Annotated in this window: 55 protein-coding genes (2 of these 55 running past the window's edge); 32 read left to right on the forward strand and 23 right to left on the reverse strand. The window is 52.7% G+C overall.

Annotation, left to right across the window (positions count from 1 at the left end; translation table 11 throughout):
• The 4 genes in view from AAC599_RS15745 to AAC599_RS15760 are tightly spaced (at most 51 nt apart) and all read right to left on the reverse strand, a layout consistent with a single transcriptional unit that may run on beyond the window.
• On the reverse strand, window positions 1-690 hold the 5' portion of the coding sequence (locus tag AAC599_RS15745) for a thiolase domain-containing protein (RefSeq protein WP_340151361.1). Its footprint begins 483 nt before the window's first position; 690 of the gene's 1173 nt are visible here — the first part of the coding sequence; it begins with the start codon at window positions 688-690; the stop codon falls past the left edge of the window.
• Window positions 691-734: 44 nt separating this feature from the next.
• Window positions 735-1901: an acyl-CoA dehydrogenase family protein gene (locus AAC599_RS15750; protein WP_340151362.1), complete on the reverse strand. Its 1167-nt coding sequence runs from the start codon at window positions 1899-1901 to the stop codon at window positions 735-737.
• A gap of 51 nt (window positions 1902-1952) precedes the next feature.
• The gene (locus AAC599_RS15755) at window positions 1953-2798 is read right to left on the reverse strand and encodes an IclR family transcriptional regulator (RefSeq protein ID WP_340151363.1); all 846 of its coding nucleotides are present in this window, start codon (window positions 2796-2798) and stop codon (window positions 1953-1955) included.
• A 7-nt stretch (window positions 2799-2805) separates the two neighbouring features.
• A complete protein-coding gene (locus AAC599_RS15760) occupies window positions 2806-3579 on the reverse strand; it encodes an SDR family NAD(P)-dependent oxidoreductase (RefSeq protein ID WP_340151364.1) in 774 nt (257 codons plus the stop codon).
• A gap of 252 nt (window positions 3580-3831) precedes the next feature.
• On the opposite strand from AAC599_RS15760, the gene AAC599_RS15765 reads away from it, so the two are divergent.
• On the forward strand, window positions 3832-4695 hold the full coding sequence (locus AAC599_RS15765) for a MaoC/PaaZ C-terminal domain-containing protein (RefSeq protein WP_340151365.1): 864 nt from the start codon (window positions 3832-3834) through the stop codon (window positions 4693-4695).
• A gap of 85 nt (window positions 4696-4780) precedes the next feature.
• Window positions 4781-5863 (forward strand): C4-dicarboxylate TRAP transporter substrate-binding protein, encoded by a 1083-nt coding sequence (locus AAC599_RS15770; protein WP_340151366.1) that lies wholly within the window; start codon window positions 4781-4783, stop codon window positions 5861-5863.
• A gap of 35 nt (window positions 5864-5898) precedes the next feature.
• Here the strand turns inward: AAC599_RS15770 and AAC599_RS15775 are convergent, their stop codons facing one another.
• Window positions 5899-6738, reverse strand: coding sequence for an IclR family transcriptional regulator (locus AAC599_RS15775; RefSeq protein ID WP_340151367.1), 840 nt, complete (start codon window positions 6736-6738; stop codon window positions 5899-5901).
• Between the two features lie 544 nt (window positions 6739-7282).
• On the opposite strand from AAC599_RS15775, the gene AAC599_RS15780 reads away from it, so the two are divergent.
• The 4 genes from AAC599_RS15780 (at window position 7283) to AAC599_RS15795 (ending at window position 11226) form a co-directional block, all read left to right on the forward strand.
• Window positions 7283-8353, forward strand: coding sequence for a C4-dicarboxylate TRAP transporter substrate-binding protein (locus AAC599_RS15780; RefSeq protein ID WP_340151368.1), 1071 nt, complete (start codon window positions 7283-7285; stop codon window positions 8351-8353).
• Complete coding sequence (locus AAC599_RS15785; RefSeq protein WP_340151369.1) at window positions 8341-8895, forward strand: TRAP transporter small permease; 555 nt, start codon at window positions 8341-8343, stop codon at window positions 8893-8895. Before AAC599_RS15780 ends, AAC599_RS15785 begins: the two co-directional genes overlap by 13 nt.
• 6 nt (window positions 8896-8901) lie before the next feature.
• Window positions 8902-10242, forward strand: coding sequence for a TRAP transporter large permease (locus tag AAC599_RS15790; RefSeq protein ID WP_340151370.1), 1341 nt, complete (start codon window positions 8902-8904; stop codon window positions 10240-10242).
• 66 nt (window positions 10243-10308) lie between these two features.
• Window positions 10309-11226, forward strand: coding sequence for a crotonase/enoyl-CoA hydratase family protein (locus AAC599_RS15795; protein WP_340151371.1), 918 nt, complete (start codon window positions 10309-10311; stop codon window positions 11224-11226).
• 93 nt (window positions 11227-11319) lie between these two features.
• On the opposite strand, the gene AAC599_RS15800 is transcribed toward AAC599_RS15795, so the two are convergent.
• Both AAC599_RS15800 and dctP (AAC599_RS15805) read right to left on the reverse strand, forming a co-directional pair.
• Complete coding sequence (locus AAC599_RS15800; protein WP_340151372.1) at window positions 11320-12411, reverse strand: TauD/TfdA family dioxygenase; 1092 nt, start codon at window positions 12409-12411, stop codon at window positions 11320-11322.
• A 148-nt stretch (window positions 12412-12559) separates the two neighbouring features.
• Window positions 12560-13591, reverse strand: a complete 1032-nt coding sequence (dctP, locus tag AAC599_RS15805) for a TRAP transporter substrate-binding protein DctP (protein WP_340151373.1) — start codon at window positions 13589-13591, stop codon at window positions 12560-12562.
• Window positions 13592-13749: 158 nt separating this feature from the next.
• Here dctP (AAC599_RS15805) and AAC599_RS15810 point away from each other — a divergent pair, with 158 nt between their 5' ends.
• From AAC599_RS15810 to AAC599_RS15865, 12 genes are all read left to right on the forward strand, one after another.
• Entirely contained in the window at window positions 13750-14550 is an 801-nt protein-coding gene (locus AAC599_RS15810) for an IclR family transcriptional regulator (RefSeq protein WP_340151374.1), read from the forward strand.
• Between the two features lie 368 nt (window positions 14551-14918).
• The gene (locus AAC599_RS15815) at window positions 14919-15800 is read left to right on the forward strand and encodes a CoA ester lyase (RefSeq protein ID WP_340151375.1); all 882 of its coding nucleotides are present in this window, start codon (window positions 14919-14921) and stop codon (window positions 15798-15800) included.
• On the forward strand, window positions 15800-17071 hold the full coding sequence (locus AAC599_RS15820) for an acetyl-CoA hydrolase/transferase C-terminal domain-containing protein (RefSeq protein ID WP_340151376.1): 1272 nt from the start codon (window positions 15800-15802) through the stop codon (window positions 17069-17071). Before AAC599_RS15815 ends, AAC599_RS15820 begins: the two co-directional genes overlap by 1 nt.
• A 19-nt stretch (window positions 17072-17090) precedes the next feature.
• A complete protein-coding gene (locus AAC599_RS15825) occupies window positions 17091-17855 on the forward strand; it encodes an enoyl-CoA hydratase-related protein (protein ID WP_340151377.1) in 765 nt (254 codons plus the stop codon).
• A 28-nt stretch (window positions 17856-17883) separates the two neighbouring features.
• The gene (locus AAC599_RS15830; RefSeq protein WP_340151378.1) at window positions 17884-18414 is read left to right on the forward strand and encodes a TRAP transporter small permease; all 531 of its coding nucleotides are present in this window, start codon (window positions 17884-17886) and stop codon (window positions 18412-18414) included.
• A gap of 11 nt (window positions 18415-18425) precedes the next feature.
• Window positions 18426-19709 (forward strand): TRAP transporter large permease, encoded by a 1284-nt coding sequence (locus AAC599_RS15835; RefSeq protein ID WP_340151379.1) that lies wholly within the window; start codon window positions 18426-18428, stop codon window positions 19707-19709.
• A gap of 65 nt (window positions 19710-19774) precedes the next feature.
• Window positions 19775-20890: a nitronate monooxygenase gene (locus AAC599_RS15840; RefSeq protein WP_340151380.1), complete on the forward strand. Its 1116-nt coding sequence runs from the start codon at window positions 19775-19777 to the stop codon at window positions 20888-20890.
• Between the two features lie 469 nt (window positions 20891-21359).
• Window positions 21360-22457, forward strand: a complete 1098-nt coding sequence (gene dctP / locus AAC599_RS15845; protein ID WP_340151381.1) for a TRAP transporter substrate-binding protein DctP — start codon at window positions 21360-21362, stop codon at window positions 22455-22457.
• A 16-nt stretch (window positions 22458-22473) separates the two neighbouring features.
• On the forward strand, window positions 22474-22995 hold the full coding sequence (locus AAC599_RS15850) for a TRAP transporter small permease (protein ID WP_340151382.1): 522 nt from the start codon (window positions 22474-22476) through the stop codon (window positions 22993-22995).
• A gap of 31 nt (window positions 22996-23026) precedes the next feature.
• Window positions 23027-24322, forward strand: a complete 1296-nt coding sequence (locus tag AAC599_RS15855; RefSeq protein ID WP_340151383.1) for a TRAP transporter large permease — start codon at window positions 23027-23029, stop codon at window positions 24320-24322.
• Between the two features lie 147 nt (window positions 24323-24469).
• Window positions 24470-26071: an AMP-binding protein gene (locus AAC599_RS15860; RefSeq protein ID WP_340151384.1), complete on the forward strand. Its 1602-nt coding sequence runs from the start codon at window positions 24470-24472 to the stop codon at window positions 26069-26071.
• A 164-nt stretch (window positions 26072-26235) separates the two neighbouring features.
• Window positions 26236-26760 (forward strand): hypothetical protein, encoded by a 525-nt coding sequence (locus AAC599_RS15865; RefSeq protein WP_340151385.1) that lies wholly within the window; start codon window positions 26236-26238, stop codon window positions 26758-26760.
• 44 nt (window positions 26761-26804) lie between these two features.
• Here AAC599_RS15865 and AAC599_RS15870 read toward each other — a convergent pair whose 3' ends face one another.
• From AAC599_RS15870 to AAC599_RS15910, 9 genes are all read right to left on the reverse strand, one after another.
• Window positions 26805-27431, reverse strand: coding sequence for a hypothetical protein (locus AAC599_RS15870; protein ID WP_340151386.1), 627 nt, complete (start codon window positions 27429-27431; stop codon window positions 26805-26807).
• A gap of 186 nt (window positions 27432-27617) precedes the next feature.
• Window positions 27618-28409: a TIGR03084 family metal-binding protein gene (locus AAC599_RS15875; protein WP_340151387.1), complete on the reverse strand. Its 792-nt coding sequence runs from the start codon at window positions 28407-28409 to the stop codon at window positions 27618-27620.
• An 18-nt stretch (window positions 28410-28427) separates the two neighbouring features.
• Complete coding sequence (locus AAC599_RS15880) at window positions 28428-29585, reverse strand: acyl-CoA dehydrogenase family protein (RefSeq protein ID WP_340151388.1); 1158 nt, start codon at window positions 29583-29585, stop codon at window positions 28428-28430.
• Window positions 29586-29627: 42 nt separating this feature from the next.
• Window positions 29628-29990: a MaoC family dehydratase gene (locus AAC599_RS15885; RefSeq protein WP_340151389.1), complete on the reverse strand. Its 363-nt coding sequence runs from the start codon at window positions 29988-29990 to the stop codon at window positions 29628-29630.
• Window position 29991: 1 nt separating this feature from the next.
• The gene (locus AAC599_RS15890) at window positions 29992-30378 is read right to left on the reverse strand and encodes a hypothetical protein (RefSeq protein ID WP_340151390.1); all 387 of its coding nucleotides are present in this window, start codon (window positions 30376-30378) and stop codon (window positions 29992-29994) included.
• A 10-nt stretch (window positions 30379-30388) separates the two neighbouring features.
• Window positions 30389-30787, reverse strand: a complete 399-nt coding sequence (locus tag AAC599_RS15895; RefSeq protein ID WP_340151391.1) for a Zn-ribbon domain-containing OB-fold protein — start codon at window positions 30785-30787, stop codon at window positions 30389-30391.
• A 2-nt stretch (window positions 30788-30789) separates the two neighbouring features.
• Window positions 30790-31941, reverse strand: coding sequence for a thiolase family protein (locus AAC599_RS15900; protein WP_340151392.1), 1152 nt, complete (start codon window positions 31939-31941; stop codon window positions 30790-30792).
• Window positions 31942-31954: 13 nt separating this feature from the next.
• Window positions 31955-32770, reverse strand: a complete 816-nt coding sequence (locus AAC599_RS15905; RefSeq protein WP_340151393.1) for an enoyl-CoA hydratase/isomerase family protein — start codon at window positions 32768-32770, stop codon at window positions 31955-31957.
• A gap of 4 nt (window positions 32771-32774) precedes the next feature.
• Window positions 32775-33911 carry an acyl-CoA dehydrogenase family protein gene (locus tag AAC599_RS15910; RefSeq protein ID WP_340151394.1) on the reverse strand — a complete coding sequence of 379 codons (1137 nt, stop codon included), beginning with the start codon at window positions 33909-33911 and terminating at the stop codon, window positions 32775-32777.
• 187 nt (window positions 33912-34098) lie between these two features.
• On the opposite strand from AAC599_RS15910, the gene AAC599_RS15915 reads away from it, so the two are divergent.
• From AAC599_RS15915 to AAC599_RS15925, 3 genes are all read left to right on the forward strand, one after another.
• A complete protein-coding gene (locus AAC599_RS15915) occupies window positions 34099-34629 on the forward strand; it encodes a TRAP transporter small permease (protein WP_293963299.1) in 531 nt (176 codons plus the stop codon).
• A complete protein-coding gene (locus AAC599_RS15920) occupies window positions 34622-35929 on the forward strand; it encodes a TRAP transporter large permease (protein WP_340151395.1) in 1308 nt (435 codons plus the stop codon). The genes AAC599_RS15915 and AAC599_RS15920 overlap by 8 nt, the downstream gene beginning before the upstream one ends.
• A gap of 68 nt (window positions 35930-35997) precedes the next feature.
• The gene (locus AAC599_RS15925; RefSeq protein WP_340151396.1) at window positions 35998-37140 is read left to right on the forward strand and encodes a C4-dicarboxylate TRAP transporter substrate-binding protein; all 1143 of its coding nucleotides are present in this window, start codon (window positions 35998-36000) and stop codon (window positions 37138-37140) included.
• A 44-nt stretch (window positions 37141-37184) separates the two neighbouring features.
• Here the strand turns inward: AAC599_RS15925 and AAC599_RS15930 are convergent, their stop codons facing one another.
• Window positions 37185-37970 carry an IclR family transcriptional regulator gene (locus AAC599_RS15930; protein ID WP_340151397.1) on the reverse strand — a complete coding sequence of 262 codons (786 nt, stop codon included), beginning with the start codon at window positions 37968-37970 and terminating at the stop codon, window positions 37185-37187.
• 284 nt (window positions 37971-38254) lie between these two features.
• Between AAC599_RS15930 and AAC599_RS15935 the strand changes: the two genes are divergently transcribed.
• From AAC599_RS15935 to AAC599_RS15960, 6 genes are read left to right on the forward strand one after another with little or no spacing between them, the layout of a single operon-like run.
• Entirely contained in the window at window positions 38255-39244 is a 990-nt protein-coding gene (locus AAC599_RS15935) for a thiamine pyrophosphate-dependent dehydrogenase E1 component subunit alpha (RefSeq protein ID WP_340151398.1), read from the forward strand.
• A gap of 2 nt (window positions 39245-39246) precedes the next feature.
• Entirely contained in the window at window positions 39247-40221 is a 975-nt protein-coding gene (locus AAC599_RS15940) for an alpha-ketoacid dehydrogenase subunit beta (RefSeq protein WP_340151399.1), read from the forward strand.
• Between the two features lie 18 nt (window positions 40222-40239).
• The gene (locus AAC599_RS15945; RefSeq protein WP_340151400.1) at window positions 40240-41025 is read left to right on the forward strand and encodes an enoyl-CoA hydratase-related protein; all 786 of its coding nucleotides are present in this window, start codon (window positions 40240-40242) and stop codon (window positions 41023-41025) included.
• Window positions 41026-41027: 2 nt separating this feature from the next.
• Complete coding sequence (locus AAC599_RS15950; protein ID WP_340151401.1) at window positions 41028-42233, forward strand: dihydrolipoamide acetyltransferase family protein; 1206 nt, start codon at window positions 41028-41030, stop codon at window positions 42231-42233.
• Between the two features lie 14 nt (window positions 42234-42247).
• Window positions 42248-43420 carry an acyl-CoA dehydrogenase family protein gene (locus tag AAC599_RS15955; protein ID WP_340151402.1) on the forward strand — a complete coding sequence of 391 codons (1173 nt, stop codon included), beginning with the start codon at window positions 42248-42250 and terminating at the stop codon, window positions 43418-43420.
• Window positions 43421-43453: 33 nt separating this feature from the next.
• On the forward strand, window positions 43454-44974 hold the full coding sequence (locus AAC599_RS15960; protein WP_340151403.1) for an AMP-binding protein: 1521 nt from the start codon (window positions 43454-43456) through the stop codon (window positions 44972-44974).
• A gap of 1 nt (window position 44975) precedes the next feature.
• Here the strand turns inward: AAC599_RS15960 and AAC599_RS15965 are convergent, their stop codons facing one another.
• Complete coding sequence (locus AAC599_RS15965) at window positions 44976-45836, reverse strand: alpha/beta hydrolase (RefSeq protein WP_340151404.1); 861 nt, start codon at window positions 45834-45836, stop codon at window positions 44976-44978.
• A 104-nt stretch (window positions 45837-45940) separates the two neighbouring features.
• Between AAC599_RS15965 and AAC599_RS15970 the strand changes: the two genes are divergently transcribed.
• The 3 genes from AAC599_RS15970 to AAC599_RS15980 all read left to right on the forward strand — a co-directional run bounded on the left by AAC599_RS15970 (window position 45941) and on the right by AAC599_RS15980 (window position 50223).
• The gene (locus AAC599_RS15970; RefSeq protein WP_340151405.1) at window positions 45941-48391 is read left to right on the forward strand and encodes an FAD-dependent oxidoreductase; all 2451 of its coding nucleotides are present in this window, start codon (window positions 45941-45943) and stop codon (window positions 48389-48391) included.
• A 9-nt stretch (window positions 48392-48400) separates the two neighbouring features.
• Window positions 48401-49156, forward strand: a complete 756-nt coding sequence (locus tag AAC599_RS15975) for a phytanoyl-CoA dioxygenase family protein (protein ID WP_340151428.1) — start codon at window positions 48401-48403, stop codon at window positions 49154-49156.
• Window positions 49157-49311: 155 nt separating this feature from the next.
• Window positions 49312-50223 carry a DMT family transporter gene (locus tag AAC599_RS15980; RefSeq protein ID WP_340151406.1) on the forward strand — a complete coding sequence of 304 codons (912 nt, stop codon included), beginning with the start codon at window positions 49312-49314 and terminating at the stop codon, window positions 50221-50223.
• A 39-nt stretch (window positions 50224-50262) separates the two neighbouring features.
• Here the strand turns inward: AAC599_RS15980 and AAC599_RS15985 are convergent, their stop codons facing one another.
• From AAC599_RS15985 to AAC599_RS16005, 5 genes are all read right to left on the reverse strand, one after another.
• The gene (locus tag AAC599_RS15985) at window positions 50263-50751 is read right to left on the reverse strand and encodes a universal stress protein (protein ID WP_340151407.1); all 489 of its coding nucleotides are present in this window, start codon (window positions 50749-50751) and stop codon (window positions 50263-50265) included.
• A gap of 15 nt (window positions 50752-50766) precedes the next feature.
• A complete protein-coding gene (locus AAC599_RS15990) occupies window positions 50767-52050 on the reverse strand; it encodes a TRAP transporter large permease (RefSeq protein ID WP_340151408.1) in 1284 nt (427 codons plus the stop codon).
• 12 nt (window positions 52051-52062) lie between these two features.
• The gene (locus AAC599_RS15995) at window positions 52063-52647 is read right to left on the reverse strand and encodes a TRAP transporter small permease (RefSeq protein WP_340151409.1); all 585 of its coding nucleotides are present in this window, start codon (window positions 52645-52647) and stop codon (window positions 52063-52065) included.
• Between the two features lie 84 nt (window positions 52648-52731).
• On the reverse strand, window positions 52732-53751 hold the full coding sequence (dctP, locus tag AAC599_RS16000; RefSeq protein ID WP_340151410.1) for a TRAP transporter substrate-binding protein DctP: 1020 nt from the start codon (window positions 53749-53751) through the stop codon (window positions 52732-52734).
• Between the two features lie 201 nt (window positions 53752-53952).
• Entirely contained in the window at window positions 53953-55344 is a 1392-nt protein-coding gene (locus AAC599_RS16005; protein ID WP_340151411.1) for a PLP-dependent aminotransferase family protein, read from the reverse strand.
• A gap of 76 nt (window positions 55345-55420) precedes the next feature.
• Here AAC599_RS16005 and AAC599_RS16010 point away from each other — a divergent pair, with 76 nt between their 5' ends.
• Window positions 55421-55912, forward strand: coding sequence for an Lrp/AsnC family transcriptional regulator (locus AAC599_RS16010; RefSeq protein ID WP_340151412.1), 492 nt, complete (start codon window positions 55421-55423; stop codon window positions 55910-55912).
• A gap of 124 nt (window positions 55913-56036) precedes the next feature.
• A protein-coding gene (locus tag AAC599_RS16015) for an NAD-dependent succinate-semialdehyde dehydrogenase (RefSeq protein ID WP_340151413.1) crosses the window boundary here: on the forward strand, window positions 56037-56868 show its 5' portion. Its footprint extends 662 nt past the window's final position; 832 of the gene's 1494 nt are visible here — the first part of the coding sequence; it begins with the start codon at window positions 56037-56039; the stop codon falls past the right edge of the window.

Consider the following 56868-nt stretch of genomic DNA (forward strand, 5'->3'; position numbering starts at 1 on the left):
ATGGCCAAGGGATTTAGCTATTTCCGGGCTGACAACAATCAGGGCGCCGCCGCCGTCACTGATGACGCAGCAGTCAAGCCGATGAAGCGGATCGGAAATCATCGGCGAATTAACGACATCCTCCACCGTTACGACATCGCGGAGTACGGCATGTTCGTTATGCTGCGCATGATGCGAGGCGGCAACCTTGATCCAGGCAAGCTGCTCGCTGGTCGTGCCATATTCATACATGTGCCGCATTGCTGCCATGCCGTACATATTGGTAATCGCAGGTGCATAGGGAATCTCGAAGCCGCGTTCCGGTAATTCGCCGCCGCGATCCCGCGCGCCGAGAGAAGAAACCCCCTCCGCCCGGGGGCGTCCGGCAAGCGTAATCAGCGCGACATTGCATTTTCCGGCGGCAATTGCCTCGACGGCATGACCGACATGCACAACGTAGGAGGAGCCGCCGGTTTCCGTCGTGTCGGTATAGGTTATGTTAAGGCCCATATACTCGGCCATCGACATGCCGCCGAGGCCCGGCGCCTCCCCGTCACAGAAATACCCGTCGACATCATCTTTTGTCAGGCCGGCATCTTTTAGTGCACCGATTGCAACCTCTGCATGGAGTTGGGGTATTGTCTTATCTATGGCCTTGCGGGTGGGATGTTCATAGATACCCGCAATATAGGCCTTGCTCGTTCGGCTCATGTTCTAACCTCTATTATTGTTTTCTTGTGGGTCGCGCGATCATTTTAATATGATTTTGGAAGATCCAGAGCATTTTCTGCAAGATAACTAAGGATCAATTGCGGACTGATCGGGGCAAGCCGGTGAATCATGCATTCACGCATGTACCGTTCGACATGAAATTCCTTGGCATATCCCATCCCGCCATGGGTCATGACGGCATTTGTACAGGATTTGAAGGCAGCTTCCGCAGCGAGGTATTTTGCTGCATTGGCCTGCAGGCCGCAGTCTTCACCCGCATCATACATATTGGCAGCCTGGAAGGCCATAAGATTTGCCGCTTCCAGTTCTGCCCAGGATTCCGCCAGCGGATGCTGAATTGACTGGTTCATTCCAATGGGGCGTCCAAATACTACGCGATCGCGGGCATATTGGCTTGCTTTCTTCAGTGCCGCTCGCCCGAGGCCAACCATGGAGGCGGCAATCAGGATTCTTTCCGCATTCAATCCATGCAGAAGATAGCGAAATCCCTTGCCTTCCTCGCCGACCAGATGTTCCTTCGGGATACGCAGTCCATCGATGAAGAGTTGATTGGAATCGACGCATTTCCTTCCCATCTTGTCGATGGGACGAATTTCGACATAATCGCGGTCAAGATCGGTATAGAACAGAGAAAGCCCATCGATGGGACGTTTTGTCTCTTCTTCCCTTTTTGTTCGGGCAATGAGCAGCATCTTGTTCGCGCGAAGAGCCGTTGACGTCCAGATTTTCTCGCCCTTGACGACATAATCCTTCCCATCCCATACAGCGCGGGTTTTCAGTCTTGTCGTATCAAGGCCGGTGTTCGGTTCGGTGACGGCAAAGCAGGCAACATCCTCGCGTTTGATGATCGGGGGGAGCCATTTCTGTTTCTGTTCCTCCGTGCCGAATACTACAACGGGATTGAGGCCAAAGATGCCAATTATCAGGGCAGCAAAACCGGCATTGGCGGCGCCTGATTCCGTGATCGCCTGAGCCATGACCGCGGCATCGGCGATCCCAAGACCGCTGCCCCCGTATTTTTCCGGCATGGCAATTCCCATAAACCCCTCATCGACGATTGCCTGACAGAACTCCTCGGGAAATTTTCCGTCCGTATCCCGTTGAAGCCAGTAGTCATCTCCAAACGGCTTGCATATCCGTGAAATGCTGTCCCTGATTTGTTGCTGTTCGGCGGTAAGTGCGAAGCTCATTTTCTGTCCTTACTATTTGTTTTTCTTAGTTGTTCTGGTGCGAGAGGATTATCACTTTCTAAGCGATTCCCCTTGCGTCTTTAAAGATGAATCAAGTGCAATGCCGCCAGTTGCTTTCGTGCATTCTTTCGCAGCCTCTATGACAAGCTGTTCATTCCGGGCGGCATTGGCGCGCATGCGTTCCGATGGCCCTGCGATCAGAAGCGCCGCGATGATTTCTCCTGTATTTGAGTAGATTGGTCCGGCCAGCCCGCTTGATCCCTGAACTTGCTCATCCGACGTTCTGGCAATGCCTTCCTGACGGATTTTTTCAAGCTCTGCCATGATCTCGGCCTTGCCGGTAAGAGTGGTGTCCGTATACCGTTTGCGACGATGGGAGCGCAGATAAGTCTCCAGCCGCTCGGGCTCAAAGAAGGCAAGGAGAAGCTTGCCGCCAACGGTGCAATATAATTCGCGAACTTCCCCGACGGTGACGGAATAGCGTATAGAATTAGCACTTTCCACCTTATCAAGATACGTCACCATATTATCTTCGTGGCTCAGCGCGGCGATCACTGCCGTTTCGCCAGTCTTTCGCGACAGGTCTGTAAGGGCGGGGCGTGCCAGTTTCAGAAAATCCCGTCCTGATACAGCTCGCATCGCAAGCGTCATAAAACGTGGGCCGAGATAATACCGGCCGCTTTCATCTCGTCTCAGACATTCTTCTTCAATCAAACCGGCCAGCAATCCGACGAGGCTTGTTTTTGGCGCAGATGCCGAAATGGCAAGTTGCGACAAAGTGGCACCGGCGTCTGTCGACGCAAGAAATTCCAGAATGGAAAAGATGCGTCCGACCGACTGCGGGCCGCTGCGCGATGCTGCCGTCGCAAACTTTTTATTTCGGTTTTCCTGTGTCATTTCCGGTCTAAACACCAATCGTATAGCCGCCGTTCACGGATAAATGCTGCCCGGTAATGTAGCTGGCGGCAGGCGAGAGGAGGAAGCAAACAGGTTGAGACACTTCATCCGGCGTGGAAAAGCGTTTCATCGGGACCTGGGCCATTACGCCATCGCGGAACTTGTCTGAGCGGATTGTCTCGGTCATTTCGGTCTCGACGACACCGAAGCAAATCGTATTGACCCGAATTTGCTTTGCCGACCATTCACGCGCGGCACTCATGGTCAGGCCCATAACCCCTGATTTAGCCGCACCGTAATTAATCTGTCCGATTGTGCCGCGGCGACCGGCATCGGATGAAATATTGACGATTGACGCCGGGCTTGTGTCGCCATCCTCGGCGCGTTGATACATATGACGGCCCACGGCCTGCAGACAATAGAATACCCCCGACAGATTGACATCGATCACCTGCTGCCAAGTCTCAATCGGCATCTTTATCGCCATGGCAGCCCGGACGATACCGGCATTGTTGACCAACCCATGAATGGCCCCGTTTCGTGCGACGGCTTTGTCCACCATATCCTGTACGAAGCCCGGCTCTGCGACCGAGCCGATATAAACTTCCGCATTCTCGGACCCCAGATCGTCGGCAACAGCATTTACCTTATCTTCCTGGAGGTCGACCAGAATAGCCTTGCCGCCAAGATCAACGACAAGCCTTGCGACTGCCTCCCCAATTCCCTGTCCTGCACCGGTTATGATTATGTTCTGATTTTCAAGTGACATTGGGTTTTTCATTGTAGTTTTTCTCCCGCTTTTAAAATCCCTGCCGGATTGCCTGTGCTTAAGGTCATAGTCTAATGTATCAATATTCGTACATGATACGCATATTGATACTTTCTGCTTTTTTCGTTGTCAATACATCTCTATCAAAAAATGTGGATTGACAGTTTAGAATTAGCGAATATGATGTTCGTATAAATGTATATATATACGTATATACGAACATTAAGGTATCTTTAAATGCGTTTACATAAATGGTGAATTAAGATGATTCCGGAAAAAGTGATCAGGTACAGCTTTCCAGATACCGAGGTCAGCTATCAGGAGCGAGAGGTTATTCTGTATGCTCTTGGCGTGAATGTCGGATTGGATCCGATGAACGAACGGGAGCTGAAATACCTGTATGAAGAGGGGTTGCAAGCCCTGCCTTCTTATTCAATGGTTTTGGGGCATCCGGGGTTCTGGCTTCGTGATCCTGCGTTGGAAGTTGATTGGGTCAAACTTTTGCATGCGGAGCAATTTCTCAGTATTTCCCGTCCCTTGTCCGCAAATGGAACTGTACTGGTCAGCCACAACGTATTGGGGATTAAGGACAAAGGCGAAGGACGGGGTGCCATTGTTTATTATGAAAAGCTGTTGCGGGATGCGGAAACCAAAGAGGAGTTATGCCGCGTTACAACGGGGGTGTTCTGTCGCGGAGATGGAGGGTGTGGGGATTATGGTGAAGCTCCTGTTCCGTTGGCGGCAATGCCTGAGCAAACACCCGATATGTCCATTAGTAAGAAGACCGATCCGCGGTCAGCAATGATTTACCGCCTCAGCGGTGACTATAACCCGTTACATATTATGCCCGATATCGCGAGGCAGGCGGGATACGAGCGTCCTATCCTGCATGGGCTCTGCAGTATGGGTGTTGTCGGCCTTATTCTGCAGGAAACTATTGGCAAATCCAGTCCCGAGCTTTTTGGCGGGTATGCCTGCAGGTTTAGTAAGCCTGTTTTTCCTGGCGATACGTTGCGGGTTGATATTTGGGTTGACGATATGGAGGGCCGTTTTCGCGTTGTCGCTGAAGATCGGAACGAAGTGGTTCTTGATCGCGGTCATTTTAGCCTTATCGCTCAAGAGGGTTAGGCCGTCTAGCAGACGGGTATGCGTAGTTACAGATCAAAAAACACCAATAACACCAACTTGGATGCTTGCAAAAAAGGGGAGAGAAATGAGGTATATCAATAATATAAAAACAGTTGTTTGTGCGGGGTTGCTGGCGATTGCGATCGTGTTGCCGGCAAATGCCACCAGGGTTCTGACATGGACTGACGGGAGCCCAAATCGTGGTACCCGTGCAGAGGCGGCGCAATGGTTTGCGGATGAGCTCGAAAAACGAACCAATGGCGAGTTGAAAATTGAATTTCATTGGGGCGGTGCCCTTTTGAAACCCAAGGCGGCGGTAAAGGGAATTGGCGCTGGTGCTGCAGATATGGGATTGGTACTGGGTGTGTATAATCCCAAACTGCATCAGGCCTATATTCTGGGAGATATGCCGACCCCATATTCGGATCCGTGGGTCAGCACCCGCGCAATCTATGATCTGGTCCGTCAGAACGAGGATTTGCAGGCGGAGTTTGCGAATTTGAACCTGCAATACATCACAAATGTTACATCAACTGAAATTCAGCTGATATGCAAGGACACACCAGTTAAAACATTGGATGATGTTCATGGGTTGAAAGTCCGGGGCATTGGCGTTTACGGGAAGATTTTTAGTGATCTTGGTGCCGCCAATGTTGCGATGCCTGTTTATGAGGCGTATCAGGCGATTGATACCGGGCTTGTGAATTGTACCCAGATATATGGCTATGCCATTCCGGCGTTCAAACTTCAGGAAATTGCGCAGGAAATCACCAAGCTTGACTGGGGCGCGTTGCTTGGGCTCGCCTATGTGATGAATAAGGATACCTATGATAGCCTGACACCTGAACAACAGCAGATAATTGACGATCTTGGCGTTGAATCCATTGATTATTATGTGAAAAAAATGCTGCTGGATAATGATATCCTGATAAATAATCCAACGTCTGAAATAGACGGAACCAAAGTTAATATTTACGAATTATCGGATGCCGACAAAGCGCGCCTTCTTGACGCAACCCGCAAGTATCATGAGGAATGGCGGAAGGCTACGAATGAAGCGGGCGTTGACGCGGCGGCCCTGCAGGCGCAGTTCCTCGACCTTCTTAAAAAGTATGAGGAGGAGCGGAAGGCGAAGGGCTACCCATGGAACCGGGGATCCGGAAAATAACGGCGTTGATTTGCTCTTTGGGAGTCGGTGCTGCTCTATCCCGCGGCTTTTCCGGGGATGCTTCCACCCAGGAGCCGGCTTGCCTCCTCGGCTGTTTGTAGAACAAGACGCTCATTGAGTTTATTGTTGTTTCTCATTCGCTCAGTCGGTCCTGCCAGCATGATAGCTGCCAGGACCTGACCGTTGCCGGAATATATCGGGGCGGCGAGGGCGCTGGCCCCGACAACTCTTTCATCAAAGGTTCTGGCGAAGCCGTCCTTCTTGATTTCTTCGATCGCTGCGCGAAGCTCGGATTTTCCTGTCAGGGTTTTGTCTGTAAATTTCTTCCGGCGGCAGGTCGATAAATAGGTTTCAAGCCGATCTTCAGGAAGATAGGAGAGAAACAGTTTGCCGGCGACAGTGCAATGAAGCTCCCGGCGCTCTCCTATTGTCACTGTGTATCTTATTGAGCTTGGGCTTTCGACTTTGTCCAGGAAGGTGATAAAATACTCATCTAGCACCAGGCTTGCGATGATTGCTGTTTCGCCGGTTTTGTTGACAAGTTCCAGCAGGCTGGGATGAAGTAATGAAACAAACTCCTGGTTCGTTGCTGTGCTCATCGCTAGGGCGATAAAGCGTGGTCCCAGAAAATATCTTCCGCTGCTGTCCCGCTTCAGGCAGTTTCCTTCCGTCAATCCGGTGAGCAGGCCAACGATGCTTGATTTCGGGATGCCGGCCGTTTTCGCAAGTTCCGATAGTGTTGCGCCGGTCCTGTTGCTGGCCAAGGTCTCCAGTATGGTCAGAATACGTTCGACGGACCGCGGGCCTTTATCCGATGTGGACTGCTTGACTGTCTTGCTTTGCGGGTTTTTATCCATCTGCTGATACTTGCTCACTGAATTGCCGGAATAATTCCATCTACTACCTTATAAACGCTCCAGCGTCAGAACAGTAGAGTTTGTTTTGTCCGACGCAATTCACATGACCGGATTCCCGCCGCGGTTCCGGATAACTAGGCACCGCATCGAATAATGGGTTTGCAGTTCAACTTCAGATTCAAAAGGGTGCCTTAAAGTCTCAAGAACTCAAATAAAAGAATTACTGTCCGAATATATGAAATTATTCCTGAGCGCGATGTACTAATAGCTTCGAATGTAAAATATTGTCAAGCCAGCTTCTACGGGGAAATACACTCTTGGATAAATGGATTGACAGAAGATCATCTTTTGTAATATCGTTCGAAAAATTGGTTTTAAGTTCGAATATACGAATAAAATGTTTGCCTAATTAGGTATCTTTCAAAATTTGAAAGCAGGGCAATGCAGACGGGAAAACGTAATTAGAAGAATTTTGGAAATCAGATGCGACAATTTTGGTTGCGATAAATCTGGAATGCAAACGTATGGATTTTGCAGTTCTGCATCTTTTATGGAGGGAAGAATGAAGAAAATGAACATGGGAAAATTTCTTGTTGTGACGGGGCTGGCGATATCCATGCTTGCCGGGCTGGCTCAGGCGGAAACTGTTCTTACCTGGACGGATGGTGCGCCGAACCGGGGGACACGCGTGGAAGCGACGATCTGGATGGGAGACGAGCTGGAAAAGCGAACGAATGGCGAGTTGAAACTGGAATATCACTGGGCTGGTGCGCTGATGAAATTCAAGGCGGCAACCAAGGGCATTGGGGCAGGAGCTGCAGACATGGGGCTTATTGTGGCCGCATATAATCCAAAACTTCATGCGGCCTATTCAATTGCGGACCTGCCAATGCAATATTCCGATCCTTGGGTGGGCGCGCGGTCCATTTATGAGCTTGTAAAAAACAATGCTGACATTCAGGAGGAGTTTCACAATCTCAACCTTCAATATATTACAAACATTACGACAACCCAGATTGAACTTATCTGTAAAGATAAATCCTTGAAGAGCGTCGAGGACATTGATGGGCTGAAAGTCCGGGGGATAAGTGTTTATGGCAAAGTATTTAGTGACCTCGGCGCAACACCGGTGAGTATGAGTTCTGCCGATGCCTATCAGGGTCTTTCAACAGGACTGATTGATTGTACGCAAATGTATGGCTACGCCATTCCCGCCTTTAAATTGCAGGAAGTCGCGAACGAGGTGACCAAGCTCGACTGGGGCGCCTTAATGGGCATGGCATATGTCATGAACAAGGATGTTTATGACAATCTGCCCGATGACCAGAAGGCAATCCTGGATCAGCTCGGATCTGATTTTATTGATCACTACGCCGGAAAAATTATTGCGGGAAACAAACAGGCATACGAAGACCTGGCAGCCGGGATAGACGGAAATAATGTCAACATAGTCGACTTCCCTGAAGCCGAGAAAGTCAAGTTACAGGAAGCTTCCGCACCCTATATTGAAGAGTGGCGGAAGGAAGCCGAGCAAGCAGGATTTGATGCCGGGAAAATGTATGATCAATATCAGGATTATCTTCGGAAGTACAACGACGAGCGGTTGGATAAAGGCTACCCATGGAACCGCTGACCGGGACCTCTCCCGAGAATAGGGGACCTTGGATTTTACGGAAACTGGAAGGGGCGCTTGTTACCCTTTCCATCTGTTGTATTCTCGGTATCTGCGTCATTATTAATGTAACGATTTTCGGGCGGTTACTGTTTGGCATATCAGTTCCGGATGACGTGGTCATGGTGCGGGAATTGATGATCGGTGCCGTTGTCCTGCCACTTGCTTATGTGGCCGCAGGACGGGCACATATCGCGGTTGAGGTTTTCACCAGCTACATGCCTGAGAGCTGGCAACCGGCCCTGAACCTCCTTGGCTCCTTGACCGGCAGCTTGATGCTGCTTCCCGTTCTTTATGGAGGATATCTCGACTTTGAAAGTGTTGCTTCTGACGGTGCGTATTTTTTCGGGGAGCTGAATTTGCCCGAATGGCCTGGGCGGCTGATCTTCCTAGTTGGATATATCGCGTTTGTGCTGCGGCTTTTTGTATTAACGGGTGAAGACGCTCGGGCAGTTTTCAGTGTCCTCACGGGCCGTTCTGCTCCGCCTGCTGAAGAGGGCTAATTTTCCATGGATCCGACGACCATCAGCCTGTTTGGCTTTATCATTACCCTTGTGCTTATTTGCCTGCGAGTACCAATTGGTTTCGCACTGGCAGGTCTGGCGATCATATGTACATACCTATTTTTCGGATATAAATCCGGAGATGAATTTCAGGCGGCAAAAGCCCTTTATCCGACATTGGCACTCATCTCCTCGAATGTATTCGAATTCCTGCATTCCTATCCGTTAAGTATGGTCCCGTTGTTTATTGCACTTGGCCACATCGCATATCATGCCAAGATCACGACGGATATCTATTTTGCAGTGCGGGTCTGGCTGGCACGGGTGCCGGGCGGGCTTGCCATGGCGTCTGCGATCGGATGTACGGGATTCTCGGCCATTACAGGCTCCAGTCTGGCCTGTGCTTCGGCCATGGGGCGGATCTGCATTCCGGAAATGATGCGTTTTAACTATAGCCCGCAGCTCGCGACATCGACGGTGGCGATCGGTGGCACGCTCGGGGCGTTGATACCGCCAAGTATCCTGTTTATCATGTATGGCCTGTTTACGGAGCAATCGATCAACAAGCTGTTTTTGGCCGGTGTGATCCCGGGACTTTTATCACTTATGGGTATCCTGACGGTTGTTTTTGTCTGGTCCAAGCTGAAGCCGACAGATGCGCCAATTGCCGATGAGACATATAGCGCGCGGGAGCGCTGGCGGGCAACCATTCGGGCGTGGCCGGCTTTCTCGCTCTTCCTGATTATTATCGGTGGCATCTATGGCGGAATATTTACGGCGACGGAGGCTGCGGCCGTTTCGATGCTGATTGCCCTTGCTTATGGCGTGCTGGCGAAGAGATTGTCCTGGGAAAATTTCATTCAGGCGATGAAAGACACAGCGCTGCAAAGCGCAACAATCTTCTTTATCGCCGTTTGTGCCAAGATGTTTGTGGCCTTCGTCTCCTTGACGGGCCTCACCCATGATCTCATCGGCCTCATTGAACATTATCAGATGCCTGACTGGGCCATTCTGGTGATGATTGCCTTGATCTATCTGGTCATGGGAATGTTTCTGGATCCGCTGGGCATCATGTTGCTCACCCTGCCTTTCGTCATTCCGCTGGTAGAAGGGATGGGGTACGATCTGATATGGTTTGGGGTCGTGGTCGTCAAGCTGCTGGAGATTGGCTTGATTACACCGCCTGTTGGCCTCAATGTTTTTATCATCAACAGTGTCGTAAACAATACCATACCGGTACACACGATATTCCGAGGGGTTATCAATTTCCTTGCCATGGATATTGTCGTCTTCGCGCTGATCATGATTTTTCCAGTTCTTTCACTTTTGCTGCCGAACTCGCTGTAGCAGCCTGAACAGGAACCCACGACTTTTACCGTGATCCATTCACTAAAACCAAGGAGTAGGATAACAATGAAGGAATTTGAGCATATTATTTATGAGCCCGTGGATGGACGCGCCAGAATTACACTTAACCGTCCGGAGAAACGCAACGCTCTTTCCGTCAGTTTGCTGCAGGAACTGAGTGACGCCCTGTGGGAAGCTGACAATGATACAGAAGTACATTGTGTCATTTTGCGAGGAGCAGGCCCTTCTTTTTCAGCCGGCTATGATTTGACGCCGAACCTGAATAATCCAGCAAGCAGTACGATTGGTGGCAGGAAATATCGCGATGGCGGGATATATGCGGATCCGACCATTGATGACGATATATGGCGTCTGGAGTATAGCCAGCGGCTGCGAATGGTTCTGTTCGATATGCACAAACCGTCTATCGCCCAGATTCATGGCCATTGCCTGGCGGGAGGAGCTGATATTGCACTTCTCTGTGATATGATAATTGCGGCTGACGACGCGACAATCGGATTTCCGCCCGCTCGGGACCTCGGGTCTTTACCTAATCAAATGTGGGTTTATCATTGTGGGCCACAATGGGCGAAACGGCTTGTCCTGACGGGGGATACGATAACGGGGAAAGAGGCGGCGCATATCGGTTTGGTGATGAAATCTGTGCCGAGTGAGCTTCTGGAGGCGGAGGTCGAGGGGTTGGCTGATCGATTGGCAAAAATCGATGCTGATTTGCTCTCGTCCAATAAGAGAATAGTCAATCTTGGACTGGAGCTCATGGGGGCCCGCACTCTTCAACGCCTTGCCGCAGAAAATGACGGCCGGGCACATCTGGCACCGGGAACCCGTTATTTCCGAAAGACGGCAAAAGAAAAAGGATTGAAAGCGGCTTTGTCAGAGCGTGATAATGGATTTGGGGACGGGCGGGCCCGTGTGATTGGGCCCGAACTGCGTGATGAAAAGGGAAATTTGATCGATCCGTGAGGGCAGATTTATATGCTGGGCGTCATCTCTCTTTATTCATAGGTGAATGCTCTATCGATCGTCATCAATCACGGGCGAGGTTAAGATTGGCCGTCAATTTTTCGCGTCAAGGGGAACATTCAGCTTCGTGCCTTCAACGATGATGCCACCCCGATTGCCGATATCGATAGAACCATAACGTTGCCGGAAACACTCCGGCAGCGGGCGATCATCCGGTAGTGATAGCCACAACCTCAGCAAATGACGTTTTTTGTCTGGCTCCGGCCAGTCGATAAAGGCGGTCCGGTCATGTAGCAGCGCATGATTATAGACAAACTGCATATCCCCCGGCTGTAACTCCATAGAGAGATGCAGCTGAGGGTCATTTGCGAGGGAATCAAAGAAATCAAGCGCCTCTACCTGTGCCCCGCTGAGCCGTGGTGCGTCAGGAAACCGTTGGGCACTGTTGACATATTGCCGCTGGTAAATCCCGGTCAAGAGGCCGCGGTGCCAGTTCAGCACCGGTATCTCGAAATAAGCTTTTTGTCCCGGTGGTACTTCGCCCCGGCGGTCCGTCGCCACGGGTTTGAACATTTCCGGTACCAGATCCGGCCGTCGTCGCTGCATCTCGTTATAAATGGTTGCGGTGCTGGCTAACAGGGATTGGCCGCCTTCTTTCGCCGGGCGGAGGCACATCAGGCCGACGACATCGGTGGAATCCGTATGAAAAGTCTGTCGTTCTGATGTCTGATAGATTCGCGTTCCCGCGTCATTCGCGTTCAGGCCCAGATCCCGCACATGTCCGAGAATATGGCCCGCGGCATTCTGCGAGCGGGGACGCCCAAGATGGGCGCCGATGCCACAGAATATCGTGGCGGCTATTTTCTGGCTATAAGCTGTTACGGGCAGGCCCCTTATCAGTTCAAAGCCGATGCCATGCATCAATTTTTCCCGAAGGTCTCGTAGTCTCGGCTCCAGCAGCGGGAGAGAAAAATTTTCCTTTGATATCAGCCCAAGATCGAGATTATCGGATTGAAAGTGTTCGGCCGCATTTTCAAGTTCGGACACTTCCGCTGCTGACAGATATGTCAGCCATATATCCGTATTCTTCGCCATTTCATGGCCGTACCATGCGCTTGGCGTATCGATCGTCGACGGAGGAAGTGTGTATGTATTGTCCATTGTCAGACCCTTTTTACGGATCATTTTATCGTTTCCCGGATGTCAAGTACAGGAGGATTGCATGCCTCCTGTTTCCCTTCGGGAATTTCACATGTACGCATATTTGTGCATAAAAATACCGCTGGCGCTTGAAGCGCCAGCGGTTAGTTTTCCAGAATAGTATTTTGTTATTCTATTTAGATAGAGCACTCTGGAATTGCGTTAAAACCTCGTTGCCGGGCTTGCCGCGATCATCAAGATCCTTGGCCCATTCTTCTGCAACTTCATCGGAATATTTCGTGAAAGTTTTAAGATCGGAGGCGCTGAGTTCATGATACTCAATCCCTGCCTTCTGCATTTCCGCGATGGCGTTTTCCACCCCTTCATCGACGTTCTTGCACATCTCCGTGACCATGTCTTCACTGGCCGTAGTGAGGGCATTTTGTGCATCTTCCGGAAGCTTGCCCCAGGCTTCTTCATTCATGACAAAGGTCACGACGAAGCTTCCAAAGTTGCCGCCCCGTGTGCCGTATTTTACCAACGGCACCAAGTCATAGGAGATCACGCTCTGGTTCGGGAAGATAATGCCGTCCAGGGTTCCGCGTGAGAGGGATTCCCGCGTTTCCGTTGCCGTCATGCGGACAGGAATTGCCCCGATCTTGCGGGTGAAAATGTCCATGGCCCCGCCCGTACTGCGGAGTTTAAGACCTTCTGCATCCGCAGCCGTCATGACTTTCTTGTTGGCGGTATAAATCTGATAGGGCTCCAACACGAAGGAGAAGAGGAGGCGTACTTTATTATCCGCAAAATCCTGCTTGGCAATCGGATCCTTATTGGCGATCTCCCAGTAGGCATTTGTCCCCTGGCAGGATGTGGCGAAACTGCCCGGTAGCTGTGCTACACCTGAAAGTGGCATTTTGTCTGATACATAGGAGACGCCGACATAACCGATATCCGTCACGCCATTCTGGGTGAGCGCCAGCATATCTTTGGACTTGCCAAGCTGCTGGGCCGGAAAATGATCGAATGTCACCTGTCCGTCTGTCAGTTTTGTCACATTTTCCATCCAGGGCTCAATAGCCTGCTTCTGGATAAAATGTGACGTCGGGAAGGAATGAGCAAACCGGAGTTTGATTTCATCCGCTGCTGCCGTCGAGGTTGCCGAGAGCCCCGCGGCGAAGACGGCCGCGACTGTAAATGCCAATTGTGGAATGATTTTTTTCATTTCTCTCCCTTTCTGAGGCGCCCTATTTTTTATTGGATGTGTCAAATTACTGACACCGCTGTATAGTGGCGCATATTTTAGTCGGTTACGGATTTTGATTGTTCCGTTATTGGTATAATATGCCATATTAGGAACAAATCAAGATAAAGGGGAAGATCTTGAGCAAAAATATCGTGAAGGGGCCGCGCTCACCCGCGCGTGTCATGCAACTCTTGGAAGAACTCGCGAGTGACACCGAGGATTTGACTTTGGCCAAGTTGAGCGCGCGCCTCGACACACCTAAAACTAGCTTGTTAAGTCTGCTGCGGTCGCTTGAGGCAGAAAACTATATTGAAGTGCATAACAAGGCCTATCGTCTGGGCGCGAAATCAATCCGCCTCGGGAACCTGATCAGTGCCAAGATGAAAGCCTGGTCGTCTTTTCCGGCTGCGGTGCGTCCGTTTCTGTTGGCACTGTCACGGGAGAGTGGTGAGACGGCACTATCCGGTGTTATGGGAGAAGAAAAGGACCATGGTGTCTTCATCGATATGATCGAAGGCAACGGCACTATTTATCTCGCCTCGGTTATTGGCGCGCGGCGCCCTTTATACTGTACGTCCTTTGGAAAGGCTCTGCTTGCATTCCAGAGCATCAATTTCATTCACAGCTATATGGCGGATGTTGATCCTGTGTCTCCTCTTACAGGGGAGAGATATTCAAAGGATGAGATACTTGAGGACCTTAGTACAATCCGCAGAACCGGAATCAGTGTCACTATGGGTGATTCGGTGGAAGGCGCGGGCGGCGTTGCGGCACCGGTCTTTGGATCGGACGGCGAGATTGTGGGATGTATTACTCTGGCGGCACCAATCGATCGTCTGAAAGAAAATTTGAAGAAATATAGTGAGTTGGCCCATTCCGCAGGGGAACGTGCCTCGCAGTTTATGGGATCATCCATGCCGTATCCCGGCTCAAAGTAGGCCCCCGCTACTTCATATTTCTTAATCTCGACACCGAACTGTTTTCTTTCTGAAGTTATTTAAGCTTTTTCTCTCTGCATACTTATGCTCGCCCCTGTTGACGCTGGGGAGAAGGCTTCTGATCGTCGCCACCGTATGGCTTCAGATTAAGACGTTGTGAGAAATGGTTGAATGCGAAAATGCGGCTTGACAGACAGGCACTCGCCCGATATTTTTGGTCTTAAATAAGAACAAAATTCTGTTATCAGAACAAAATGACGATTTTACTGTATATGTAACGTTCTCTCGCGAGACATTTCCCAAGCTTGGGCTTATTGCAGTAGAGGATCGATTTTTCTGGGCGGAAGAAAAAATCGGGAGGTCCGTGTATGTTGTTTCGCAGTTTATTCTTCGCTCCGGCTAACAGGTCGGACCTGCTGACCAAGTTTCCGCGGTTTTCGGCGGATTGTTATGTCGTTGATCTGGAAGATGGCACGCCGCCCGATGACAAGATAAAAGCGCGCGAGGCTCTCGCGGACAATATCGGAATGCTGCGAAAAGCCGAAGTGAAGGGGCTCGTGTATGTTCGGGTGAATGAGCCGGGATCGTCATTTTACCTCGAGGATATTGCCGCTGCGGTTAAATGCGATATCGACGGGATTGTTATCCCGAAGCTGGAAACCCCGGATCAATGTGAGCCCATCATTTCTGCAATCAGGAAAGCTGGTAAAACCGAGACGTCTGATCGCCCGATCAAGATCATGGGCGGTATTGAATCAATGCTCGGCGTGCTGAATGTAAATGAACTATGCGGCTCGAATGACATGATGAGTTCGGTTTTCTTCGGCGCGGAGGATCTCGCTGCTGATATGGGCGCACGCCGCACGGAAGATGGAGATGAGGTTCTCTATGCCCGTTCCCGCGTCGTACTGGCCGCAAAGATTGCGGGAATTGTGGCGATTGATCAGGCGGTGATCGATGTCCGGAATGACGAGCTATGCCGCCGCGATGCCAGCAAGGGGAGGGATCTCGGATATGAAGGCAAAATCTGCGTTATTCCCCGTCAGATTGACATATGCAATGCTGTCTATGCACCGACGGAAGAGGAGGTCGCGGAGGCAAGTGAAGTTGTCACCGTATACCGCGATGCAATGTCCAGGGGGATCGGAACCATTGATTTCAAGGGCAAGATGATTGATGGCCCGCTTCTCAAACGCGCGGAAGCAACGCTGGCCATTTCGAAAATCATCAAAAATCGGGAGAATGCCTGATGCGTGAGCTAAAAATTGAAGAGCTGGATTTATCCAGCCTTATCCGAAAGTCGGAAACGGTTATGTGGGGGGGCGCCTGTGCGGAGCCGCTCACTTTGACGGAGGCGCTGGTTAGTCAGCGAAAGTCGCTCAATAATGTGAATGTCTTTCTGGCGTCTGCATTCTCCAATACGTTATCACCGGAACATGCCGAAGATCTGACGTTTATCTCGACGGGAGGTGTCGGCACGACCGGGGTGCTCACAAAAATAGGGGCCTGTGATGTCATCCCCTGTCATGTGTCTCAGGTCGCCAGCTATATCGAGATGGGGAAAATTCCCTGTGACGTGGTTTTCATTCAACTCAGCCCGCCCAACGACCGCGGTGAATACAGCCTCGGTGCTACAAGCGATGTTTTAACGACGGCCATCAAGAAGGCCCGCCTTGTCATTGCCGAAATCAACAGCCAAACACCCAGAACGGTTTGCGTCGAGCCTGTGACAGCGGCGGATATAGATTATTGCATCTATTCCGACCGCCCGATGGTTCAACTGCAGTCTGCCCCGGTGACGGACATCGATCGAAAAATCTCTGGCTTCTGCCAGGACTTTATCCCGGAAAGGGCCACGCTTCAGGTTGGAATTGGTGGCGTGCCGGAAGCCATCATGGCCGATCTCAGTTCCCGGCGGGGCTTGGGGATTCATTCCGGCATGATCGGCGACAGCGTCGTCGATCTTGTAAATTGCGGTGCCGTAACCAATGAGCATAAGGAAGTTGACGTCGGTATCACGGTGACCGGCGCCCTGATCGGCACCAAGAAACTGTTTGATTTCGCGGATAACAACCCGAACCTCAGAATGGAGCCAGCGTCTGTCACCCACGACATCCGGGCCCTTTCGCGATTTTCAAACTTTGTCTCCATGAATTCCGCGCTGGAGGTCGATATCACCGGTCAGGTAAATGCGGAAGGTATCGGTGCAAAATATTTCGGTGGTGTTGGTGGGCAAGTCGACTATGTCCGGGCCGCAGGTCTGTCGCCTGGCGGCTGCTCACTGATTGCCCTTCAGAGCTCCACAAAGGATGGCGCCGTCAGCAAGATCGTGTCCCAGCTTTCAGGGCCAGTCACAACGCCACGAAGCGATGTGGGCGTCATCGTTACTGAATTTGGTGCCGCCGATTTGCGCGGATTGCCATTGTCGCGCCGGGTGAAGGCCATGATCTCCATTGCGCCGCCGGATCATCGGGAGCGGCTGGAACGTGAAGCCTATGATCTGCTGAAAATCAGAGCTTGATAGAAGGAGGAGCTCCGCCATGACGGATACCATATTGTTCGATGTTCAGGATGATATCGTCATCATCACAATCAATCGGCCGAAGCAGCTCAATTCTATAAACGGCGCTGTTCGCAGCGGATTGCTGGAGGCATGGGAACGCTTTGAACAAACGCCCGAGTTGAAGGTTGCCATTCTGACGGGGGCGGGTGAGAAGGCATTCTGCGCCGGTATGGACCTGAAAGAGGCGGCAGACACGATGCTGGGCGTTCCACCCCGCGATTTCATCCCCATTGTCGGGGACAGCGTGACAGTGACAAAGCCGATTATCGCGGCAGTCAATGGCTATGCCTATGCGGGCGGATGGCTGTTTGCCCAGATGTGCGATCTTTGCATCGCCTCGGAAAATGCGGTGTTTGGGATTACAGAGGCGAAAGTCGGGCGCGGAATGCCCTGGGCGGCGCCGCTAGGCAATATAATCCCGCCCCGGATTATGATGGAATTACTGCTGACAGGAGATTCCCTTCCGGCACGACGCGCCCTGGAAATCGGGTTCGTCAACAAGGTGGTACCGAGCGACGAATTGATGCCGGAAGCCATTACAATGGCAAAGAAAATAGCGGCAAATGCTCCCCTTACGGTCAAGGCGGCCAAGGAGCTGGTTTACATGTCATCAGAAATGGGGAGATCGGCGGCGTTGCGCGCGGCCTATCATCTGTTTGAGCCGGTATATCGAAGCGAGGATGCGCTGGAAGGGCCACGTGCGTTTGGCGAGAAACGCGCGCCGAAGTGGCAAGGTAAATAATGTTTGTCCGCATGGGAGGGGATAGAACATGATGGAGAAAATTGATCGCTTGATCACATTTGTCGAACGGGCGGTACTAACGCTGTCGTGCGTTTGTCTGTTCGGGATTATGATCATTGTGACAGTTGATGTCATGATGAGATATCTGTTTGCCTCGCCCCTTAGCTGGTCCTACGATCTGATCTCTCTGTATCTTGCCACCCTTCTGTTTTTTGCCGCTGTCTCCGATACCTTCCGCCGCGGCAGTCATGTGAAAATCGAACTGTTCGACAAGCTTGGCTCTACGCGGATGCGGGCTACATTTGAGGCCATCGGCTACAGTTCAGCATTGATTATGTTCTGCATTATGTTCGAGGTGAGCCTGGACGACGCCGTGAAGAGCCTGCTCGGCGGCGATGTCATAAGCGGCGCGATCGCCTGGCCAACCTGGATTCCCTATATGATCGCATCCGTTGGCTTCGGCCTGCTCGCCATCCGCATCCTCTTCACCATAGCGGAGCGCATACAGACTATCGTGACGGGCCAGGCCAGCCCCCGCACAGTTGAAAATCTGGAATAGGGGACAACGCCATGATGTTTTTTGGAACCCTTATCCTGTTGATCATGCTTGTATTCGGAATGCCGGTTGCGTTCGCGCTCGGTATTGCCGGAATGGTCGGTCTTTTCACGATAGGCGGCTTGTCCATGGCGGAAGGGGTCTTGCGAACCGTCTCTCTATCGACCACCTCGTCCTATGAACTACTGACTATTCCGATGTTCATCCTGATGGCGGAGTTCATCATTGTTAGCCGTATCGCCGATGAATTGTTTGACTGCGCAAAAACATGGATAGGACGGACGCCGGCGGGCCTTGCCATTTCAACGGCGTTGGCAGGGGCCGGCTTCGGGGCGATTTCCGGATCGAGTACAGCATCGGCCGCGACCTTGTCGGCGACAACAATCCCGGCCATGCTGCGCAACGATTATAACCCCCGTTTTGCCTCCGGTGTTGTCGCGATATCCGGTCCGTTGGCAATGCTTATTCCCCCAAGTATCGCACTGATCCTTTATGGTCTGATTGCGGATATCAGTATCGGCAAGTTACTGATCGCCGGGATTATCCCTGGTTTGCTGGTGACCTGCGTCATCATACTGACGTCACTGTTACTGGTGATGATTTTCCCGCATTTTGCACCGGCAGGCCGCGCTTACAGTATGGCGGAGAAGTTCCGCTCCCTGACGGTTATCGGTCCCATGGTTATCCTGATCACGCTGGTGACGGGCTGCATTTATCTTGGGATTGCAACACCGACGGAGTCAGCCAGCCTTGGTGCCTTTGGGGCCATGTGTATTGCGCTGGCCCGCAAGCGCCTTTCGTTCCGGAGTTTTTACACGGCCTTGCGTAAGGCGGCAGCGACGAGTTGCATGATCGTCATGATTATTATCTGCGCCCATATCTTCAGCTACTATTTTACCCTGACGGGCGTAACGCAGGAATTGGTCGGGATTGTTGCTGCCCTTGATGTGGAGACATGGGTGATACTACTGCTGATCATCCTGCTCTATCTGGTGCTTGGCTGCTTTATGGACCAGATTGCAATCCTGTTTCTGACGGTTCCCATTACATTGCCGATCATTCTGGCGCTTGGGTATGATCCGTTCTGGTTCGGGGTTGTGGTTATCATCACCGCCGAGATCGGGCTGGTAACGCCGCCCATCGGATTAAACGTCTTCGTTGTCTCTGCTTATTCCAATGTAAAGGTGAAAGACATCTTTATTGGAGTCTCACCACATGTTGCCGCTCATTTACTGGTTATCGCGCTGTTGGCGGCTTTCCCGGCAATTGTGACTTGGCTTCCTGAAACGGTCCGCTAAGAGGCCGGATGCGGAATGGGCTGGCATAAACCAAAAATTTCTGAAAGCAAGAAGGAAAATTCACAATGAAAAACAAACTCTGCGAAATGTTCGGTATTGATGTGCCAATCTTTGCATTTTCGCATTGCCGGGACGTGGTCGTCGAAGTCTCCAAGGCCGGAGGCATGGGTGTTCTCGGCATGGCGAGAATGGATCCGGATCGGGTGGAAGAAGAGCTCAACTGGATTGATGATCATATTGACGGCAAACCGTATGGCATAGACGTTCTGATGTCCGGCAATGTAGAGGATTCCGGAAACCTGAAATATGAGCCGGAAAAACTGCTGCCGAAGGAGCATGTCGATTTCGTACGCAAGATGCTCGACGACGCGGGGGTTCCGCCTCTGCCTGAAGGGGAGGAGGAAGCGATCCGCCGCGATATCGTCAAGGGTATGAACTTTACGCCCCGCGAGAGTCTTGAAATGATTGAAAAGGCCATGAGCCATCCGATCAAGCTCATCGTCAACGCGTTGGGAACGCCGCCGGCTGATCTTATCGAAACGGCGCATAGTAAGGGAATCAAGATTGCGGCCCTGGCTGGTAAACCGCGACATGCCATCAAGCATAAGGAGGCCGGCTGTGACTTCGTGATTGCGGTCGGTACGGAAGCTGGCGGGCATACCGGTGACGTATCGTCCCTGGTTCTCTGGCCGAGCATTGTTGATGCGGTTGATCCGATGCCAGTTCTCGGCGGGGGCGGTGTTGGCCGGGGTCGGCAGCTTGCTGCGGCGCTCTCCCTCGGCTGTGAAGGCGTATGGTGCGGCTCTATCTGGCTGAAAACTGTCCAGAGCGAAGTGCCCCCGGAAATCAAGGCAAAGATGTTCGAAGCGGAGGCCAATGACGCCATTCTCACGCGCAGTGTGACCGGCAAGCCCTGCCGGACATTGAATAACAAGTTCTCCCAGGCCTGGAATGTTACGGGCGCCCCGGAATGCCTGCCAGCCCCTCTACAGAATTATCTCTGGTGGCAGGAAGGCCGGTCACGGGTGGAGCGGGTCCGCGCCAAGGATTTCCTGACCTATCCCGTTGGCCAGATTGTCGGAGAGATGAAAGAGGAAACCAGCGTGAAGGAAGTCGTCTATGACTTCATCAACGAGCTGCTGGAATCAAAAGAACGGATGGACCGGATGCTGGGCGAGTAGGGCCCGCTCAGATCTTCCAAGCGACGAATTGTTCCTGGTTTTTCGAAATCCTCCCAGATCGAAATTCTCTGGACAATTACGTGAAAGCCAGGCCGGGCCTCCCGGTCTGGCTTAACCTTTTTATAGCGGCCACCGGTGCGCTTGACATCCTCCTGACCGGATAGCGAGAACTTCGCTTTTGTGATTTTCTTGGCACTAAAATGTTATATGAAAATCCTCTTGACAAAAGCAACTGGCTAATGAATGAATAGTCAGTCATAAAAAGTAAAAATGAAGTGGGATGCCTTTGATTGTGGGAGTTCGATATTCTTAAAGGCTTATAGATTTTAAATAACTTCTTACATATGCTTCGAGGTTATAGAAATGAATTATTGATCAGAAATCCATAAGCAAATGTTGAATTTCCTGAAATAAGTATTCTCTGTGGAATAGAAAACGAGAAATAGAAAAGAATAGGAGTGAGGTAGAAATGTTAAAAAATTTTTCCAAAGCTTTGACAGTGTCGTTGCTGGGCCTGAGCCTGGGAGCGGGGATTGTCAGCTCGGCCGCAGCGGAGGACCCTGTCTCTCTTCGTTTGTCGATGCATCAGGCATCGAACTCGCCGGAAAAAAAGCGGATTATTGATCCTCTGGTCGAATTTATTGAATCCAAGAGCGACGGCAAAATCAAGGTTGACGTTTATGCGAACGGCACTCTGCATGGCGCCGCGGAAGGGTTCAAAGCGCTTGCTACTGATATTACGGATATTGCACCAACCTATCCGATCTATCAGTCACGGAGTTTTAACCTGAACCATGTCACCAACCTGCCGTTGGCTTTCCAGAATGCTTACGTTGGTGTGCGTGTCACGGAAGAGCTGTATCCTGAATTTTTAGCGTCCGAATGGGAAAGACTGGGGGTCTACCCCTTGTTCTACCCAGTTACGGCGACTTATGATCTGATTACGACAAAACCCGTTTCTTCCATCGAAGATATCAAAGGAATGAAGATCCGTGGTGGTGGCGCAGCCCTCAATGAAATCATTGAACGTATGGGGGGAACACCAGTAACCATCAAGAGCCCGGAAGTCTACGCGGCTTTCCAGCAGGGTGTTGTCGACGGATTGCTGTTTAACACTGCGAGCATCCTGTCCTTCAGGCTGGATGAAATCGGTAAATATTACATCCCGCTTGGTATCACGCGGGTTGGTATTGCCTGGGGTTACAGCCCGAAAACCTTCGAAAATCTCTCACCTGAGCTCAAGCAGATTATGTTTGAAGCGGGGCGCGAAGCTTCCATTCTGTATGCGGATTACGTGACGGAAGATACGAACGCCGCAATCGAGGCAATGAAGGAAAAGAATATCACTTTCGTCGAATTGCCTGAAGAAGAGCTGCAGATGGTGAGGGACGCGATTGCACCCATGTGGGACAAGTTTGTTGAAGAAAATGAGGCAGAAGGCCGTCCGGCACAGGCGTTGGTTGATGCATTGCGTGAGAAAACAGAGGAATATGGCGCAATGACCCGTGAGGAGTTCGTTGAGCTTCAGCGGACGCAACCTGTAGAAGGCTTGTTTCCTGGCAAGTAACTAAAGGAAGAGCAGTATGTCGACCATGGCAGGCATCAACATTGTGGAACGTGGCCTTGTTCGGCTTGCTGTTCTTTGTCATCTGCTGGCAGCACTCATCGTGCTGCCGGCAATCGTCGCATTGATCGGGATCGATGTGACATTGCGGTATGCTTTTTCCGCTCCTCTATTTTGGGCGCAGGAGGTTTGCGGATTGCTTCTTTTCGTCTCCATCGTTCTCGGTCTCAGCTATGCCTGGATCCAGAAAGTCCATGTCCGCATGGAAATGCTCTATGAGATGGCGACGCCGAGGTTCAAGAGTATCGGGGATATTCTGACAATATCCTGCGGGCTCCTGACTTTTGCCATGCTGGGCTGGCAGTCCTGGAACGATATTCCCTACATGCTGACCATTGGTGAGAGCAGTGAAGAGCTTGGTGTTCTGCTCTGGCCGTTCCGTTTTCTGCTGGGAGCGATTTCCACGCTCTTGTGCATGCAACTCATTCTCTATTTTTTTGCTGCGGTCCAGAGCCTGATCACCGGCCGACACAGTGAATAACGTTCTGATTGACTTATAAAGTAGAAACATCATGGAACTTACCGAAATTGGTTTAATCGGGACGGCGGCGCTCTTTTTCCTGATTGCAACGGGTGTGCCGATTGCCTTCGCCCTTATGGCGGTAGGGTTGGTAGGTCTGTGGTCGATTGCGGGTCTGACACCTGCCTTGTCCCAGGCGACTCTGACCTTCTGGCATCAGGGGACAAATTTCATTCTTTTGGCCATTCCGATGTTTGTTTTGATGGGCAACATCGTTCGACATACTGGTATTGCATCTGAATTGTTTACCTGCACGGCGAACTGGCTTGGCAGGCTTCCCGGTGGTCTGGCAATCGCGTCGGTATTTGGTTGCGCCGGCTTCGGTGCGGTCACCGGGTCAAGCACGGCGACCGTTTTGACGATGGGCCGGATTATCGTTCCTGAAATGCGTCGATACAAATTTGATATGGAACTCGGGGCGGGTGCTCTGGCGGCATCGGGAACTTTGGGCATCCTTATCCCGCCCAGCATTGTCTTCATTTTTTATGGGTTCATGACCGAGAATTCGATCGGGCAGCTTTTCATTGCCGGAATTGTGCCGGGTATCCTGACGGCGCTGGTTTTCGCCGGTGTTCTCTTCGTGCGCTGTCTGATTAATCCGAAGCTCGGACCACCAATCCCGAGCCCGGGTTGGGGTGTTCGGTTTCGTTCGCTCGCCTCCGTCGGTCCGATCGCAGGTCTTTTTGTCCTGATCATCGGGGGGTTGTATCTTGGTATCTTCACGCCTACAGAAGGATCCGGGATCGGCGTCATTGGGGTACTTCTTTATGGATGGCTTACCAAGCGCATCAGCTGGGCAGCCTTGCGGGATGCACTGGAAGATACGATCCTGACAACCGTCATGATTTTCGCCATCGTCATCGGCGGACATCTGATTGCCCGGTTTTTTGCCCTGACTGGTATTACGGAGATGACGATCGATCTCGTCGCTGCAATGGATCTCAGCCCCTACGTTTTCATCCTTGTCCTGTCTTTGATCTATATCCTGCTTGGCTGTGTGCTGGATGTTTTCGGGATGATGCTTCTGACAATTCCCTTTGTGTACCCGGTTGTCCTTAGCCTGGGTTTTGATCCGATTTGGTTCGGGGTTTATGTCGTCGTTATGGCGGAGCTCGCGTTGATTACACCGCCCATCGGTGTGAACGTCTTTATCATGAACTCGATTACGCCGGATACGTCTTCGGGACGTATTTTCAGGGGCGTGCTGCCGTTCTTCTGTGCGGAGCTGGTGATCATTGCCTTGCTGGTCGCCTTCCCGTCGATTGCACTCTATCTGACAGGCCGTTAGCCCGCAAAGCCCGCTCTTCTTCATTCTCCAAGTTGACATACCAGGGGAAAGAACTCATTCTTCTAGCAATTAAGAATGAACAATAAGTGGGGGCTTCCGGCGCGCTGATACCCATTGAAAGCGGGGGTCAGTTAGTGGGGCATACTGATGGCTTTTACCGATCTTACTTTTGACAGTGCTCTGGCCGACCGGATTGCCGGGGAGAGGGCCGGGGACCCACGGCCTGCTTTCGTCACCGAAGACGGCGGCGCCATAATGCCATCGGAGTTTGAAAAGATGGTATCGGCCAGTGCCGCCTGGCTTGCCTCCCGCGGGATTGTACAGGGCGACAGGGTGGCCATCTGGCTTTCAAACAGGATTGAATGGATGGCCTTGCTGTTTGCCTGCGCACGTATCGGGGCGATCGTTGGTGCCGTGAATACCCGCTATCGCGCGGCGGAGCTGCAGCATATCCTCAAATCCAGCGGTTCGAAACTGCTGATATTCGAAGGTAAAAACAGCTATACGGATTTTCATTCGGTAATTGCAGAGCTGGATTTTTCTGTCCTGCCGGAGCTGGAAATGCTTGCTTGCATCGATCAGGGCGACGTTCCGCTTTCGCCCCTCAATAACATCGATATTGATATCTTTTCGATGAACGATTCATTACCTGTGGCGTCTTCGCGCGGAACGGCGGATAGCCCGATTTTGATGTTCACGACGTCCGGCACGACGAATGCCCCGAAACTTGTTGTCCATATCCAGCGCGCCGTCGGACTGCATGCCAATAATTGCGCGGCGGCGCTCGGGTTCGATAAAGAGGGGGCAAGGTTGCTCGCTGTCACGCCTTTTTGCGGAGTGTTTGGTTTAAGTCCCACGCTTGCCGCCATCGCAAGCGGGGCGCCGGTTTATCTGAATACCCGTTTCGATCTGAATTTGTTAATCCGGACAGTAAAGGCGAATAGGATTACGCATCTGTTCGGCAGTGACGAGATGTATCGGCAGATCTGGCAAAAGGATAAGGGCACCTTCGCTCACGCCCGCATTTGCGGCTTCGCGTCTTTCACCCCGGGAATGGAGGAAAAGCTGCGGGAAATGGCCGCGGCCGGTGTGCCGCTGACCGGGCTGTATGGCGCGAGCGAGCTTCATGCCATTTTATCGACCCAGCCTCTGTCATTGCCGGTCGAACAGCGTTTGCAGGGGGGCGGAAAGTTCACCGGAGAGGCAACGGAGCTCAGGGTGCGGAACACGGAAACAGGCGAGCTCTGCAAGCCTGAAGAAATCGGTGTTCTGGAGTTTCGCTCTCCGACAAACTTTATCGGATATTATCGCAACGAAGAGGCAACCGCCAAAGCCATTGATCCGGAAGGATTTTTTCACAGCAATGACGTTGGCTTTCTCCGCAAGGATGGCACATTTGTCTATATTGCGCGGAACGGTGATTTTTTACGCCTCTCTGGCTTCCTGACGGATCCAAAGGAAATTGAGGAAGTCGTTGAGCAAAATGACTCTGTCGGGAAATGTCAGGTGGTTGGCATAGAGGTAGACGGCAAGACCCGGCCTGTTGCGTTTGTCATCGCGTCGGATGCCCAGACTCTGCCGGACGAGGAAGAGATTATTCATAACGCAAAGTCTTTGCTGGCGCATTACAAGGTGCCGCTCAAGGTGTTTGTGCTGGATGCCTTTCCGACAACGGAAAGTGCAAATGGCGTAAAAATCCAGAAAACGAAACTGCGCGATATGGCGATTGGCCGGTATCAAGGCAATTAGCCCGGCGCCACCGGTTGTGGATCGCTCTTGCAGTTAATCGGCGGCGTCCTGCTTGCCGACAACCCTCATCAAAGGAAGATAGCCAGAAATTCCAAAAAAAGGGGTTGTTTATGCGAATGATTATCATTACTAATAAGAAGCTATTTTAATATCGAGCATAGGAAATGACCTCCCCAAATTTAAAACCAAACAATCTGACAGATCTATATTTTCCGGAACAGCTGACGCTCTGGGGCATGAGGTTCTGGGCCGATGGGCTGCAACAGAATTACTCTCCCTACGAAACGCTCAGGGAGGCATATTCGCGCGCGAAATGTCCCGAGGGCTTGATGTCACTGGATAATTTCTTGTCGCTGGTCGTCGCTGGTCACAGCCGCACCGTTGATATCCGCTGCCCGTGTTGTGACGGCATTTCCCTGGATGAATGGCGGCTATTGCAGTCACTGGCGCTGGCGCAATCCGGTAGCGAGTCATATATCTCGGACCTTATTTCTGATTTTCTTCAGCCGGCGACCACCCGTATTGCCCATACCGTGATTTCAGGCTGGGCCAATGAACTCAAGAAAACGGGTCTTGTCGTGCCGATAAGGACAGCCGTTTTACAGACAATCCCACTCACGCGCACCGTCACCAAGAGTGGCGTTAATCTGAAAGTCTATACGAATCATCAAAGCACAACGATGCATTGACCTGGCAGGGTAGGGAGTGTTCTCGCCGCAAATTGATGTGAGAGTTAACGCAGCAAGGGGTCGGGGTTGAAGTCATGCAACGGGATGTCGTCAGTCCCCCAGCTCCGGGTGATTGAAAGGGCCTGGACGTCCTGACCACCCGCTTTTTCAAGAATTGAAATGACTTCCTTCTCGTGCTCTTCATCCCGGACTTCCACCCATAAGAGCAGGCCGCCACTCGACAGATGGTCTGAGAGGTTGTCCGCCTGTTGTTTTGAGATGGCGAGCGCCGCGAGGGACCCTATGCCGGCGCCCGCTGCTGCACCCGCGGCCGCGATAAGAGCGGCAAAGGCGAGCGTCCCACCGGAAGCAACCACGGCCATGCCAGCGCCTGCGCCGCCAATATACATGGGTATGCCCATGACGGCTGCTCTGCCTTCCGCCCTCTCGTGTCTGTCAGCGAAGAGCTGCCGGGGAATATTCTGGGTATCCTTGAATTCCGCAATCGATTCGTATCTATGGCCGAGTTTGGCCTTTACCGCATCATGACTGGCCATCAGGTTGATCGCGGCGCGATCCGTCCCTGATTTTTCTACACTTTCAATGGCATCTTCGAACTGGGTCGTGTCGTCAAATCGACCGACGACTTCGCGAACCTTGTATGTTTCATTGTCCTTGTCAGGTGTAGACATAAAACCTCCTAGATTTTTGCTTGCCGGGCAACACGCGCCGACAGTTCACATACCTTCTATATATGACCTATGCTCATTTTTTCGTTTATCAACAATAGGTTCATCCTAAGGAATGGGCTTGCGGCTGAGAGGAGGGTCTAGGTAGGGGGTTTTATTTGCGACAAGAGCCTTAAAAAATAGCCGCTTCTATCCGGCGTAATTTTGCAGCCGAACCCCTTGTTCGGGACCGGTTAGGGGAGGACCGGCAAAACACTGGCAATTCTCCATCCAGAGCATGGCGTCCGCACCCGTTATCTCCAGGTCCGTGTCCCGAATATTCCGCCGCTGTGTTGCCACAAGGCAGAATTCCTCGGCCCGTCCGACAATGCTCGGAAGGTCCGGGTGGTCGTTCCATAGCCAGTTGGCACCCGATGGAGAAACAAGCTCGACGCGCACTTTTGTCTCCGGCGGTGTCATGTTCCGGTTGGTGAAGGACCAGTCAAAAGTGATAACGCCAAGATGCGCGATATTCTTTATGCGGTCAGTGTGATCGCGCTGATGACCGAGGGCATCATAAATGTCCTGTCCATGTGCCCAGGTTTGCGCTAAGCGCGCGGTCGCGAATGATTTCACGCTCATATCCGGGCCAAACCAGGGTAGCCGGCCTTTGTCCGGTAGATCATCAAGATGCGCCGAAAGCCGCTCGTACCAGCCGCGCCAAACATCGATCAGTTCTTCGGGATCGTGAATGGCAAGATATTCACGGACAGTCTCGGCAAGAGGCTTTTCGGTAAATTTTGGTGCAAACTCCTCGGCAAGGTCGGCGAAAGCCGCAGGATTTTCGATGGCAAGAAGCGATACCTTGTCAAAATAGGCGATATGGCTGAGCTGATCATAGACGCTTCGGGTCGTTCCGGGCGTCAGCTTATTGAAGCCATCCGGGCCGAGTTTACTTACAAACCGGTCAAGAGCGCGATATTCCTGGAGCAATTCAGACATCAAAGAACCCGTGAAATATTACTTCTGCGAGGGCATGATGCCCAGTTCCTTGCAGATGACCTGAAGCATCACTTCATTCGCACCCCCGCCGACAGCTGTTTGCCGGGCTTCCCGATATACGCGGGAAATGAAGGTTTCATTCATGAAGCCCTGACCACCCCAGAACTGAGTCAGTTCCACCGGAATTTCCATAGAAAGCCGGCCAATGAGGAATTTCGCCATGCTTGCAAGTTTGGTGACATTCTCGCCTGCTACATATTTCTCGGTGGCCTGATATAGGAGCGCGCGCACGGACTCGATTTTCGACTGGAACTCCGCAATCTTGAAATGGATGATCTGGTTGTCCAGCAATGGTTTGCCGAAAGCGACGCGCTGGGAGAGATATTCGACGGTCTCCTCAATCGCAATTTCCAGAAAGCGGATGGAACGGGCAACGACGAACAGACGTTCCTCCTGGAACTGTTGCATCTGGTATATGAAGCCCTTGCCTTCCTCTCCGATCAGGTTCCGCTGTGGGACGCGAACGTCATCGAAGAAGAGAAGGGCGGTATCTGAGGATTTATAGCCGACTTTATCAAGCTTCTTGCCGACGGAGACGCCTTTCGATTTCAGCGGGACGACGATCAGCGATTTGTTGCGGTGCGGTCCGTTTTCGCCTGAAGTGTTAACCAGAAGACAAATCCAGTCGCCCTGAACACCATTGGTGATCCACATTTTGCTGCCGTTGATGATGTAGTCGTCTCCGTCCTTCACGGCGGTGGTTTTGATGTTGGCAACATCCGACCCTGCGCCGGCTTCACTAACGCCGATACAGCCGACGAGATCTCCGGCGATCGTCGGCGCGAGATACTCGGCTTTCAGTTCTTCAGAGCCATAGTTTGTAAGAGCCGGTGTGCACATGTTGGTCTGAACGCCAATAGCGGAGCAAATTCCCATGGTCCTGAGATTGCCAAGTTCCTCGGCAAAGGCGACCTCGAATGAAAAATCGAGAGCGGAGCCACCATATTCGGTCGGCTTTCCAATCCCAAGCAGGCCTGCCTCGCCAAGCTTTTTCATAACCTGATGGGCCGGAAAAATTCCTTCTTCCTCCCATTGATCAACATAGGGGTTGATATGTTGGTCGATGATCTTGCGTGTAACGCTTCTCAGCTCATCATGTTCATGCGTCCAGATCATTTCTCGGTGCCTTTATTCGTTATGTGAGAAACCAGGGGCCGATTAAAGCTCAAGCCAGCCCTTTATCACGACATCATCATTCTGTGTCTTTACGAAAACCTCATACCGGTTCGGATGATCGGCTGACTGGTGACCGCCGGCCGTGACCGTATCGCCGTTCCGCACGGGCTTTGAGAAGCGAATGTTCAGTTTCGCCGCGGCGACGGCATCCTTGCCGAAGCTGCGGGCGGCGGATTGCCAGATGAGGGAGAGTGACATCGTTCCATGGGCGATCACATCGCCAAACGGCGTATTCTTGGCAAATTCCGGATCAACATGAATGGGGTTATAGTCATTCGTGATCTTCGCATATTTCTGAATTGTCGAATGATCGACCGTGAGGCTGCTTTCAATAAGGTTCTGCATCTCACCCTCCCCAGATGATGCCCATGGAACCGGTGAACAACAGTTCGCCGTTCTGGTCATGGGATTGTGTTTCGAAATAGACCCAGTTGTTATTCTTCCGGGTTTCTTTTTTCTTACAGAGGGTTGTGGTGATAATTTTATCTCCGAGTTTAGGAAATTTATGCACCGTGAATTCCTGTGTACCATGAATATTGCCTTTCGGGCGCGGCTGCGCCGTCGCGAGAAAGGCGCGCATGGTGATTGCGGAAATCATGCCTGGCGGTAGCTCCGGCAGATCCTTTTTATCTTCCGGAAACAGTTCGAGCCAATCCGCAGCGACGTCATCATCGAAATACTGGGTATTGGTCCCGAGATTGTCTCCCGGTGTTAATTTTTCAAATGTCAGCATTGGTCTCATTTCAAATTGCTTTTGCCTGGGGGATTTTCTGATCGCCGCGTGCCTCGAACGTTAGCTCGATAGCCATGCCGATATAAACATCCGCGACATCACACCCGATAACATTCATCATCGCACGGACGCCTTCCTCCAGATCGATCAATGCCAGCACATAGGGCAGGTCTTCCTTGAAAGCCGGGCTTGGCGCATGGTTTACGATGGTAAAGGTCTTGACCTTTCCCCGGCCACTGACCGGTTGCCAATCTAGGTCACTGCCATGGCAATGTTTGCAGATCGCGCGCGGATAGAACTGGTTCTTTCCGCAGGAGTTACAGGTCTGGATAAGGAATTTTTCCTCATTGCAGGCCTTCCAGAATTCAATGGAATCGGGATTGGGGACTGGAATTGGCTTTTCGGTCATTTTCATGTCCTCCCGAAAACGAGTGAGCAATGGGCGGATAGAATGCCGCCGTCCCCATGGACAAAGGCGATTTCGCTGTCCTTGACCTGCCGTCCCTCCGCCTCATGGCGCAATTGACGGACGGCCTCCACAACATGGAACATGCCGCCTGCTGCCCCGGAATGGCCATAGCTCATCAGGCCGCCATGCGTGTTGCAGGGAAGTTGGCCGTCCAGTTTTAGCGCGCCGGAAAGACAGGCAGGACCCGCTTCGCCGCGCTCAAAAAAGCCGATGGATTCCAGCTCTACCAGAAGGGTGATGGTGAAGGAGTCATATATTTCGGCGACATCCACGTCTTTCGCCGTAATGCCGGCGCGCCCAAATGCCGTATGCGCCGCATGTTTGCAGCCAAAATCACTGAGGGAAGGGGCAGCCATGATATGTTCATGCGTATGTCCTTGGCCCGTTCCCAGAATCTCGATCGGCCTTTTCGCTGCGTCGGCTCCGGTCTCCGCCGCGCTGACAATGATCGCCGCGCCGCCGTCTGAAATGAGGCAGCAGTCCAGAACGTGAAGCGGGCTGGCAATCATGCGGCTCTTCAACACATCCTCAATGGTGATGGGTGTTCTTCTATGTGCCTTCGTATTGCGTATGGCATGTTCGCGGGCGGAGACGGATATTGAGGCCAACTGCTCAGACGTGGTGCCATATTCATTCATGTAATGATTGGCGACGAGGGCGTAGGCGGCGGGAACGGACATACCGTAGGGGTGCTCATACTGGGCGTGACCGACCTTTGCGAGAGTGGCGACCGCGCCGCCCTTCGGCATGCCGGTCAATCGGTTATCACCAGTGACAACCAGAACGTTGCGACACATCCCGCTTTCCACAAGGGCCGCGGCCTGCATCACCATGACGCAGGCGGTCGCGCCACCAACTTCAATGGCGGCGTTAAATTTCGGCTGGATATTCATATATTCGCAGAAAACCGAGCTTAGCATGAGATGTGGTTCGGTAAAGGAATAGGCGCAGAGCACACCGTCGATATCCGCCTTATTCAGTCCCGCATCGGCGATCGCCCCGAGGGCGGCTTCCGCATGTAATCCCATGCTGCTGCTGCCATGGAGCTCCCCGACATCGGTGTCATAGGCGCCCGTGATAATTGCTTTTTTCATTTAAAGGGCCTCGTTATTTTATTTTTTCAGTGTCCCAGTTAAATTTCAGGGGTTCTTTTTTGAGGAACCGGGAAACGGCATCATGGTGATATTCCGTATCCAGGCATATCGCTTGGGCATAGCTCTCCATTTCGGAAAGCGCGCGTTGATCCAGCTCCGATGATTTGTTGAGGATTGTCTTTGCCATTCCGATGGCATCCCGGGACGCGCTCTTGAACTGGCCAGCAAACGCCATGGCATGCGCAAGAAGATCATCTTCCGGTACAATCTCGCGAACGATCCCAAGTGATTTCGCCTCCTCCGGCTTCAACGTTCGGGCGGTGAAAACGATATCCTTCGCTGCCTGCAGTCCGACAATTCGCGGAAGCAGGAAAAAGCCGCCGAGATCGGGCACAAGGCCGATCCGGCCAAAGACAGCGCAGAAACGGGCGCGCGGTGAGGCGAATACGAAATCCGCGGCAAGGGCGAGGTTAAATCCGGCGCCAAATGCCGGGCCGTCAACCGCCGAGATGACGGGGAGCTCAAGGTCGACGAGTTCCCGGAACCAAAGATGCAAATCTTGGATTCGGGTGCGGTTGGTCGTGGTCGGTCGCCGCGCTTCGCTTAAGGATTTAAGGTCGCCCCCTGCGCAAAAAGCACCGCCTGACCCCGTAATGACAAGGGCGGCAATGTCCTTGTTATGGCGAATGTCGAGGATCACCTTGGTCAGGTCCGCACGCATTGGCAGATCCAGCGCGTTCTTGCTTTCCGGGCGATTGAGCGTCACAAGGCCGATATTGTCCTTGATCTCAAATGTCAGGGTTTGGAATTCGGTTGCATTGTTGTTCATTATTTTAAAGCTCCAAACTGCGGGCAATTATGTTGCGCTGAATTTCGCTTGTCCCTTCGCCGATAACATAGACAAAAGCATCTCGATGAAAGCGGCCGACAGGATATTCCCGCATTATACCGGCTCCCCCGTGAATCCGGATAGCACTCTCCGTTACCCTGAGAGCCACCTCGGATGATATCAGTTTTGCTTTCGATGCGGTCGCATTCGTCAGTTTGTCCTGATCAACGCACCAAGCTGCATGATAGACAATCCATTTTGCTGCTTCGATTTCGGCGCTCATATCGGCCAGTTTATGCGCAATGGCCTGAAAGTCGCCAACTTTGCGGCTGCCGATTTTCCGATCACGCGCGTAAGAGATCGATGCATCCAGCGCCGCGCGGGCAATACCCAGGGAATTGGCTGCAACGCCGACGCGGTTCTCGGTTAGCGAGTCCAAGATAACAGGGTAGGTGCCGGTCTGTCCGCCTAAAAGGCAATCGTCCGGGATGAAGGCGTCATTGATAAAGATTAGCCCTGTCTCGGAACTGCGAATACCCTCTTTCTTGAGTTTTGAAATGTCAAATCCCTTGTTCGGCATTTCAATGATAAACAGGCTGATGGCGTCTGCCGTTGGTTCGGGCGAGGTTCTGGCGGCCAGCAGGATAAAATCGGCGATTGGCGCGTTGGTGATATACATTTTCGAGCCGTTCAGGACCCAGCCGCCATCAATCTTTTCCGCCCGCGTTTTCAATCCCCGGACATTAGAGCCGACATCCGGCTCGCTCAGTCCGAAAGCTGCAATCTTGTCCCCGGCAAGCGCCGGCTTGAAAAAGCGTTCTCGCTGATCGTCCGTTCCGGCTTTCCAGATAGGCCATATGCCGAGGTGGGAGTGGGCGGACATGCTGGAAGCGAAGGCCTGACAGACATAGCTCAATTCCTCGCGGATGATGCAGTCCGTGATTTTGTCCATTCCGGTCCCGCCGCTCTCGACAGGGTAGCGCGTTCCGAGTATTCCGAGATCGCCCCATTTCTTGAACATTTCCTTTGGGAAAGATTCGGATTCTTCCGCATCGAAGACCAGCGGCTTTATCTCCGCTTCGCAAAACCGCTTGATTGTTTCGCGGATATGCAACTGTTCTTCTGTGAATGTGAAGTCCATCAATTTTGTCCTGTTTTTGTTGGGATGGCTAACTTTGATACCTAAAAATACAAAGTTCTGTCCACAGATTAAAAAGATATTGTATTCTTCATAAAAAACATTATTCTGTAAAGAGAATTTTTGAGAGGCATGCCAACGGCATCTCTAAGCTCGATATAAAAAAGAAAAAGCGCTCTGGGAGGTGCGGATGATAAAGCGGTTTCTCGACCTTATCACGGGAAGCTTCACCATGCTGGCAGGTGCCGCATTGGTGATAATGCTTTTACAGATAAGTCTCGATGTTTTCAGCAAGTATTTGTTCAATTCGCCGTTTCTATGGACGATGGACGTGGTGGCATCCTATTTGATGGTCGCCATTGTGTTCCTGCCTCTGGCTCAGGTCGAGAAGGAGAACAGCCATATTCGTGTGGAGCTCCTGACGAATGGACTCGCAAGCCAGGGTCGCCGTCTGGTTATGATTTTCTCGACAATTATCTCGGCCATCTATTTCGCGGCACTGACATGGCGGCTCTGGGGCGATGCGGTCGGCAAATATGAAATCGGCGAATATGTAATGGGCGAGGCCCAGGTCACCGTCTGGCCGGGACGTTTCTTTGTGCCTTTCGGCTGCGGCGCCCTCGTATTGCTGTTGCTTTACAAACTTTGGCGCTACCTCACGGAAAAAACTTTCCACGAAACCGAAGAACAGGCTGCATCGGGAGACCATTTCGATGAATGATTTACAGATTGGTTTTGTCGGCCTGGCCGTTATGGTCCTGCTGATGCTGCTCTATGTGCCGGTGGGTGTGGCGCTTGGATTCGTGGGTGCCGTTGGTATCTACTTCCTGCTTGGCTCCGGTGCGATGTGGGGCATTATTACAGCGATCCCGTATGACTTTGCGGCTCACTGGACACTGAGTTCCGTTCCTATGTTCCTGTTGATGGGATATGTGGCCTATCACGCTCAAATGACGGATGGCCTGTTCAGAACAGCGCGGTTATGGTTGTCGGCATTGCCTGGCGGGCTTGCGATTGCCTCCATCGGTGCAAGCGCCGGGTTCTCTGCTGTCACCGGATCGAGCCTGGCCTGCGCGGCGGCAATGGGCCGGATCGCCGTGCCGGAGATGCTGCGCTATAAGTATGACAAGGGTCTGGCTTCGGGCGTTGTGGCTGCGGCAGGGACTATTGGGTCCATGATCCCGCCCAGCATTATGCTGCTGATATATGGTGTCTTTGCAGAGGTTCCCATCGGTCAGCTTTTTGTGGCCGGCATCATACCAGGCTTGCTCACCGCGGTAATGTTTGCAGGAATGGTTGTAATCCGTGTGAAGGCAAATCCAGCTCTGGCGCCGGATAAGGACCTGCTCCCAACCTGGCATGAGCGGTTCTACTCGCTGGGTGAGACCTGGCCGTTGCTGGTGATCATATTCGCCGTTATCGGTGGGTTGTTTATTGGCGTGTTTACACCTACGGAGGCGGGGGCCGTTGGTGCCTTGCTCGCCTTTGTGGTCGCGGCAATCCGGCGTAAGCTCAACCTTGAACTGATCAGGAAGTCGGTCTCCGAGACGCTGGTGAGTACGGCGGCTATTTTCGTGATCGCCATCGGCGCCGCTATCCTGACCCGCTTTCTGGCCCTGACCGGCATACCGGACTTTCTGTCGGATTTCGTTCTGGCTTCGGCGGTCAGTCCACTGATGATTCTGGCGGGAATGGCCGTGGTCTATCTGCTTCTGGGTATGTTTCTGGATCCCATCGGTATCATGCTACTGACGCTGCCGATCTTTCTGCCGGTCGCGGAAGCCTCCGATATCAACTTGATCTGGTTCGGCATCCTGATTGCCAAGTTTCTGGAGATCGCATTGATAACGCCTCCTGTCGGTCTCAATGTGTTCGTCATCAAGGGGATCGTGGGGGATGCCATTTCAACAATCACCATATTCCGGGGAATTTTGTGGTTCCTTGTCGCAGACCTGATCACCATGTCGCTGCTGATCATTTTCCCGGAAATAAGCCTGTGGCTGCCGCAGTTGATGAACTGACGGTATCCGTAAAATCGAAACTTTAACCCGTAAAACCAACTAAAATAAAAAAGAGAGGATAAGTAATTATGATAAAAAGAATATCCAACACGTCGCTAGTGACGGGACTGGCCCTCGCGGCTTCTGTTGCCCTGTCCGGGACGGCGCTCGCGAAAGATCAGGGACGGTTCGCGTCCTTCCTGTCACCGAAGAACCCGGTCGTTGAATTTGGTGCAGAGCCGTTTATCGAGCGGGTAGAGAAAGATTCAAACGGTGAGCTTACCTTCAAGCTTTTCGCCGGCGGCTCTCTGCTCGGCGGTAAAAACATGGTTCAGGGGCTGCGGGACGGCGTGGCCGATGTCGGTCAGATTGTCTTTGGCTATTATCCGGCTGAATTCCCTTACGCAAGCCTGATCGCGGATATGGCGATTTATGGCACCTACCCACCGGCCGTTTCCGCCGCGGTAACGGAGTTCAACTTCCTGCACTGCCAGGGCTGCCTGGATGACTACAAGAGAAATGGACTCGTGGTTCTCGGATCTGCCAGTACGTCCGCGTATCAGCTGCTCGGCAAGGAAGACGTCAGCGAGCTGGAATCACTGAAAGGCATGAGGATTCGCGCGGCCGGGGCGCTGTGGTCTCGCTGGCTGGACTATGTGGGCGCTATTCCTGTTTCCATGCCGTCCAGTGAAATGTATGAATCCATTTCCCGCGGCCAGGTGGATGTTGTGATGCAGCCGATTGGTGCGATGAAAAGCCACAGCATCTGGGATATCGCAAAGAAGGCGACAATCCTTAATCTTGGTACATATCGGTCATGGGGTATTTTCTCCATTAGTGCAAAATACTGGGATACACTCAGTGTTCCAGAGCGTGAAATCCTCATGAAAAATGCTGCCATTGGCCTGATTGACACATCTGCGGGCTATATGGTGAAGGACGCTGAAGCCGAAGCAATGCTGGAAGAAAAAGGTGTGGAACTGATCGAGCCATCTGAAGGGCTTAAAAACTCAGTGAGCGAGTTCCTGAAGACCGACCGGGCGACCGTGATTGAAACGGCCAAAACGCAATATAAAATTGCGGATCCGGAACCGTTGATGGACAAGTTCGTCGAGCTGATTGAAAAATGGGAAGCAAAGTTCGAACCCATCAAAGGGGATAATGCGGCGATGGCCGACATGCTCTGGAATGAAGTCTTCGCGAAAGTTGATCCGGCGACATTGGGTCAGTAAGAAATGTCGGGATGAGCGGGATTATCCCGTTCATCCTTTTTTGCTTAGCTTTTCTGGGGCATTCCCTGAATTGCGGCCGTGACGGTTGCGGCCGTCTGCTTCACCGCCTCTGCTATTTTTTCCAGTTTCTTTTTATCGAGTTGTGCAGTGACTGCGACGGCGCTGATAGTCATAGCGGGACGGTTCTCTGCATCGAACACGGGGGCAGAAACAGTAGTGAATCCTTGCGAGAAGTTGCCCTCGTCAATTGCACATTTGCTCTCCCGGACATCGGCCAGACTGTCATACCATTCTTCAAAAGGAACAGGGTTCTCGATGCGTATCTTGGAATAGGCCGATTTGAGTTGTTGTTTCGACAGGCCGGAAAAGGCGGCATAGCAGCGACCGAGAGCGCCGACAAAGCAGGGCAGGCGCTGACCGACATTCATATTGATACTGATAACGGAGCCCGGCCCCGAATTGGCAATCAGCATAACGCGGTCATCCTGCATTTTTTGCCACAAGGTGAGGGTTACCTGATTTTCGACTGAAATTTTATCGAGCAGCGGCTGCACCAGCCGTACAAGGCTGGCACCATTGAGGGCAGAATGCGCAATTTCAACCAGCCCAAGACCGATCTGGTATGTTTTTGTGTCCGGATTAAAAACGACAAGCCCTTCATGAACCAGTGTCCTGAGCAGGTTAAAACAGGTGCTCGGATTAATATTCAGATCGCGGGCAACTTGCGTCACGCCAAGTGGAGAGCTGCTCGCACTCAAGTAACGCAGGACGCTGATGCCGCCGACCAGAGCACCAACCAGCTTGGTTTGGGGAATTGTTTCACTATCCATAGTACAGGGCTATTCGTATTATTTGCATCGTATTTTTATCACTTAAAACGCAACAATCTTGTTTTCATTCGGGCAATTTGGAACTTAATCCCTACTCAACGAACAGCAAATCCTAGCACGATTGAAATGTAACAAGAAAGCCAATTAAATCCAATCATCGCATGCGTTTCTGTCATCAAAGTCAATATGCTTTTGCTAACAGGATATTCTCTTGACAGAAAACTATTCTCATATAGAAATATAATCAAGATATTTATAATGCCTTGTCAAATTAGGGGCGCGGGATGAAATCAACAAAAGCAGGAAAATCTGCTTCCAAAGCGCAGTTGCTGGATTTTTACGAACGGATGCTGCTGGTCCGGGAGGCCGAGAATAAACTGTCCTCATTATTCGCCGATGGCGAAGTTCCTGGTTTTATCCACTTAAGTGTCGGACAGGAGGCCGTGTGCGTCGGCGTTACCTCCGCTCTGGAAAAGCAAGATACACTGGCATCCAATCATCGCGGTCACGGGCATGCCTTGTCGAAGGGCGTTGAGCTTGAGAGCTTCTTCCTTGAAATTATGGGCAAGGAAGAAGGCATTTGCGGTGGTCGGGGCGGCTCCATGCATGTGGCGGACATGTCCGTCGGGATGCTGGGGGCAAACGGCATTGTCGGTGCCGGTATTCCGCTCGCCATCGGCAGCGCGCTCGCGCATCAGGTCAGGAAGAACGATGCGATTGCCGTTGTGTTTTTCGGGGATGGCGCCCTTGCGGAAGGCGTTCTTCACGAGAGTTTCAATCTGGCTGCGCTGTGGAAGCTGCCGGTTCTCTTCATTTGTGAGAATAATGGGTGGTCTGAATTTTCTCCGGCAAACCTCCAGTTCGTGGCCAATGTAAGAGATCTCGCCACGGCATTCGATATCTCGTCGCAATGCGTCGACGGGAACGAGATTCTGGAAGTTCACAAGGCAGCGGAAGAACTGACCGCTGCCGCGCGCCGGGGCGACGGCCCGCAGCTTCTGGAATGCATAACACATCGCGTCCGGGGTCATTTTGAGGGTGATCCGCAGAAGTATCGCACGGAGGAGGAAATGACCTCACTCTCCGAGCATGACCCGATTGCCAAGTTCGAAAAACTGATTGCGACGAGACGGGTAACAAAAAAAGAAATGCAGTCTGTCCGCGACAAGATAAATCAGAAGATTTCAAATGCGGTTGACGCCGGGCGCGGCGGAAGCGATCCGGATTTCGAGCGTGCCAGAACGGATGTCTATACGGCAGGGGAGGGCCTCTGACGATGGCTGAAGTGAGATATGCCAAAGCCATCAATATGGCGCTGGACGAGGCATTGAGCGAGGATCCGTCTGTTGTTCTCTTCGGCGAGGATGTCGCCCAGGCGGGCGGTCCGTTTGGGGTGACGCGCGGCCTTCTGGACAAGCATGGCGAATTGCGGGTGCGTGATACGCCGATATCCGAAGCGACCATTGTCGGCGCGGCCGTCGGCGCGGCCATGAGCGGGCTGAAGCCGGTCGTGGAAATCATGTTCATGGATTTCGTTGCGATTTCCATGGATGCGCTGGTCAATCAGGCGGCGAAGGCGCGCTTCATGTTCGGTGGCCAGTGCTCGGTTCCCATGGTGCTGCGTACACCACATGGTGGGGGCGTCAATGCCGGTCCGCAGCATTCGCAGTGTCTTGAAGCCTGGTTTGCCCATATCCCGGGACTGAAAGTCGTAGTGCCAAGCAATCCGTCCGATGCAAACAAGCTTCTAAAAGCCGCCATTGCGGACCCGGATCCTGTCATTTTTATCGAGAACAAGGCGATGTATTCCCTGAAAGGGGAAATGAGTGAGACCGATGAAGATGTTGCGATCGGAAAAGCGCGCACGATGCGGTCGGGCACAGATGTAACGATTGTCAGTTACGGTGCACCTGTTAATACGGCGCTCGCTGCAGCAGAAACGCTTGCCCAAAGAAAGATCGAGGCGGAGGTGATCGACTTGCGCTCCATCCAGCCATGGGATGAAGCGGCAGTTCTTGAATCGCTCTCGCGCACTCACCGGCTGGTTATCCTTCACGAAGCCGTGACCAGCTTCGGCGTTGGTGCCGAGATCGCGGCCCGGATGGCGGACATCGGCTTTGATGAGCTGGATGCGCCGATTGTCCGTGTGGGAGCTCCCTTTATGCCGGTTCCCTTCGCCAAGTCACTTGAAAGTCAATATCTGCCGAATGCGGACAAAGTCATTGCCGCCGTCGAGCAGGTTCTCGCTTAAATACCTGGAGAATAAATTATGGCCGAAAAAGCTATTCTGATCGAGAAAGACGGACCTGTCGCGACACTCACCATAAATCGCCCGAAAACGCTGAACGCCCTTGATGTCCCGACCCTTCTGGAGATGGAAGAGGCCCTCACATCCCTTGAAAATGATGAATCCGTGCGGGTGATCGTTTTTACCGGCTCCGGTGACAGGGCCTTTATCGCAGGTGGTGACATCAGCGATTTGAACTCGCGTCAGGGCCTCGCGCATTATCAGGAGTTTGCGGAAGTCATTCATCGGGTTTTCCGTCGGATCGAAAGCTGTGAAAAGCCGACTATCGGTGCCATAAACGGCTGGGCACTGGGCGGGGGAACCGAACTCATCCTGGCGCTTGATATTCGCATCCTCTCGGAAAAATCAAGACTGGGCCTGCCGGAGATAACGCTTGGGCTGTTTCCGGGTGCTGGCGGTACACAGCGGATAATCCGGCAGATTCCTCTATGCCGGGCAAAACAGCTCATGTTTACAGGCGATCAGATCGGCGCGCAGGAGGCGGTTGATCTTGGTCTTGCCAATCAGGTGGTGCCCGCAGAGGAGCTGATGACAGTTGTCTATGAAGAGGCCAACAAGATTGCCCAGAAGTCACCGCTTGTTCTGAAGCTTTTGAAGCGCGGATTACTCCATGGGGCGGACATGCCTCTTTCGGCGGCCTTGCCCTATGAGCAGAGCCTGATCGGTCTCGTCCTGGATTCCGAGGATGCCCATGAGGGATGCACCGCCTTTCTGGAAAAGCGGCCCGCGAATTTCAAAGGGAAGTAAGAATGTCGAACGGCACCGAGTTGATCATGCCAAAGCTGGGATTGACCATGACGGAGGGTACAATCTCTGAATGGCTGGTCGCGCCTGGCGACAGCTTCAAGAAAAATGATGTTGTCCTGGTGGTCGAAACGGAAAAGATCGCCAACGAGATCGAGGCGCCAGCTGACGGCATATTACATGATATCCTTGTTCCAGCGGGCGAAACCGTTTCCGTTGGCGTTGCTCTCGCACAGTGGGATGTCGGGCAGGCGTCGGCCCCTCAGAAAACCATATCCGCAGAGGCGAAGCCGGAAGAAAAAAATGAACTATCGTCCGCGTCTGATAAGTCCGCGGCACCAGTACCAAAAACTTCAAGAAGCACCAACTCGGCAAGGATTATTGCGACGCCGCTCGCAAAGCGTATTGCGCGCCAGAATCATATTGATCTCAGTCTCGTTTCGGGGTCTGGCCCGCGGGGTCGCATCAAGGCGGAAGATGTGCGACGCGCTGTTGCAGGGGGAACAGCATCGGCCGTCTCCGCTGCAAATGAACGGCGCAGTCCGACATCCTATGAGGCAACGGTTGCAAGGCGGCTGACGGAAGCGAAACGGGACACACCGCATTTCTATCTGTCGACGGAGGTCGACGCCGGAAGATTGCTGACTCTCAGGAAGCAATTGAATGACGAGAATGAAGGCCTGAAGATAAGCATAAACCATCTTGTTATTGCAGCTGTTGCGAGGGCGCTTGCGGATAATGAAAAGGCGAACTGCGTCTGGCAGGACGGCGAAATTCTGTCGCTTGGATCTATTGATGTCGGCGTTGCCGTCAATACGGAAAATGGCCTTTATGCCCCCCTCGTTCGGGATCTGAAGGGGCGCAGTATCGCGTCAATCGCGGCGGTTGCCCGGACCATGGTCGGAAAGACGAGGGATGGCCGGTTATCGGCGGAAGATATGACCGGCGGCGCCACGACGGTCTCCAACGCCGGTATGTTCGATGTCACCTACATGAGTTCGATTATCAATCCCGGGCAGTCCTCCATCCTCGGCGTTGGAAGTATTCGCGAGATTTTCCGGCCCAACAAGAAAGGCAAGCCGGTCCTGAAGCAGGAAATGGGGTTGGTGCTGTCCTGCGACCATCGAATTTTCGATGGCGTGAGCGGCCTTGCCTTCCTGAACTCAATAAAATCATATCTTGAAAAGCCGCTTAGATTGCTGGTCAACTAGAAAAGGGAAGAACAATGGATTTCCGGTTATCCGAAGAGCAAAAGATGATTGCCACGACCGCCTATCGGATCGGTGAGGAATTCGGTCTCAGCTATTGGCGGGAGCAGGATGAGAAAAAGGCCTTTCCGACAGAGCTGTGGCAGGCAGTTTGTGGTGCCGGATTGGCGGGCGTTGCGCTGCCCGAGGAGTATGGTGGGGCAGGTCAGGGAATGCTGGAAATGGCATTGATTGTCGAGAATCTCTCGGCCAGCGGCGGCGGATCGACGCTTGGTCAGCTCTTCATGATCAATCCGATATTCGGGGGCGTGACGATTTCCAAATACGGCACGGAAAAAATGAAGCAGGAGCTTCTGCCGAAGCTGGTCTCCGGCGAGATCAACTTCTGCATGGCCTTGACTGAGGCGCGGGCGGGAAGCAACAGTCTGGAACTTAAAACATTCGCGGATGAGGATGGTGACGGCTGGCGCCTGAATGGCGAGAAACTCTGGATTACGGCGGTTGACCAGGCCCAGAAGATGCTGGTCATTGCGCGGACAAAAAAGGTCGAGGACGTTCAAAAGCGCACGGACGGCCTATCCATGTTCATGATTGATGTGGACCGTGAGGGCCTGACATATCATCCGATTGACAAGGTCGGGACGCGTACCCTGTCTTCCTGTTCTGTTTTCTTTGACGAGGTCCGGATCGAGCCGGAAGAACTTGTCGGAACATTGCATGGCGGATGGAAGGAACTGCTTGATACCCTGAATACAGAGCGTATCGTGACAACAGCTGGACTGGTCGGCGCCGGGGATCTCGCTCTCCGCCTCGCTGTCGCCTATGCGAATGACCGGAAGGTTTTCGGCGATAAACCGGTGAGCGCCTATCAGGGAGTCCAGTTTCCTCTCGCCCAGGCAAAGGCGGAAATTGAATCCGCCCGTCTGCTCAACTACAAGGCCGCCGCCCAGTTTGATATCGGTGAGCCGTTCGGAAGCGAGGCCAATGCGGCGAAGCTGATTGCAGCGCAGGCGGTCGCGAATGCGACGGAAAGATCGATGCAGGCCATGGGCGGCATGGGGTATGCTACTGAGTCTCATCTTGAACGGCTCTGGCGGGATGCACGTTTGTTCCGCTTCGCACCCGTCTCGGAAGAGATGATTTTGAACTTCATCGCCATTCATGATCTCGGAATGCCGCGGTCCTACTGATCATCCGGGCGAGGTTGAGGAGAGGATTTTGAAATGGTCAATCTCAGCAGCTTTCTGAAATACCATGCGCAACGCTGGCCTGAAAACACAGCCATTGTTTATGAGGAGAGCCGTATCAGCTACGGCGCGCTGTGGGAGCGTGTCAGGCAGCTCGCCCGGTTTCTTGCGGAGCAAGGGATCAGCAAGGGGGATGTTGTCGCTGTTTTCATGAAGAACAGTCCAGCCTTTATCGAAATTGCCTGCGCCTCCAGCTATCTTGGTGCTGTTTTCCTCCCCATAAACTATCGCCTGGCGACAGATGAGGTGGCCTATATCGTCGGGAACGCAAATGCTTCTCTCCTGATCGGAGATGCGGAGTTTGACGATATCCTGCAAGTTAATATTCCAAAGCATATTTTATCCGATGTAATGCAGAAAAACATCCTTGAATTCTCAGGGGTGGAGGGTGAGGTACCCGAGCCGTGCTATGTCCGGCCCGGTGATCTTTTCCGCCTCATGTATACTTCGGGAACGACGGACCGGCCAAAAGGCGTCATGCATAGCTATGACAATTTCTACTGGAAAAGCATGGAACATGTGGTCGTTCTCGGATTGAGCCAGCAGACCCGGTTGCTGGTGACCGGTCCGCTTTATCATGTCGGTGCGTTCGATTTGCCGGGCATGGCCGTGCTGTGGCTTGGTGGCATGCTGAAGATTCATCGGGAATATGATCCGCTTGCGGTGCTGTCGGCAATCGAGACTGAAAAGCTTACCGGTGCCTGGCTGGCGCCGATCATGCTCGCAGGAATATTGGAGCATCCGGATAAGGGAAACTATGACGTTGGAAGCCTGGAATGGTGTATAGGTGGCGGAGAAAAGACACCGGAGGGGCGAATCCTCGAATTCCAGAGGTATTTTACGAACGGGCGATATATCGACGCCTATGGCTTGACGGAGTCGTGCAGCGGGGACACCTTCATGGAACCCGGATGGGAGATTGACAAGATTGGCTCCACCGGTCGCGCGACGCCGCATGTTTCTATCCGGATTGTTGATGACGAAGGGCAGCCGCTTTCGCCGGGTGAAGAGGGAGAAATATGCCTGCGTGGCCCGAAGGTGACCGAAGGTTACTGGAACGATCCGGCGAAAACGGCGGAAACACGGATTGGCGACTGGTTCAAGACCGGCGATGTCGGGCTGCTGGATGAAGACGGGTTTCTCTATCTTACCGATCGCAAGAAGGACATGATTATCTCCGGCGGTGAGAATATCGCCTCCTCCGAGCTGGAGCGCGTCATCTATCAGATGCCGGACGTATTGGAAGCGGCGGTCATTGGCCTGCCGGATGACAAATGGGGAGAGGTGCCGGTTGCCGTCATTGTGCCCAAAGAGGGCGTGACATTTGACGAAGATGCCTTCCTATCGCATTGCCGGAAGCATCTTGCCGGGTTCAAGGTGCCGAAAAGAGTACTCCTCAGGGATAGCCTGCCGCGCAATCCGTCAGGCAAGATCCTGAAAAGGGTCCTGCGGGACGAATTTGCCTATAAGAGGAAGGCGACCGATCCTGCCGACTAGCTCAATTATCTGAGTTTTCGCGAAAAAACAGGGCCAAATCGTCAACAACCGGTGCTTTATACCGCCAGATCCATGACATCGCACCAATGATCTCTATATGCCCGACGTCGGAATAGTATTTCGCCTGAACCTGTCCGCCCTTTTCTTCAATCTTGCGGCGTAACCGTTCCAGGTTGTAGGGGGCGACAATTTCATCGTCACGGCCATACAGCAGCAGGATCGGCGGCTCACTCCCGTCGACAAAGGTCGTTGCCTGCATTTGCGGATATTGGGAGGGCGGCCCGAAGATTATTTTCACATCTTCTGCCTCGGGGGTGAAGGAATAGGGGCCGGCGAGCCCTGCAAACCCTTTGATGGCTGAAATCGTGCCATCTTCCAGATATCGCTCATCAACGATCAGGAGCGAAGCGATATGCGCCCCGGATGAATGTCCGGATAGAAAGAGCGTCTCAGACTTCCCGCGATAGTCTCCGATATTCTTGTGAACCCAGCCTACGGCATTGGCGCCGTCTTCCACAAATGCCGGAAACCGGACATCCGGATATTTACGATAGTCCGGAATGACGACGACAAACCCCTGTTCGGCGAGGGTAGTTCCGACAAAGGCGAAATCTCCTTTCTCGCCATTTGTCCATCGGCCACCATAGAAGAAGATAACGACCGGAAGCCTTTCCTCGGTTGCGCGATCCGGTATATAAATATCGAGTGTTTGCTTGCTTTCTTCGTCGAAGACGATGTCTCTTTCGATGGTTCCCTCAAAAAACGGGACTGGTGCATTTGCGACCGTGATGCCTGCTGAGGTGCAGGCACTGAGCAAGAACAAACCGGCGAGGAGGAAAAATGATCGAAATCTCTGGTACATTTGACAAACACTATCCCGGATACTCGCGTCATGTCCATTGATATCGCTTGTTTGGCAGTCAGGGGAGATTGGGGGTTTAATTTGAAGCAGTGGGGGATGCGGGCATGAATGAGCTGCCGAAGAAGGCACGGGCTGTCATTATTGGGGGCGGCGTTATCGGCTGCTCAGTTGCTTATCATCTGGGCAAGCTTGGCTGGAAAGATGTCATCCTGCTGGAGCGGAAACAGCTTACCTCCGGAACAACCTGGCATGCGGCGGGTCTGATCGCGCAGCTTCGTGCCTCGAAAAACATGACCCGGCTGGCGAAATACAGCCGAGAGCTATACAGCAAACTGGAAGCGGAAACCGGCATTGCGACAGGCCTCAAGCAGAACGGCTCAATCACGGTTGCCCTGACGGAGGAGCGTAAGGAGGAAATCCTGCGTCAGGCTTCCATGGCCCGGGCTTTCGATGTCGAGGTCGAGGAAATCAGTCCTGCCGAGGTCAAGGCACGCTATGAGTATCTCAATATCGATGGTGTGAAGGGGGCGGTATGGCTACCGCTCGACGGACAGGGGGATCCCGGCAATATTGCGCTTGCCATGGCAAAAGGGGCGCGCCAGTTCGGTGTTCAGATCAGGGAGCGGGTGGCGGTCACCCATATCCCCGTTAAGGGACGCCGTGCCGTTGGTGTTGACTGGCAGGATGAAACGGGTGCCTCCGGTCGTATTGAGGCCGACATGGTCGTCAATTGCGGCGGAATGTGGGGGCATCAGATCGGCCGTATGGCGGGCGTCAATGTGCCCCTGCAAGCCTGCGAGCATTTTTATGTTGTCACGGAGAATATTCCGGACCTTCCGCAGCTGCCTGTGCTGCGCGTCCCGGACGAATGCGCGTATTTCAAGGAAGATGCGGGAAAGTTCCTGCTCGGCGCATTTGAGCCGGTGGCAAAACCCTGGGGGATGAAGGGCATCCCGCAGAATTTCGAGTTTGACCAGCTACCCGAGGATTTTGACCATTTCGAGCCAATCCTGAGCGATGCCGTCAATCGGATGCCGGTGCTTGCGGAAGCAGGAATTCACACCTTTTTCAACGGGCCTGAGAGTTTTACACCGGATGACGCCTATCACCTTGGTCTGGCGCCGGAGCTTGATAATTTCTGGGTGGCCGCCGGTTTTAATTCCATCGGTATACAGTCTGCCGGCGGCGCCGGAATGGCGCTCGTGCAATGGATCGAGGATGGCGCAAAGCCCTTCGACCTTGGCGATGTGGACATTGCACGCATGCAGCCCTTTCAGGGTAATCGTCATTATCTGTTTGAACGGTCGAAAGAAACGCTGGGCCTTTTATATGCGGATCACTTCCCGTTCCGCCAGAAAGCCACGGCACGCGGTATTCGCCGCTCACCGCTGCATCATCATCTGCTGGAGCAGGGCGCGGTGATGGGCGAGAACGCGGGGTGGGAGCGGGCAAACTGGTTTGCAAATCCTGGACAGGAGCGGGAGTACAAATATAGCTGGAAGCGCCAGAACTGGTTTGAAAACGCGGCGGCGGAACATCGGGCTATTCGCGAAAATGTCGGCCTTTACGATATGTCTTCTTTTGGCAAGCTGCGTGTTGAGGGGCCGGATGCAGAAAAGTTCCTAAACTATGTTGCTGGGGGTGATTTTTCGGTTCCCGTTGGCAAGATTGTCTACACCCAGTTCCTGAATGAAAAAGGCGGGATCGAGGCGGATGTCACGGTGACGCGAGTGTCCGAAACCGCCTATCTGGTGGTCACACCGTCGGCGACATGCCTTGCGGATCAGCGCTGGCTGCAAAAGCATGCAGGCGATTATCGCGTCGTTATCACCGATGTGACGGCAGGTGAAGCGGTCATGGCTGTTATGGGGCCAAACGCGCGCCGACTTCTCAACAAGGTCAGCCCCAACGATTTTTCGAATGCCCATAACCCGTTTGGAACGGCGCAGGAGATCGAGATCGGAATGGGGCTCGCGCGAGCCCATCGCGTCAGCTATGTCGGGGAACTGGGATGGGAGATTTATGTGTCCACTGACATGGCTGGGCATGTGTTCGAAACCCTGTTTGAGGCGGGCACCGATCTCGATCTCAAACTATGCGGTATGCATATGATGGACAGTTGCCGGATAGAAAAGGCATTCCGTCATTTCGGTCATGATATCACGGCGGGAGATCATGTGATCGATGCGGGACTTGGCTTTGCGGTAAAAACAGGTAAACCGGATTTCATAGGCCGGGATGCCGTGCTGGCCCGCAAGGAAACAGGGCCCTTGTCACGTATCCTGCAGTTCCGCCTGAAGGATCCTGAACCGTTGCTCTTTCATCATGAGCCCATTCTTCGTGACGGCAAGGTCGTGGGCTATATCTGTTCCGGGAGCTATGGTCATACTCTGGGCGGGTCCGTCGGGCTTGGCTACGTCCCGTGCAAAGGAGAAAGTCCGGAGGAACTGCTGGCCTCACGATATGAGATCGAAGTCGCAGGTCGGCTTGTAGCGGCCGAGGCCTCGTTAAAACCCATGTATGACCCGTCCTCAAAGCGGGTGAAAGAGGGTTAGGTGAGCAGTATGTTGGATGCCTATAGAACGAACGGATTTTGTGTTTCGGAACCGGTTTTCGCAGCGGATAAACTGTCACAGCTTGCAGAATCGCTTGATTGCGCCTGCAAAAGGGCGGCGATTGATAAGGAAATGGCCGAATCTTGTGTCTTTGAGCGAGATCAGCCGGCGGACAAGCGTGACGGTGTTGAGGTTGGAGAGGATGAGAACGCAATCTTCATCATTGGAGATATTGTGAAATTTTGCCCGGATGCTCTTCCTTTCATCATTGCGGACGATATAGTGAAAATGGTTTCGGAGATACTGCAAACAACTGATGTTATTGCACATTTATCGAACCTCACGATGAAATCCCCGAGGATCGGAAGTGGCATTAACTGGCATCGCGATTATCCGAACAGGTTCATCTCGCCGGTGGCCCCGGCGATGGTCCGGACAATGATCTGCGTCGATGGTATGACCGAGGCGATCGGTGCCACCCGGTTTCTCAAACAATCGCATTTGCCATCAAAAAACATGTCCGTCCCGGATGATTATCGTGCGGGGGATGTGATAACCGCGACATGCGCGCCGGGCTCTGTGGTTGCTATTCATCCGCGCATACTGCATGGAGGCGGGCCGAATAAAGCGGCGACTCCACGGCGCAACATTGTTATTCAATGGGGGCGGGAAGACGTGCCGCTTGCGACAAGAGCCACGGAATCCATAACCGGCAAAACAGTTTATGACCTCAGGGCGGCTTGCAATATACCGATCCATGCGTGACGGGGTTCTGATTATTACCAGTTTCGACGTTTACCAACCGGATGAATTGTCGTACCCTCTGAGTCACAGGGTGCGTTCGATACCCTGCCTCAAGGAATTCTCTCCTCTGCACATTACGACGTAAAATCAAGAATAATACGGTCTGGCAACGCTTCATGGCTTCTTCATCGCGAGTATCTTTTTCATCTGCGCCAAATGCTGTCATTGGCATCTCGGCAGCATTGATCATTGTGATCATCTGGTCCGGCTGGCTGGTTACCAGCCGCGCCGGGGTCCAGTCAGAGCTCACGGTTTATGACATCATGGCGTTTCGCTTTGGAATTTCGGGTCTTCTGTCGCTTCCTTACGTTTTATATGCAAAGCCTTGGCGTCATATGACCATTCGGAATATGGCGCTTGCGGCGACTGTGACGGGGGTGCCTTATTGTTTGGTCCTTTTCGCTGCCTTTAACTATGCACCGGCCGCCCATGGGGCGGTCTTCATGAACGGGATATTGCCCGCCCTGGTCATGATATTCGGTTATTTTCTATTCAGGGAAAAGCCGAACCGACAACAGATCATCGGCGCGGTGCTGATTATTGCCGGCGCCAGCTGCGCTGCATTCGGCGTGTCCGGTTTCGATATCAGAAGTACCTGGCTCGGCGATTTGATGTTTGTCATCGCCGCTACATTCTTTGTGCTTTACCTGATGATGAACCGGGCATGGCAGCTGTCGGTCAGCCAGATCTGGTTCTGCGGGTCGATCCTGAACGCCCTTGTTTTCATTCCCGTATGGTGGCTTTTCCTGCCCACTGGCATACCGGATGTTCCGACCGATCAACTATTGTTCCAAATGGGGTATCAGGGAATCCTCCCGAATATGTTCGGGCTGGTGCTTGTCTCGATCGCGGTACGGAATGTTGGGCCCTCGGTGACTGCCGCAATCATGTCCGGGGTGCCGGCCTCCGGTGCGTTGCTCGGCTATATCTTCCTCGGCGAAGAGCTGACATGGCTGGGGATCATGAGTTTGCTGATCCTGACGCCGGGCATTATCATTGCGAGCTTGCCGTCAAGAGCGAAGACTTAACATATTTACAAAGGCTGATCGTAAGACGGGCGGGAGCCGTCAGGCAGTGACGTCTTCCGCACCTTCGACACGCGGTTCCGTTCCCGAGGATTTGACGACCATCACAGGACAATGCGCCAGGCTGGTTACCTTATGCGATACACTGCCGAGCAGTAGTCCTTCCAGATCCCCGTGCCCGCGACCGCCCAGGACGATCAGGTCGACATTGCGCTCCTTGGCGAATTTGACAATGGTCCGCGCCGGCTGACCGCTTTTCACAAAGGCCCGGATATTTGTGCACCCCTGAGATTTAGCATACTGCTTGCTGGCATCCGCGACTTCCTTGCCATAGTCCCGCATAGCATCATCCATATTCTCCGGTGTTTCCGGTCGGACCATGGACATTGACGCTTCCAGCAGGCTGTGATGCCGGAAGACGGTGATGATCAGCAGTTCACTATCGGTCAGCTTCTGGAGCTCGGTTGCTTTGCGCAGTGCCTCGAACGATCCCTTGGAACCGTCTGACGGGACGAGAATAGTTTTGAACATCTTTCTTCCTTTGCCTTAACGAAACGCCAAATCACGCAGGAAAAGAGCAATTTGCGGGAAAAATATGAGGGCGGCGGAAACAAACGCCAGTATCACGGTGAAGGGGAAAATTCCGCGTATCACATCCATGTAAGGCCGTCGGAACACCGCAATTGCCGTGAAGATGTCACAGCCGAATGGCGGTGTTGCCGAACCGATTGCTACTTGCAGGGTGATGATCGTTCCGACCAGAACCGGATCCAGATTTACCGCTTCTACGACCGGGACGAAAATCGGAACCAGAACAAGGATCACAACGATGGGATCGACGAACATACAGCCGATGAAGAAGGCAATGGAAATTACGGCCAGAACGCCTTTTGGCCCCATCTGATCAACACCCACAGCGCCCAGAAGTTCCTGGGGGATATTGGCGAATGAAATCACCCATGAAAAGGCCGCGCCGGCGCCCACAAGGATGAAAACAACCGCCGTAATCAGGCCAGTGGATTTCGCAATCGGATAGATATCGCTGAACTTCAGGGATCTGAAGACCAGGAGTTCAAGGATCAGGGCATATAGAACACAGGCGGCCGCGGCCTCTGTCGGACTGAAGATGCCGCCATAGATTCCGCCGACAATGATAACCGGGAAGCCGAGTGGCCAGACGGCCATTTTCATGGCGGCCAGACGTTCTCCCCATGTGGCCTTTGGTTCTGTCGGGACACCTTTGACTGTCGCATAGATCATGCTGTAGGCGGAGAAGCAGACGAGCAGAAGAAGGCCGGGGCCAACCCCTGCGATGAACAGCTCGGAGATCGAGGTGCTGGAGATAACGCCATAGATGATCATGCCGATGCTCGGCGGAATGAGGAAGGCGATATCACTGGCATTGATAATCAGCGCCAGAACAAAAGAGTCATTATATCCGGCCTTGAGCATGCGGGGGCGCAAGGGGGAGCCGACAGCGACAACCGTTGCCTGCGTTGAGCCCGAGACAGCGCCGAACAGAGTACAGGCCGCAGCTGTACTGACGGCAAGTCCGCCTTTGACATGACCGATAAATTTCATGACCAAGTCGATCAGGCGGTTTGCCGATTGCCCGCGGGTCATGATATCGGCAGCGAGAATAAACATCGGTACCGCAATCAGGGAAGCAGGACGGATGCCGGCCAGCATCTGCTGGATCATAAATTCCATCTTGCTCACGCCTGAGAACAGGTCGTAAAAGCCGTAAAACGCCCCGAGGAGGAGGGGAACCATCATTGGAAACCCAGCCAGCAGCAGAACGATCATTATCCCCGCGATTTTAATAGCCATGATCTGCTTACCTCAAATTTCCAGTTCGTCATCGTCATATCCCTCAATAACGTGAGTTGAGAGATAAACATCTTTTGCCGTCAGGTTTTTAACGGCTGTGAGCGCGTATTGAATGCCGGTAACAAAAAAGCCGACTGGAACCCAGAGAAAGATAATGTAAACAGGAATTTGAAGAGACGGGAGGATGCGCCCGGAGTTGGCGACCTTGACAATATATCCAATGGAAAAATAGCAGAGCGAGAACATCGTCAGCGCCGTCACGATAGCAATGATGATCATCAGGTTCTTGCGTAATTTCGTTGATAATGCATCAAATATCGCGGACATACGGATGTGCCGTCCATATCTTGCGGCGTATCCGATCCCGGCGAAGGTAATAAGGATAATGAGTATTCTGTTGAGTTCTTCAGTGAAGAATATGCTGTGCTGAAAAACGAAACGACCGACGACGTTTATGATGGTATTGGCTGCCATCAGGATGACGCCGAGCGCCAGTATCAGGGCTTCAAACCGGCTGATAAAAGTATCAATGGTCCCCAGAAAGCCCGGTAACGTCGATTTGTATTCCTGGCTTTCGCCGTTTTCTGATGACGCCATATCATTCTCCCCCTAGAAAGAATAAACAGCTGCCCGCGGTCAGGCTTCCCAGACAAGGCGGACAGCTGTTTTGCAGGTCGATAATTAGTTCATCGCAGCATCCAGATCAGCTTTCATCTGGTCGAGAATTGCCTTGCCGCTATCACCGGTCATCTCGATGAATTTTGCTTCCACGGCCGATGCTGCGTCCTTGAAAGGAGCGCGCTCTTCTTCAGAGAGAACGACGACCTTCATGTCAGGCTTGGCTTTCTTGATATTATCAATTGCCTCTTCGCCCAATCCGTTCTGATATTCGAGAATATGCTCGAATGCGGCGTCGGTTGCGGCTTGGATAGCCTGCTTGTCTTCGTCACTCAGACCGTCATAGAATTCCTTGTTGGCCATGACAGCGGTGGTGAAGTTGTTGTGCCCCGCATAGGTGATGACATCCGTCACCTCATACATCTTTGTTGAATCAACAAAGAACAGAGGGTTTTCCTGGCCTTGGATGATATTTGTCTGCAGGGCACCATAGACTTCGCCCCAAGGCAGCGGCGTTGGCGTTGCCCCGAAAGCCTTGTAGGATTCCACCAGAAGCGGATTTGTCATGACCCGGAATTTGACTTCATCCAGGTCGCCCGGACTGCGGACTTCTTCCTTCGTGGTCATGACCACTTCGCCTTCCGGGAACATTGTCAGAAGTTCAAGGTTCTGCTCGGCATAGAGTTCCTTGAAGTCCTCGTTAATGGCTTTACTGTTGCGGAAGAAAGCATTCAGCTCTTCCGGATCAGAGGGTAGCAGGTAAGGAACAAAGAAAACCTGCGCTTCCGGGATCAGCGAGCCGGTGAAACCCGGTGACTGGTCAACAAATTGCAGAATGCCGGCCTGTGCCTGTTCCATGATATCTGCGGACTCGCCCAATGTACCGTAAGGGTATAGCTGGAGCTCATGGTCTGTGTTTTTCTCCAGTTCTTCCTTGAACTTGGTTGCATAGACACCTTGGACATCCGTGATTGCTTCTTCGAATGCGTATTTCCAGGTATCTGCTTTCGCAGATGTGATGCCTGCCGCGAATACGGCTGCAACGGCGATGCCGCTCAAGTAGTGACGTTTGAAAAGTTTCATTATAGATCGCTCCCTTTTCGAAGGTTTTCGAAATTTAGCCTGCTTTTTATCCACGGGGTCGCAAGCGGTCCCGTATTTAAAGGAAATCAAGTCGACATAGAGGATTGCCTCGCTACAAGGCCTCCCCGAAATCAAACACTGTTGGGGCAAGAATGAGGCATTATTGTATTGCTAGTCAATGAAAGTATTGTAGCAGTACAATTACAGGCTATGCATGAAAGGCTCTGGCGCCCGCCGCAAGAGATTGCGTATTGCAGAAAGCCCCCGACGAAACCTTTTGGTGTCCTGTGTGCCGGCGACGGCGATACGGACGGCATCGGCTTTCCGTATATTGGGTGTCAGAAAAGGCTGGGTCGGGGCAATGGCGATGCCGAGGGAATTGGCATGATTGACATAGGTCGTGGTGTCCCAGCCCTCGGGCAGTTCCAGCCAGAAATGCAAGGAATTGGGGTGTCCGCGCCAGGACAGGCCGGTCATCTCCTCTTTTATGATTGTATGGCGTTCCGCAAGCGCCTGCCGTTGCCATTGCACGAGTTCGTCTGCGGTTCCATCCTTGATCCATCGGCTGGCAAGTTCGGCAACAAGGGGGGTGCCCATCCAGCTGAACGCAATCAGTCGTCCGGTTATGGCCGGTATCAGGCTGTCCGGCGCGACGAGATATCCTGTGCGCAAGCCTGACAAGGTGCATTTTGTGAAAGATGTCAGATAGATTGTCCGCTCCGGTGCAAGCGCCATAAAGGGCAGGGGGCGGTCTTCTACCAAGGGTCCCCAGGCATCATCTTCGATAATGAAGACGTCATATCGGCGGGCAATCCCGACAAGCTCGCGACGGCGTTCCTCCGACATCATGGTCGCCATGGGATTGGCGACCGTCGGGACGCTGAAATACACTTTTACATCATGACTTTTACACGCAATTTCAAAAGCTTCCGGAACAATACCCTGTTCGTCGAACTCAAGCCCCTGAAGGCGTAATCCAAGATACGAGCATTGTGAGATGATGAGGTGATGGACAATTGATTCCGTGACGACAATGTCTCCTGGTCGGGTGACGGCAGAAAGCGCAACGGCCATGCCATGGGTAACGCCATTCGTGATGATGACGGACTCAGGTGAAATATCGAGTTGACAACGGGACAGCCAGTCCACTCCGGCCTCCCGATGGGTCCGCAGGCCGACATTGGGCCGACACGCCAGATATGTGTCATGATCCAGTCCCACGGGGAGATCTTTCAGGGCGGCATCCATTCTGTCGACATGTATATGATCTATCAGCGGCCGGGAGATCGACAGATCAATTGTTCCGTTGTTTCCCCTTTCCATCAAATATGGCTGGCGGGATGGCAGAGTGGGCGACAGGACATATGTGCCGCGTCCGACATGGCCGTCTATGAGTCCGAGCCGTTTCAGCTCTTCATAGGCTTTGCCGACGGTATGGACGCTGATCCCCAACTTGTGCGCCAGCGTTCGATGAGGGAGCAGTTGTGTGCCGGCGGGAAGCCTGCCGTCCGCAATGGCTTCCTTGAACGCGGAAACTAGACTTGTATGGAGGGGGCGAGTTAGATTATCGTAACACGGGGTCCAGATTGTCATGCATTAATATAAGGATTTACCGTTTTTATATGCAAGACAATTCTGGGGAATCGCGTCGGATAGACTGGGCATTTATATGGCATTTGCACTAGATGAGCGGGATCTGAAAATTCTGGCTGTCCTGCAAAAAAATGGTCGAATGACCAAAACGGAACTGGCGGAACATGTCAATCTGTCGCCGACTCCCTGTTGGGAGCGACTGAAGAAGCTGGAACAGTCCGGAATCATCGAAGGGTACAGCGCCAATGTTTCCCTGAAAATACTCGGTTCGGTTTCCGTCATATTCATGGAAGCGGAAATCAGCAGCCATCGGGCAGTCGATTTTGAAAGGTTCGAGAAGGCGGTTCTGGAAATCCCCGAGATCGTCGAATGCTGGGCCGTGGGCGGCGGCATAGATTATATCGTCAAGTTTCTGTGCGGCGATGTCGATACCTACCAAAGGCTCGTCGATAAATTGCTTAACTCCGATATCGGCCTGCGGCGGTACTATTCATACGTTGTGACAAAGCCGGTTAAATTCAGCCAAATTCCGCCGCTGGAATTATACGAATATCGCAATGACCAGTGAGTCTCTCTCCTGATCGGCTGATTTTCAGAGAAAACCTCTGCTTTAGCTGGATAATTCAAAAGCACCCTCTACGTCAAAAGGAATAGGTTAAACACCAACCTGTTGAATAATCGGAGGTCGTCCCATGGGAGCCAATGTGAAGAAAAAGGAGTTTGTCGAGGAGTTCGATCTTCTGTCGGACCCCGGGCTGGTGAGGGAATTCGCCTATATTGACGGAAAATGGTGCGCGGCAAAAAGCGGCGCGACGATGGGCGTGTACAACCCCGCATCCGGTCAGCAGATCGCAACCGTCTCCAGTCTCTCCGCGACGGAAAGTGAAGCAGCAGTGGATGCTGCATCGAAAGCCTTTCCGGACTGGTCCAGTTTGCTGCCACAGGAACGTGCGTCGCTGATTAGCGAATGGGGGCGCCTGATGATGGCGCATGAGAATGACCTGGCCGTCATCATGACCCTGGAGCAAGGAAAGCCTCTTTCGGAAGCCCGCGGTGAAATCGCCTATGGTGCGTCCTTTGCGGAGTTTTTCTCTGAAGAAGCGAAGCGTGCGGATATCATCGGCGTCACCTCGCATCTGCCGAACGCGGAAATTGAAGTCTGGCTGGAACCGATCGGGGTTGCGGCTCTGGTGACGCCTTGGAATTTCCCGATTGCCATGATTACCCGCAAGGCTGCGGCGGCGCTGGCTGTTGGTTGCACCGTCGTTGTCCAGCCGTCCAAAGAGACGCCGCTCTCCGCTCTCGCCCTTGCCGAGCTTGCGCATCGGGCCGGCATTCCGCCAGGGGTGTTCAATGTTGTCATCGGGGAACCGGCGGAAATTGTCGGCACCTGGACGAAAGACCGTCGCGTTCGGGCGCTGTCCTTTACCGGATCAACGGAAATCGGCCGTTTGCTCTATGAGCAATGCGCGCCGACCATCAAGCGTCTCAGTCTCGAACTCGGCGGGCATGCGCCTTTCATCG

Origin of the sequence: uncultured Sneathiella sp. (assembly GCF_963976355.1) — a bacterium.
Taxonomy (GTDB): Bacteria; Pseudomonadota; Alphaproteobacteria; order Sneathiellales; family Sneathiellaceae; genus Sneathiella.

What these genes read in the sequence shown, in the direction of transcription:
- AAC599_RS16010 (WP_340151412.1), top strand. Translation starts at nt 55,421, where the DNA reads ATGGCATTTGCACTAGATGAGCGGGATCTGAAAATTCTGGCTGTCCTG.
- AAC599_RS15790 (WP_340151370.1), top strand. Translation starts at nt 8,902, where the DNA reads ATGGATCCGACGACCATCAGCCTGTTTGGCTTTATCATTACCCTTGTG.
- AAC599_RS15755 (WP_340151363.1), bottom strand. Translation starts at nt 2,798, where the DNA reads ATGACACAGGAAAACCGAAATAAAAAGTTTGCGACGGCAGCATCGCGC.
- AAC599_RS15840 (WP_340151380.1), top strand. Translation starts at nt 19,775, where the DNA reads ATGAAAAACAAACTCTGCGAAATGTTCGGTATTGATGTGCCAATCTTT.
- AAC599_RS15750 (WP_340151362.1), bottom strand. Translation starts at nt 1,901, where the DNA reads ATGAGCTTCGCACTTACCGCCGAACAGCAACAAATCAGGGACAGCATT.
- AAC599_RS15985 (WP_340151407.1), bottom strand. Translation starts at nt 50,751, where the DNA reads ATGTTCAAAACTATTCTCGTCCCGTCAGACGGTTCCAAGGGATCGTTC.
- AAC599_RS15990 (WP_340151408.1), bottom strand. Translation starts at nt 52,050, where the DNA reads ATGGCTATTAAAATCGCGGGGATAATGATCGTTCTGCTGCTGGCTGGG.
- AAC599_RS15870 (WP_340151386.1), bottom strand. Translation starts at nt 27,431, where the DNA reads ATGTCTACACCTGACAAGGACAATGAAACATACAAGGTTCGCGAAGTC.
- AAC599_RS15925 (WP_340151396.1), top strand. Translation starts at nt 35,998, where the DNA reads ATGATAAAAAGAATATCCAACACGTCGCTAGTGACGGGACTGGCCCTC.
- AAC599_RS15950 (WP_340151401.1), top strand. Translation starts at nt 41,028, where the DNA reads ATGTCGAACGGCACCGAGTTGATCATGCCAAAGCTGGGATTGACCATG.
- dctP (WP_340151381.1), top strand. Translation starts at nt 21,360, where the DNA reads ATGTTAAAAAATTTTTCCAAAGCTTTGACAGTGTCGTTGCTGGGCCTG.
- dctP (WP_340151410.1), bottom strand. Translation starts at nt 53,751, where the DNA reads ATGAAACTTTTCAAACGTCACTACTTGAGCGGCATCGCCGTTGCAGCC.
- AAC599_RS15885 (WP_340151389.1), bottom strand. Translation starts at nt 29,990, where the DNA reads ATGCAGAACCTTATTGAAAGCAGCCTCACGGTCGATCATTCGACAATT.
- AAC599_RS15930 (WP_340151397.1), bottom strand. Translation starts at nt 37,970, where the DNA reads ATGGATAGTGAAACAATTCCCCAAACCAAGCTGGTTGGTGCTCTGGTC.
- AAC599_RS15900 (WP_340151392.1), bottom strand. Translation starts at nt 31,941, where the DNA reads ATGAAAAAAGCAATTATCACGGGCGCCTATGACACCGATGTCGGGGAG.
- AAC599_RS15815 (WP_340151375.1), top strand. Translation starts at nt 14,919, where the DNA reads ATGTTGTTTCGCAGTTTATTCTTCGCTCCGGCTAACAGGTCGGACCTG.
- AAC599_RS15895 (WP_340151391.1), bottom strand. Translation starts at nt 30,787, where the DNA reads ATGACCGAAAAGCCAATTCCAGTCCCCAATCCCGATTCCATTGAATTC.
- AAC599_RS15995 (WP_340151409.1), bottom strand. Translation starts at nt 52,647, where the DNA reads ATGGCGTCATCAGAAAACGGCGAAAGCCAGGAATACAAATCGACGTTA.
- AAC599_RS15910 (WP_340151394.1), bottom strand. Translation starts at nt 33,911, where the DNA reads ATGGACTTCACATTCACAGAAGAACAGTTGCATATCCGCGAAACAATC.
- AAC599_RS15780 (WP_340151368.1), top strand. Translation starts at nt 7,283, where the DNA reads ATGAAGAAAATGAACATGGGAAAATTTCTTGTTGTGACGGGGCTGGCG.
- AAC599_RS15890 (WP_340151390.1), bottom strand. Translation starts at nt 30,378, where the DNA reads ATGCTGACATTTGAAAAATTAACACCGGGAGACAATCTCGGGACCAAT.
- AAC599_RS15945 (WP_340151400.1), top strand. Translation starts at nt 40,240, where the DNA reads ATGGCCGAAAAAGCTATTCTGATCGAGAAAGACGGACCTGTCGCGACA.
- AAC599_RS15770 (WP_340151366.1), top strand. Translation starts at nt 4,781, where the DNA reads ATGAGGTATATCAATAATATAAAAACAGTTGTTTGTGCGGGGTTGCTG.
- AAC599_RS15905 (WP_340151393.1), bottom strand. Translation starts at nt 32,770, where the DNA reads ATGAACAACAATGCAACCGAATTCCAAACCCTGACATTTGAGATCAAG.
- AAC599_RS15830 (WP_340151378.1), top strand. Translation starts at nt 17,884, where the DNA reads ATGATGGAGAAAATTGATCGCTTGATCACATTTGTCGAACGGGCGGTA.
- AAC599_RS15960 (WP_340151403.1), top strand. Translation starts at nt 43,454, where the DNA reads ATGGTCAATCTCAGCAGCTTTCTGAAATACCATGCGCAACGCTGGCCT.
- AAC599_RS15825 (WP_340151377.1), top strand. Translation starts at nt 17,091, where the DNA reads ATGACGGATACCATATTGTTCGATGTTCAGGATGATATCGTCATCATC.
- AAC599_RS15820 (WP_340151376.1), top strand. Translation starts at nt 15,800, where the DNA reads ATGCGTGAGCTAAAAATTGAAGAGCTGGATTTATCCAGCCTTATCCGA.
- AAC599_RS15850 (WP_340151382.1), top strand. Translation starts at nt 22,474, where the DNA reads ATGTCGACCATGGCAGGCATCAACATTGTGGAACGTGGCCTTGTTCGG.
- AAC599_RS15765 (WP_340151365.1), top strand. Translation starts at nt 3,832, where the DNA reads ATGATTCCGGAAAAAGTGATCAGGTACAGCTTTCCAGATACCGAGGTC.
- AAC599_RS15855 (WP_340151383.1), top strand. Translation starts at nt 23,027, where the DNA reads ATGGAACTTACCGAAATTGGTTTAATCGGGACGGCGGCGCTCTTTTTC.
- AAC599_RS15785 (WP_340151369.1), top strand. Translation starts at nt 8,341, where the DNA reads ATGGAACCGCTGACCGGGACCTCTCCCGAGAATAGGGGACCTTGGATT.
- AAC599_RS15835 (WP_340151379.1), top strand. Translation starts at nt 18,426, where the DNA reads ATGATGTTTTTTGGAACCCTTATCCTGTTGATCATGCTTGTATTCGGA.
- AAC599_RS15970 (WP_340151405.1), top strand. Translation starts at nt 45,941, where the DNA reads ATGAATGAGCTGCCGAAGAAGGCACGGGCTGTCATTATTGGGGGCGGC.
- AAC599_RS15865 (WP_340151385.1), top strand. Translation starts at nt 26,236, where the DNA reads ATGACCTCCCCAAATTTAAAACCAAACAATCTGACAGATCTATATTTT.
- AAC599_RS15920 (WP_340151395.1), top strand. Translation starts at nt 34,622, where the DNA reads ATGAATGATTTACAGATTGGTTTTGTCGGCCTGGCCGTTATGGTCCTG.
- AAC599_RS15800 (WP_340151372.1), bottom strand. Translation starts at nt 12,411, where the DNA reads ATGATCCGTAAAAAGGGTCTGACAATGGACAATACATACACACTTCCT.
- AAC599_RS15955 (WP_340151402.1), top strand. Translation starts at nt 42,248, where the DNA reads ATGGATTTCCGGTTATCCGAAGAGCAAAAGATGATTGCCACGACCGCC.
- AAC599_RS15760 (WP_340151364.1), bottom strand. Translation starts at nt 3,579, where the DNA reads ATGAAAAACCCAATGTCACTTGAAAATCAGAACATAATCATAACCGGT.
- AAC599_RS15965 (WP_340151404.1), bottom strand. Translation starts at nt 45,836, where the DNA reads ATGTACCAGAGATTTCGATCATTTTTCCTCCTCGCCGGTTTGTTCTTG.
- AAC599_RS15880 (WP_340151388.1), bottom strand. Translation starts at nt 29,585, where the DNA reads ATGATCTGGACGCATGAACATGATGAGCTGAGAAGCGTTACACGCAAG.
- AAC599_RS15975 (WP_340151428.1), top strand. Translation starts at nt 48,401, where the DNA reads ATGTTGGATGCCTATAGAACGAACGGATTTTGTGTTTCGGAACCGGTT.
- AAC599_RS15795 (WP_340151371.1), top strand. Translation starts at nt 10,309, where the DNA reads ATGAAGGAATTTGAGCATATTATTTATGAGCCCGTGGATGGACGCGCC.
- AAC599_RS15875 (WP_340151387.1), bottom strand. Translation starts at nt 28,409, where the DNA reads ATGTCTGAATTGCTCCAGGAATATCGCGCTCTTGACCGGTTTGTAAGT.
- AAC599_RS15860 (WP_340151384.1), top strand. Translation starts at nt 24,470, where the DNA reads ATGGCTTTTACCGATCTTACTTTTGACAGTGCTCTGGCCGACCGGATT.
- AAC599_RS16005 (WP_340151411.1), bottom strand. Translation starts at nt 55,344, where the DNA reads ATGACAATCTGGACCCCGTGTTACGATAATCTAACTCGCCCCCTCCAT.
- dctP (WP_340151373.1), bottom strand. Translation starts at nt 13,591, where the DNA reads ATGAAAAAAATCATTCCACAATTGGCATTTACAGTCGCGGCCGTCTTC.
- AAC599_RS15980 (WP_340151406.1), top strand. Translation starts at nt 49,312, where the DNA reads ATGGCTTCTTCATCGCGAGTATCTTTTTCATCTGCGCCAAATGCTGTC.
- AAC599_RS15935 (WP_340151398.1), top strand. Translation starts at nt 38,255, where the DNA reads ATGAAATCAACAAAAGCAGGAAAATCTGCTTCCAAAGCGCAGTTGCTG.
- AAC599_RS15940 (WP_340151399.1), top strand. Translation starts at nt 39,247, where the DNA reads ATGGCTGAAGTGAGATATGCCAAAGCCATCAATATGGCGCTGGACGAG.
- AAC599_RS15915 (WP_293963299.1), top strand. Translation starts at nt 34,099, where the DNA reads ATGATAAAGCGGTTTCTCGACCTTATCACGGGAAGCTTCACCATGCTG.